Here is a 45,011-nt window from a genome sequence, read left to right as displayed (position 1 = left end):
GCATCCGACCCCCTCCGTCTTCCGGGAGTCGTCTTCAGAATCCGTCTTGCCTTCCAATGCAATAGCTAGACAAAACCCATATGCGATTCCCCTGCGCTTGCGGGGGAGGGCTGGGGTGGGGGTGCCTCCGCTGGGCGAGAGCCCCCGAGAGGAGAGAGCCCTCACCCGCCGCTACGCGGCGACCTCTCCCGCAAGCGGGAGAGGTAAGAGAGCTCGCGGCTCGATCCATCAAGTCACAGCAAACTCGGCCTCACCCCACCCCATTCCGCTTCAAGATCATCTCCATCGCTTCGGCAAAACCATCCTGCTCATTGCTCGCGGTGACGTGCGTCGCCTGGTCCTTGACGTTGTCGGTGGCGTTGCCCATGGCGATCGAGATGCCGCTGACGGCGAACATCGCAAGGTCGTTCTGCATGTCGCCGATGGTGGCGACGGCGCCGGTCGCAATGCCCAGGCGCCTGGCCATCGCCTCGACGAACGTGCCCTTGTTGAAGCCGGGCGGGGTGATGTCGAGATAATAGGTCTGCGAGCGCACTGCCGTTGCCTCGTTGCCTAGCACCTCCTGCATCGCCTTCTCGCAGGCCTCGAGCCTGGCGGCGTCGGCGCTGGCGCCGACGATCTTGCAGGCGCTCGAAAGGTAAGGCGAAAAGTCCGTCACGATGGTGGGATCGGAGCGGATCGTATGCTGCTCGTGCGCGACGTATTTACCGCTGGGGTTGTCGATCAGCCACTTGTCGGTGGTGAACAGCCAGATGTCGGCGCCGAACTTGCGGAGGATCTGCAAGGACCGCTCGGCCGCGCTGGCCGGGATTAGGTGCTGCTCGACCGGCCGCATCTCCGGATCGACGATCGAGGAGCCGTTGAACGGGCCGACCGGCAGCCAGAGTGCCAGGGGCTCGATCAGGAAGCGCATGCCGATGGCGGGACGGCTGGAGGTGATGGTGAAGCCGATGCCGGCCTTGTGCAGCCGCTGCACCGCACTCCTCGCGCGTTCCGTCAGCGTCTTGTCCTTGGTCAGCAGCGTGCCGTCGACGTCGGACACTACGAGTGAGATTTGCGTCATGACAGGACCTAACGGTTTTGCCTCAGCGTTTCGCAGTACCCAGTTTCAGCTGCCGCACCACGCCGTCCACGATCGCTTCGACGGTTTCGTCGATCGAGACGGTGATGACGTGCTCGCCCGCCTCCGGCGGCTCCAGCGTGTCGAACTGGCTCGTCAGTAGCCCAGGCGGCATGAAATGCCCCTTGCGCTGCGCCAGCCGTTCGGCGATCAGCTCCTTGGTTCCCTTCAGGAACACGAAGCGGACGTCGTCGCGTCCACGCAGCAGCACGTCACGATAGGTGTGCTTCAGCGCCGAGCAGGCGATGATGATATGCCCGCCCTTGTCGCAAACCTGTGCGATTTCGTCGGCGATGGCGTTGAGCCAGGGCCAGCGGTCCTCGTCGGTGAGGGGATGGCCGGCCCGCATCTTCTCGACATTGCTGGCGGGATGAAAGCCGTCGCCGTCCTCGAAGCGCCAACCGAGCCGCTCGCCGAGTGCTTCCGCAACCGTGCTCTTGCCCGAACCCGACACGCCCATCACGATCAATGCACAAGGTGCTTCAACGCCCGCCACGAATTCCCTCCGGAAGCGCGGCCCTGTCGACCAGCCAGACGGTCTCACCATTCGAGCGCGCGCGTAAGGCTGGCAGAGTCTCGCCATTGACGAGGCGCGTCAAGATCGGCTGCTTGTCATGCCCGGCAATCTCGAACAGCATTTCGTGGCAGGACGCCAAAGCGGGCAAAGTGAGCGAGACCCGTGGCACGAAAGGCGCGACATTGGCCTTGGGCACCCCGACGACCCAGCGTTCGGTCTCCTCGATTTCGGGGAAGCCCGGGAAGAGCGAGGCGGTGTGGCCGTCGGGGCCGGCGCCCATCAGAACCAGGTCGAACAACGGCCGCGCCGGATCGAGATTTTCAGAACCGTAGAAGGCCTGCAGCTCGCGCGCATAGGCCTCAGCGCTTCGGTCCGGATTGTCAGCCGTGGTCGGGATCGGGTGGATATGGCCGGAGGGCGCATTGCGGTCGAGAAAGGCCGCGCGCGCGACCGCCATGTTGTTGAGCGGATCGCTCTCAGGCACGAAACGTTCGTCCCCGATGAACCAGTGTACGCGGTCCCACGGGATCTTGCCGCGGCAGGGGTCGCTGCCGAGCAATTGATAGAGCTGCTTCGGGCTGGAGCCGCCGGTGAGGCAGATCGCGATGCGGGAGGGGTTGGCCGTGATCCGCGCCATCACCCGTTCGGCCGCGGCTTGCGCCAGCGCCCCGGCGTCGGCCGCGACGATCAGCTCCGGCAGTCCGGCCGCCGCCATCACGAAAATTTCCGCCAGCTTCGTCCGTCGCGCCGGAGCAGCTCGTCGGCGCAGGCCGGGCCGTCGCTGCCGGCTTCATAGGTCTCGATGCCGTTGGTGCCCGCGCTTTTCCAGGCGTCCAGGAACGGCTGCACTGCCTGCCATCCGGCCTCGATGCCGTCGGCGCGCTGGAACAGGATGTTGTCGCCGATCATGCAGTCGTAGATCAGCGTCTCGTAGCCGGTCGAGGGATCGGCGCGGAAATAGTCGCCGTAGCGGAATTTCATCTCGACGCCGTCGATGGTGACGCTCGGCCCCGGGATCTTGGCGTTGAACTGCAGCTCGATGGTCTCGGTCGGCGCGATGCCGATGGTGAGAAAATTCTGCGACAGGCGATCGACGGTCGTGCCTGAGAACATCGACAGCGGCGCCTGCTTGAACTTGATCGCGACTTCGGTGCGCTTGTGGCCCAGCGCCTTGCCGGTGCGCAAATAGAACGGCACGCCGGCCCAGCGCCAATTGTCGATCATCAGTTTCAGCGCAACAAAGGTCTCGGTGCTGCTGCCGGGCTTGACGTCCTGGGTCTTGTGGTAGTCCGGGATATCGTCGTCGCCGACGCGGCCCGCGAGATATTGCGCGCGGACCGAGTTTTTCAGCGCATCCTCCCGGCTCGGCTGCTGGATCGAAGTGAGCACCTCGGCCTTCTCGGAGCGCACGGAATGGGCGTCGAAGCGCGCCGGCGGCTCCATCGCCACCAGCGACATCAGCTGGAACAGATGGTTCGGCACCATGTCGCGCAGCGCGCCGGTGGCATCGTAGAAGCCGCCGCGATGGCCGACGCCGAGCTTCTCTTCCACGGTGATCTGGATGTGATCGATGTGGTTGCGATTCCAGATCGGCTCGAACATGCCGTTGGCAAAGCGCAGCACCAGGATGTTCTGCACGGTCTCCTTGCCGAGATAATGATCGATCCGGTAGATCTGGTGCTCGTCCATGATCTTCAGCAACTCGGCGTTCAGCGCCTTGGCCGAGGCGAGGTCGGTCCCGAACGGCTTTTCGATCACCAGCCGCCGCCAGGCGCCGTTCTCCTTCATCATGCCGGTGCGGCCGAGCTCGCGCGCCGTCGGTGCGAACGCAGTGGGCGGCGTTGCCAGATAGAACAGCCGGTTGCCGCCGGTGTCCTGCGCGCATTCCAGCGAATCCAGGTGCTCGCGCAGGCGATCGAACGACGGCGGGTCCTTCGGATCGGCCTCGACGAAGGTCACGCATTCCAGCAGCTTCTTTGCGATGTCGTCGTCCACGGGACGGGTCGCGAATTGGCGCAGTCCCTTCAACAGGCTGTTGCGCAGTTCGTCATCCGACTGCCCCCTGCGGGCCACGCCGACGACGCAGAACTTTTCCGGCAACAGATGCTCGGCCGCCAGATTGTAGAGCGACGGCATCACCAGCCGATGAGTGAGGTCGCCGGTCACGCCAAAGATGACGAAGGCGCAATTTTCCGGCTTGCGCTTTACTTGCGGGTCTTTTGTCACGAATTGTCGGCCTTCGCTTAGTTACGCTTACTGAGCTCTTATTTGGGCTTCGCGGCGCCCGGCTGCTTCGGCTCCTTGTGACCGCCAAAACCTGCGCGCATCGCGGAGAGAATTTTTTCGGCGAAGGTGTGTTCCTGGCGGGAACGGAAACGTGTGTAGAGCGCCGCGGTCAAAACTTCGGCCGGCACGGCCTCGTCGATCGCCGCATTCACGGTCCAACGTCCTTCGCCGGAATCTTCGACGAAGCCGGAATATTCCGTCAGCTGCGGACTGTCGGCGAGCGCCGTCGAGGTGAGATCGAGCAGCCAGGACGGGATCACGCTGCCGCGCCGCCACACTTCGGCGATGTCGGCGAGATCGAAATCGTAGCGGTGATCTGCCGGGAGAGCCGCGATATTGGCGTTCTTGAGGATGTCGAAACCTTCGGCATAGGCCTGCATCAGGCCGTATTCGATGCCGTTGTGGATCATCTTGACGAAGTGGCCGGCGCCGACCGGGCCGGCATGGATGTAACCCTGCTCGATGCGGGGATTGCGGCCCTCGCGTCCTTCCGTGCGTGGAATGTCGCCGGCGCCGGGCGCCAGCGCGGCGAAGATCGGATCGAGCCCGTCGACCACCTGCTTCTCGCCGCCGATCATCATGCAATAGCCGCGGTCGAGGCCCCAGACACCGCCTGATGTGCCGACGTCGACATAGTGGATGCCGCGTTCCTTCAGCGCCTTGCCGCGGCGGACATCGTCCTGCCAGAAGGTGTTGCCGCCATCGATGATGACGTCGCCTGGCTGCATCACGCCCGCGATCGTGTCGATCGTGGTCTGGGTGATGTGCCCCGCAGGCAGCATCACCCAGGCCGTGCGCGGCCGCTCAAGCTTCGAGATGAAGTCTTCGAGCGTCGAGGAGCCGACCGCACCGTCCGCGGCAAGGCCCGCTACGGCCTTGGCGTCCTTGTCATAGACCACGGTCGAATGTCCCTGGCGCATCAGGCGGCGAACGATGTTGCCGCCCATTCGGCCGAGGCCGATCATGCCGAGTTGCATCTGCGATATTCCCTTAGTTCAGCGCGTCGTTGAGTGCCGCATTGAGTGTCGCGAGACCCTTCTTGAGTCCGCCCTTGAGGTGCACGCGCAGCGCGCGCCGGCCGCGTTCGGTGAGCACGTCGAAATCGCCGCGTGCCTGCGCCGCCTTGATCACGCCGAAGCTGGCCTTCTGGCCCGGCACCGCCAGGTCCTTGGCATCATCGGCGGTAATCTGGAGGAACACGCCACTGTCGGGCCCGCCCTTGTAGGCTTGCCCCGTGGAGTGCAGGAAGCGCGGTCCGAATTCGGCACAGGTTGCGACCTGCCGCTTCTCGCGGACCTCTAGCCGCATGGCCTGAAGCGCGTCGATAGTCACCTTGTCCCGCGCGATGTAGCCGAGCAGGGCGACGTAATCGCCGTCGCCGGAGCGCGACAGATGCGCCTTGAGCCACGAGGTGAGGTCGCCGTTGGCGCCGGCGGCGCGCAGCGCGGTGGCGTTGGCCTCGTCGGTGTAGAGATCGGCCTCATCGGTGCTGACCACCGGCTGTTCTTCCGGCAAGGCGCCGGTCTTCTCGAACGACGCCGTGAGCTCGCGGGTCTTGATCTTGGCGGCTTCTACGTCCGGCTGGTCGAACGGGTTGATGCCGAGGATCGAGCCCGCCACAGCGGTCGCCATCTCGAAGCGGAAGAACTCCTGGCCGAGATGGTCGATCGACTTCATCACGATGCGCACGACGGGATGCCCGGCCGCTTCGATCGCGGCAAGCTTGGAGTCGTGGGCGGCGTCCGCTTCGCCCTCGACGCGGATGTCGATGAAGAACCGATCGTTGCCGTAGACGGAAGGATCGCCAAGCGGCTCGCCCTCGATCGGGATCAGGCCCTTGCCTTCCTTGCCGGTCGATTCCGCGATGAGCTGCTCGGCCCAGGCGCCGAAATCGGCGATCTTCTTCGACGACAGGATCGTCACCTTGTCGCGGCCTTCGAGGCCGGCGAGGCCGATGGCAAGGCCAAGCTGCACGCCCGGGTTTTCGCTCGGCGGCACGTCCGGTCCGCAGGAGCGCGCCATGGCCAGCGCATGCTTGACGAAGGTCTTGACGTCGATGCCGGCGGTCGCCGCCGGCACGAGGCCGAATGGCGACAGCACGGAATAGCGCCCGCCGATCGAGGGCTCGCCATGGAAGATGCGGGCGTAGTTCAGCTTCTTGGCGGCCTTCTCCAGCGATGAGCCGGGATCGGTCACCGCGATGAAGCGGAAGCCGGTCTTGGCCTTCGGGCCGAGTGCTTGCGCAACGCGCTCATGGAAATAGTCCTTCATCGCGTTCGGCTCGGTGGTGCCGCCGGACTTGCTGGAGACGATGAACACGGTGTTGGAGATGTCGATCCGGGCCTCCATCGCCCGCACCTGCGCCGGATCGGTGGAATCCAGCACATGCAGCTTCGGGAAGCCGGGCTTTTTCCCAAAAGTCTCGGCCAGCACCTCCGGCCCGAGGCTCGATCCGCCCATGCCGAGCACGACGGCGTCGGAGAACTTCTGCCCCTTCACGCGGCCGGCATAGTCCTCGTAATCGGCGACGTCGGCCTTGGCGGCGCTGTCGAGCCAGCCGAGCCATTTGTCCTCGTCCGTGCCGGTCCAGACCGACTTGTCGCGCTGCCACAGCCTGCGGATTTTAGCGGACGCCCGCCATTCCTCCGTGCTCTTGGTTACGGCCTTGTCGAGCCCGTCGCCGAGCGAGAGAGACTGGCGGTCCAGCGCGGGCCCAAGCACCGTGGCGCGCTTGTGGGCGACGGCGCCGTAGAGCTTGTCGGCGGCGTCCGCGAACAGCTTGACGCCGTCCTTGACGAGCTCCTCGGTGATGGCGTCCAGCGAGACGCCGGAGCGCTCCAGCTCTTCCAGCACGCGGTAGGCGTCCTCGACGTTCTCTTCCAGGCTGTCGCGCGGCTTGCCGTGGTCGCGGAACGCATCCAGCGTTGCCGGCGGCACGGTGTTGATGGTGTCTGGACCGATCAGCTCCTCGACATAGAGGACGTCGCTGTAATCCTTGTTCTTGGTGCCGGTCGAGGCCCACAGCATCCGCTGCGGCTTGGCGCCCTTGGCGGCGAGCTTGTCCCAGCGGGGACCCGAGAACAGGCGCTTGTAGTCCTGGTAGGCGACCTTGGCGTTGGCGATCGCGACCTTGCCCTTGAGCGCGGCGAGCCGCTCCTTCTCGGACGGATCGTTGGCGCGGGCGATCTTGTCGTCGAGCTGCTTGTCGACCACGCTGTCGATACGGCTGACGAAGAAGCTGGCCACGCTCGCGACATGCGAGGGGTCGCCGCCGCCTGCGACGTATTTTTCGAGGCCGGCGATGTAGGCTTCGGCCACCTGGAGGTAGACCGCCTTGGAGAACAGCAGCGTGATGTTGATGCTGATGCCGTCTCCGATCAGCTGCTCGATCGCCGGCAGGCCTTCCGGCGTCGCCGGCACCTTCACCATCAGGTTCTTGCGACCAACATCCTTCCAGAGCCGGCGAGCCTCAGCGACCGTGCCTGATGTGTCCATGGCGAGATAGGGCGAGACCTCCAGGCTGACATAGCCGTCGCCGCCCTCGAGGCGGTCATAGACCGGGCGCAGCACGTCGGCTGCATTCTGGATGTCCTCGATCGCGACGGCCTCGAACAGGTCGGCCACGGTCCGGTCGCCGCGCTTCAGCGCCTTGCCGATCGGGGCGTCATACTCGTCCGAGCTGCCGATCGCCTTCTCGAAGATCGAGGGGTTGGAGGTGACGCCCTTGACGCCGTCGGTCTCGATCAGCCGCTTCAGGTCGCCCTTGGCGATGAAGCCGCGGGCCAGGAAGTCCAGCCAGACGGCTTGTCCGTGCTTTTCCAGTTCTTTGACGGGATTCATGATGCTTATTTATCTCCAAGCCTGCGGGCGAGGGGTTTCCGCGCCGGTCCTGACGCGCTATCCTCTAGCTTACATGCACCCGGGAGGGAACCAATCAAGGGTACAGGCGTCATACCTCCAGTGTAACTCCGTCGCGATCATGGCGATCCGGGCGGGAGTAGCGGTTGTTGCGTAAAAAGTCGTTGGCCGAAGGTTCGGCCGGGTCTCGTTGCGTAACGCCGGCCGCTTCGTCGTCAGCCAGTGGCTGCGTGGAGTGCCATCAGCGGATTCCGGTCCGTCTGGTGCATCGTGGTTCGGCCGCGAATGGCCATGCTGGGGAAGAGCATGCACGCCCATCCTGAAGGTCTGGCGTTTGGTGTCGCCGACAGCCAGCAATCTGCCATGACCATCGACGCATCCCGCGATCTCGAAATCAGGCGATGCGCGACGCGGTTGCGGCTGCTGGTCGCGGCGGGCTTTGCGATGACCCTGCTCAGCGCCAGCCTCGCCTTCGACTTGTGGGACGGTTTGGGCGACTACGACACGACGCTCGGCTATGCCGGCGTCGCGCTGTTCGGCCTGGTGACCTGTTGGCTGATCTGGATGCTGCCCGCAGAACGGGGGGCGGTGGTGGTCGTCACCCCCTACGGCATCCGCGATCTCCGCATCGGCAATGAATTTCTGCCGTGGGATTCGATTGCAGAGATTTCGGCTGAGGAAAGCCGCGGCCACAAGATGATCGTGCTGACGCCGACGCCGGCCTTGCAGCAGCAGCTCTGCGGCATCCGCGATTTGGCCCGTTGCGTGCGAAACGATCGTATCGTCATCCTGTCGGACGGCCTGGCGACCGATTTTGATACATTGCTGCGCGCTTGCCGCGACTGTCACGCTGCCAGCACTCCGCGCGCCGCATTGCAGCAGGAAGATGAACGCGGCAGCCAAGGTGGAAACCAAGGCGGCGCTCAAGGCTTCGCCGTACAAGCGTCATAAGATCGCCGCTCGCAGATCGCTATGCTGCAACGCCGGATGGACTCATCCCCGGTAACGCCCGGATGTTGCGACTGAGTGACATTTTCTGGAAATGAGCCAATATAGACAGAGATTCGCACAAAATACGGGCAGGTGCCTGTTCGTAACTCAACGAGTGCCTACGTTGTGCGTTGCGTGGTGTCGGCACCCGGGTGTCCAATGATCGTCATGTGCTCACGCTGATTCGAAACGGCCTGAGGAACGGTCCGGTAACTGCTTTCGTTTCAGCTTGTAGCGGAACTCACGCGGAGAGGGATCATGTACAACGATTCTCTATTCAACGCTTTCGCTCGGTCGTTCGAGGCGAGAAGCCAGCACGACATGTCGATGGCGGAATATCTGGAATCGTGTCGAAGCGATCCCATGAAATACGCGAACGCGGCCGAACGACTACTAGCGGCGATCGGCGAGCCCCAGACGATTGACACGGCCAAGGACCCACGCCTTGGCCGTATTTTTTTGAACCGCACGATCCGCACCTATCCGGCCTTCGCCGGCTTCTACGGCATGGAAGAAACCATCGAGCGCATCGTTGGTTTCTTCCGCCATGCGGCGCAGGGCCTGGAGGAGCGCAAGCAGATCCTCTATCTGCTCGGGCCGGTCGGCGGCGGCAAATCCTCGCTCGCCGAGCGGTTGAAGTCGCTGATGGAAGTGCATCCGATCTACGTGCTCAAGGCCGGCGACGAGCTCTCGCCGGTGTTCGAGAGCCCGCTCAGCCTGTTCGATCCCGATCATCTCGGACCGATGCTGGAAGAGAAATACGGCATTCCGCGCCGTCGTCTCACCGGCCTGATGAGCCCGTGGTGCTACAAGCGGCTGGAAGCCTTCGGCGGCGATATCTCCCAGTTTCGTGTCGCAAAAATCCAGCCGTCGCGGCTGCGCCAGATTGCGATCTCCAAGACCGAGCCCGGTGATGAGAACAACCAGGACATCTCCTCGCTGGTCGGCAAGGTCGATATCCGCAAGCTCGAGACCTACGCACAGAACGATCCCGACGCCTACAGCTATTCCGGCGGCCTCAACCGCGCCAACCAGGGCGTGCTCGAGTTCGTCGAGATGTTCAAGGCGCCGATCAAGATGCTGCACCCGCTGCTGACCGCGACGCAGGAGGGCAACTATATCGGCACCGAGAACATCGGCGCGATTCCGTTCACCGGCGTCATCCTCGCGCACTCCAACGAGGCCGAGTGGGCGAGCTTCAAGGCCAACAAGAACAACGAAGCCTTCATCGACCGCATCTGCGTGATCAAGGTGCCTTACTGCCTGCGCGTCACTGAAGAGCAGAAGATCTACGAGAAGCTGATCCAGGGCTCCGAGCTCGCGTCGGCGCCTTGCGCGCCTTCGACGCTGGAGACGCTGGCGCGGTTCTCGGTGATGTCGCGCCTGCGCAAGCACGAGAACTCCACCCTGTTCGGCAAGATGCGGGTCTACGACGGCGAGAGCCTGAAGGAATCCGATCCGAAGGCGCGCAGCGTCCAGGAATATCGCGACGCCGCCGGCGTCGACGAGGGCATGGACGGCGTCTCCACCCGCTTCGCCTTCAAGATCCTGGCTGCGACCTTCAACCACGATCCGCAGGAAGTCGCCGCCGACGCCGTGCATCTGATGTACGCACTGGAGCAGTCGATCCGCCGGGAGCAGCTGCCGGAGGAAGTCGAGAAACGCTATCTCGAATTCATCAAGGCGGATCTGGCGCCGCGCTACGCCGAGTTCATAGGCAACGAAATCCAGAAGGCCTATCTGGAATCCTACTCGGATTACGGCCAGAATCTGTTCGACCGCTACGTCGACTATGCCGACGCCTGGATCGAGGACCAGGACTTCAAGGATCCCGACACCGGCCAGCTGCTCGATCGCGAGCTTTTGAACCAGGAGCTGACCAAAATCGAGAAGCCGGCGGGCATCGCCAACCCCAAGGACTTCCGCAACGAGGTCGTCAAATTCTCGTTACGCTCGCGGGCCCAGAACGGTGGCAAAAATCCGACCTGGACCTCCTACGAGAAGATTCGCGACGTGATCGAAAAGAGGATATTCTCGCAAGTCGAGGACCTGCTTCCGGTCATCTCTTTCGGATCGAAGAAGGACGGCGAGACGGAGAAGAAGCACGGCGAGTTCGTCGCACGCATGGTGGAGCGTGGCTACACCGAGCGTCAGGTTCGCCGGCTCGTCGAATGGTACATGCGTGTGAAGCAGGCCGGTTGAGGCGGATGGTAAAGTGCCCATTCACATTATTGACAGGCGCCTGAATCCAGGCGGCAAGAGTCTTGAGAACCGCCAGCGGTTCTTGCGTCGGGCCAAATCCCTGGTGCAGGGCGCCGTCAAGAAGACCTCGCAGGAACGCGACATCAAGGACGTCCTGGAGGGTGGTGAGGTCACGATCCCGCTCGACGGCATGCACGAGCCGCGCTTCCGCCGCGAAGGCGGAACGCGCGACATGGTGCTGCCCGGGAACAAGAAGTTCATCGAGGGGGACTATCTGCAGCGCTCCGGCCAGGGCAGCGCCAAGAATTCCGGCCCGGGCGAAGGCGACAGCGAGGATGCCTTCCGCTTCGTGCTCTCCCGCGACGAGTTCGTCGATCTCTTCCTCGACGATCTCGAGCTGCCAGATCTGGCCAAGCGCAAGATCGCGCAGACCGAGAGCGAGGGCATTCAGCGCGCCGGCTACACCACGTCGGGCTCGCCCGCCAACATCTCGGTGAGCCGGACGGTGAAGCTGGCGCTCGCCCGCCGCATCGCGCTCAAGCGTCCCCGCAAGGAAGAGATCGAGGAACTGGAAGCCGCGATCGCCGCCTGCACCGACGAGGACGAGCTTGAGGTGCTTCTCGCCCAGCTCGAGAAGCTGAAGGCGAAGACCAAGCGGATTCCCTTCATCGATCCGCTCGACATCCGCTATCGCCGCTTCGAGACGGTGCCGAAGCCGGTGGCGCAGGCGGTGATGTTCTGCCTGATGGACGTGTCGGGCTCGATGTCCGAGCACATGAAGGATCTCGCCAAGCGCTTTTACATGCTGCTCTACGTGTTCCTGAAGCGCCGCTACAAGCATGTCGAGATCGTCTTCATCCGCCACACCGACCGCGCCGAGGAGGTCGACGAGCAGACCTTCTTCTACGGTCCGGCCTCGGGCGGTACGCTGGTCTCGAGCGCGCTGCAGGCGATGCACGAGATCGTGCGCGAGCGCTTCAATCCGTCGGACTGGAACATCTACGCCGCGCAGGCCTCCGACGGCGACAATTCCTATTCCGACGGCGAGCTCACGGGGCTGCTGCTGACCGACAAGATCCTGCCGGTCTGTCAGTTCTTTGCCTATCTCGAGGTCGGGGAATCCGGCGGCAGCGCCTTCGATCTCTCCGACTCCTCGCTTTGGACTCTCTACGACCGCCTGCGCAACAGCGGCGCACCGCTCTCGATGCGCAAGGTCAGCGAGCGCAGCGAGATCTTTCCGGTGTTCCACGATCTATTCCAGCGCCGCGAAACTGCCCAGGAGAAAGCCGCTCCATGACGGAACGATTGTTCGAAGGCGCGGATTGGGATTTCCACACCTTGCAGCGCATCACCGATGCCTGCGAGGCGGTGGCGACGAAGGATCTCGGGCTCGACGTCTATCCGAACCAGATCGAGGTCATCACTGCCGAGCAGATGCTGGATGCCTACTCCTCCGTCGGCATGCCGCTGTTCTACAAGCACTGGTCGTTCGGCAAGCAATTCGCTTACCATGAGGCGTCCTATCGCAAGGGCCTGATGGGGCTCGCCTATGAGATCGTGATCAACTCCTCGCCCTGCATCTCCTATCTGATGGAGGAGAACACGGCGACGATGCAGACCCTGGTGATCGCGCACGCCGCTTTCGGTCACAACCACTTCTTCAAGAACAATTACCTGTTCAAGCAGTGGACTGACGCCGACGGCATCCTGGATTATCTCGACTTCGCCAAGACGTATGTCATGCAATGCGAGGAGCGCTACGGCCGCGTCGAGGTCGAGCGTACGCTCGATGCTGCGCACGCGCTGATGTCGCACGGCATCGACCGCTATCCCGGCAAGAAGAAGCTGGATCTGCGGGCCGAAGAGAAGCGGGCAGGGCGCCGTCGCCAGCACGAGGAGGAGGTCTTCAACGACCTCTGGCGCACCGTCCCCAAGGGCGCGGCCAAGAGCCGGTCCGCGCTCAGCATCGAGCGCCGCCGCAAGCTGCTCGGCCTGCCGCAGGAAAACCTGCTCTATTTCCTGGAGAAAAGTGCGCCGCGACTGGCGCCGTGGCAACGCGAGCTGCTGCGCATCGTCCGCCACATCGCGCAATATTTCTATCCGCAGAGCCAGACCAAGGTGATGAACGAGGGGACGGCGACTTACGTCCACTATCGCATCATGACCAAGCTGCACGAGCAGGGCCGCATCACCGACGGCAATTTCCTCGAATTCCTGGGATCGCACACCAATGTGGTGTTCCAGCCCGAATTCGACGACCCGCGCTTCTCCGGATTCAACCCCTATGCACTCGGCTTTGCCGTGATGCAGGACATCGAGCGCATCGTCACCAAACCGGAGGACGAGGACCGCGAATGGTTCCCCGACATCGCCGGCAAGGGCGATGTGATGGGCGTGCTGCGCGACGTCTGGGCCAACTACCGCGATGAAAGCTTCATCGCCCAGTTCCTGAGCCCGAAGCTGATGCGGCACTTCCGCATGTTCCATCTGCACGACGATCCCGAGGAGCGCGCCGGCATCCGGGTCGATGCCATCCACGACGAGCGCGGCTTCCGCCGCGTCCGCCGCGAGCTGGCACGGCAGCATGATGTCGGCTTCATCGACGCCAATATCGAGGTGGTCGACGTCGATCTCTCCGGCGACCGCCGGCTGATCCTGCACCACCACGTCATCAAGGGCTCGCAGCTCAACGAGACCGATGCCAAGCGGGTGTTGCAGCACCTGGCCGATCTCTGGACCTACGACGTCGCGCTGATCGAGGTCGATGCCAACGACAAGGTCATGCGCGAATACGTCGTGAGCCCGCGCCCGATCCCGGCGGCGGTGGCGTGAGGCTGCCGTCTGCGCGGCAAGAAGGCGAGATGCGCGTTGATGTGCCCTCGCCCCTTGTGGGAGAGGGCAGGGAGGACGGCAGACACAAGCTCACTTCGGTGAGGGGTATCTTTCCACACCTTCCACTGCCGATAGAGACCCCCTCATCCGGCGCTTCGCGCCACCTCCTCCTACAAGGGGAGAAGGAAGGCACTGCACTACGGCTGTTCTATGCCGAGCGCTTTACCGGCTTCTTCGCCGCCTTCTTCTTCGACCCATTCAGCTCCACCGCCGCGCGGATCAGCGCCTTCAATGCTTTCTCGTTGATTTTATCGCCTTCGCGAATGTCGATCGCGCGCCGCACGTTGCCGTCGAGGCTGGAATTGAACAGGCCGGCCGGGTCGTCCAGCGCGGCGCCCTTGGCAAAGGTCATCTTCACCACTTCCTTGTAGGTCTCGCCGGTGCAGATGATGCCGTCGTGCTCCCAGACGGGAACGCCGCGCCATTTCCATTCCTCGACGACTTCAGGATCGGCCTGCTTGATCAGGCCGCGGACCCGCGCCAGCATTTCGCCGCGCCAGTCACCGAGCTCCTTGATCCTGCCGTCGATCAGCTTGGAGGGCGACGGCCCAGTCGCGTCCTTGGTGCTGCTCTTCTTCGCCGCTACTGCCTTCTTCATCGTCTCGCCTCGCATTACGCGTTGCCGCGGCGGCCGAGATAGGGCAGCGCGAACAGATAGAGCCCGGTCGCCAGCAGCGGGATCAGCGGGACGAGCGCCAGGAAGCCGATCCAGATCGCCTGGAGCTGCATGGTCATGGCGACGATGTTGGCGATGACGGCGAGCGTGAAAGCCATCGACAACCAGCGATGGATCTGACGAATCCACATGTCTGCGCTCACTGGGGTCTCCCTCTAGAAATGATTGGAATGGATACGGCCGGCCGGGGCTATTCCTCCCGCGCCAGCACCTCGTCCAGCTTGGCAAGGAACTGCTTCCAGCCGGCATGCGCGCCGCCGTAAGCCTGCTTTTGCGTCGGGCTGAAGCCCGCCTGCTCGACGCGTAAGTGAGTGCCCGCGCCGGTCGGCGTCAGCGTGAAGGTCACGACGCTCCTGAGGTCGAACGCGGCGTCCTCATGCGAGAAATTCCAGGTGTAGGCGAGCGTCTTCTGCGGCTCGATGGTGAGCACCTCGCAGTCCAGCACGCCACCCCATTCACCGCGAAGATTGAAGCGATGACCGACTGACGGCTTGAAGTCGTTCTTCATCAGCCATTCCTCGATCAGATGCGGCTGCGTCAGCGCGCGCCAGAGCCGCTCGGCCGGGAAGGCGAATTCGCGCTCGACGACGACGGAGCGTGTTTCGCTTGAGGCTTCGGTCATTGGTCCATCCTCTTCAGGAGATCGTCGAGTGCGTCGAGCCGCCTCTGCCAGAAGCCGGTCATCTGGCTGGTCCAGTCGCGCAGCGGATCGAGTGCGCCGGGCTGCGCGCTGTAGTGGGTCTGCCGCCCCTCATGGCGGTCCCGCACGAGGCCGGCCAGCTTCAACGCGCCGAGATGTTTCGAGACGGCCGGCTGGGAAACGCCGGATCTCACGGTCAGGGCCCCGACCGTCTGCTCCCCCTCGCGGCACAGCCGCTCGAAGATCGCCCGCCTTGTGGGGTCGGCGAGCGTTCGGAACAGGAGGTCGGGGGCGAGAGACATGGGAATCCATAACCAGAAAGTTATGGGTTAACTCATAACCGCGAGGTTATGGGTGAGTCAAGCGGGATGAGGATGAGTTTGGAGGGCGCTACGAGCTCCGCCTTACCTCCGGGCGATGCAAAGCATCGACCCGCGCGCCGGGTGAGGGCTTTTTCCTCTAGGGGATTGTCCCTCTGCGGAGCCACCCTCTCCCCAACCCTCACAGGCGGGGGAGGGAGTGCACTTGTCGTGTGGGTAAGAAGCAGCCCCTACGGCCGCAGATAAAGATACCCCTGCGACTGCAGCTCAGCCAAACGAACCACGCCGCCCTTTTCCGCGCTGACGAAGCCCGGCAGCAGCTCGGTCAACGTCACGTTCTGCGCCTTCATCGTGTTGCCGCAGGCGGCGAGCTCGACGCCGTCCTTGGAGAATTCGCCGACGCGCTTGCTGATGTCGGGGTTCGCCTGCGCCGAGTGGAATGCCTTCAGCGCCGGCCCGTGGATCACCAGCGCGATCGTGACGTGATCAGGACCGCCGACACCGTCGATGTGGTTCTGGATGTTGCCGAGCACGAAGTTGACCTTCTCGGCATCGCTGAGATGGTAGACCACTTTCAGCTTGTTGCCCGCGCCCGCTCCCGTCGCGGCTTTCGCGCCGGAGGCACCGAATGCCGCGCCGAGGGCCGAGATTGCGCTCCACAAGATGTTCCGCCGGTTCATGGCGATCTCCCTCGACTGACTTTGCCGGAGACATATCATCATTTGTGGCGGAGCGCGGCGAGTTCCTTGCGGTCGGTCACCAGCGAAGCGCACTCGCTGTTGTCGGTGCGATCAAGCCGAAAGATCCAGTCGTCGGCACCGCCGACCAGCGACCGCTCGGCCTCGTCATCCGGCTTGTTGTTCTGCCAGACCCGGACCCGTTCGAGCCGCACGATCGTCGACTTGTCGTCTTTGGACAGCGCAACGCCGATGCCACCGCCTTCGCAATCGACACCGCAACCGAGGCGAACCTCGTTGCCGTCCTTGGTGAATACGGCGTGGTTGCAAGAACCGCTGGAGTCGAAATCGCCGGAGCGATGGCGGTACCTGAAACCGAGGCGGAAGGAATTGTGCAGCTCCTTGTCTTCCTTGTCCAACTCGGCCGAGATCAGCAGCTTCATCGAAGCGACCTTCTGCTTCGGATGCCGCGCCAGGTGCTCCGCATCGTAGCGGCGGACGAAGCAGGCATAGGCATTGTTGCCGGGGGCGCCCGCATACATGCGCGTGTTGAAGGTCTCGGCCTCGGCCTTGCTGGCTTCGCGGACGTCATCAGCCTCTTCCGCGTGGGCCGTACTGATGAGTGCGGCAACGGCGAGGGCAGTCAGGAGAGAAAGCTTCATGATGGCCTCGAGCGCAGGAGCTGAGCTGTAGGCTTTAGACGCGGCCCAAGTGCGACGCGTTCAACGCTCGCAAGTCGCACATGATCATCACAGCGCGGAGCGGGATGGGACAGTTCCAGGCACGGCGTTAGTCACCGGGAGGGCGAGGAAGGTTCAACCGATGCGAAGCCTTCGTCTTCCGGAACTCGATCCCTGCCAGTCCTTCGACATTGCTCCATTTCATCAATGTGATAGCCTTCACAGACGATCGCCTTTAGCGGTCGTAAGCTGGGGCTGCCTTTGTAGGTTTGTGGAGTCCCCCGCAATGGGCGAAATTCGCAACTTCAGATCCGGAAATCAGGACGGGCCGCCTCCACACGGCCCCATGCCTCGTCGCCTCGCGGCGATCATTGTCGGCGACATCGCTTCCTACAGTCGCATCATGCAGGCCGACGAGGAGGGCACGCATGTCCGCGTCAAGCGGATCGAGCGGGATATCATCCAGCCCAGCATCGTCGAGCACCATGGCACGCTGGTGAAGACGACGGGCGACGGCTTCATCGCCATCTTCGACAGTCCTGTCGAGGCCGTTCGATGCAGCATCGTCATCCAGCAAAATCTCATCGGCCGCAACGCCCCGCTTCCCAAGCATTCACGGCTCGAATACCGGATCGGCGTCAATCTCGGCGACGTCATCGTGGAGCCGGACGATGTCTACGGCGATGGAGTCAACATCGCCACACGTATCGAGGGTATCGCCGAGCCCGGTCACGTCTATATCTCAGGCGCGATCTACGAGCAGATCAAGCACAAGGTGGTGTGCGGCTATGAGTCGCTCGGGGACCGCAAGGTCAAGAACATCACGGATCCGGTGCGCGTCTATCGCGTGCTGCCGGACGCAGACGCAGTCGGCAGGACGCGCGGCCGGCGCGAGAGCATGCTGCTCTTTCTTCTGATCATGGCATTGCTGGTGATTGCCGGCTACGTGCTTTGGTACGTGCTGGTGCAGCACCGCAGCCAGGTGGGGCAACAGGCTGCCGCTCCTCCGTTCGCAGCGCCGTCAGCTTCGCCGATGCCGCAATCCGTTCCGTCGTTACCGAGCCCGCCGGTACCGGCGCCTCAAGCTGCACCCGCGGCTTCTCCGTTGCCCACAACGACGCCGTCGCCCGCAGCATCGCCTTCACCATCTCCGGCATCCGCTCCATCGGTGACGGCGGTCCGAGAACCCGAGATGATCCCCATTCGCGGCGGCAGCTTTGCGATGGGAAGCAATGACGATCCGACCGAACGTCCTGTCCACCAGGTCACGGTCAAGCCGTTCTCGATCGGCAAATATCCGGTGACGGTGCAGGAATGGAACGAATGCGCGGCCGCAAAGGCGTGCGGCTTCACCGCCACCGGCAAAGACGATGCGCCGATCGGCAATGTGAGCTGGACCGACGCGCAGCAATATGCCGCCTGGCTCGCGCAGGCGACGAAGAAGCCTTACCGGCTTCCGAGCGAGGCCGAATGGGAATATGCCGCACGCGGCGGCACGCAGAGCAAATATTGGTGGGGCGACAAGCTCCAGCCAGGCATGGCCGGCTGCAAGGATTGCGGTGACCTCGCGGCCGAGCAGCCGGCGAAGGTCGGCAGCTTCAAGCCGAATCCGTTCGGCCTCCACGACATGGGTGGCGGTATCGATCAGTGGGTCGAGGACTGCTGGCACAGGACCTATCAGGGCGCACCCACTGACGGCTCGGCATGGGGTGGCGGGGATTGCAGCTCGCACGTTCTGCGCTCGGGCTCGTGGAAGAACGATGCGAGATATGTGAGGCCATCCAACCGCGATGGTTACGACACCAATGTCCGTTACCCCACGCATGGATTCCGCGTCGCGCTCAGTCCGTAAGTGCTGGAGTGGATTTGATGAAGATCATTCATTGTGTCGCACTGGCGACGGCGATCGCAGTGCACCCGGGCGCAGCCTGCTCGCAGGGAAAGACCGCGCCAAAGGACGCAAAACTCTATTTCATCACGCCGCACGATGGGCAGAAGGTTCGCGGTGGATTCTGGGTCCGGTTCGGCCTGCGCAACATGGGCGTGACGCATGCCGGCGACGATTACCAGAATGCCGGTCATCATCATCTGCTGGTCGACGTCAACGATCCCATCGATCCCAAGGAGCCGATCCCGCAGGACAAGTCGCACCTGCATTTCGGCGCAGGGCAGACCGAGACCATGCTGGACCTTGCGCCGGGGACTCACACCCTGCAACTGGTGCTCGGCGACGCCAAGCACTATCCGTTCGAACCGCCGGTCGTGTCGGAGAAGATCACGATACGCGTCAGGTCGCCGGCTTCGGCGCGGAGCAAATGATCAGCGCAGGCTGGCGTTGATCTTGTCCAGCACCGCCGAGCCCGGGCACAGGGTGTCCGCTTCCAGCGTGTTGAGCGGCGTCTCGACCGTGTTGAGATGCTCGTGCAGATCTTCCGCGTCGGGGTCGACGTAAAGGAGACCGGTGACGATCTGCCCCTTGGCGGCGTGCCGCGCAAGGAAGGTCTGGGCGCCCAGCCGGTCATGCGGATCGTAGTCGGCGTCGATCTTGCGCAGCGCGATCTTGCTGCCGTCATGCTGCTCGACCATCTGCACGGTACCCGGCGCATAGTCCACCGCGATGGGATCGCGGCCGACCAGAACGTCGAGGCGGTTCACGGCGTCGTTGTGCTCGCGGACATAGTCGAAGCTCTTGGTCGAGCCGGCGTGGTTGTTGAAAGCGATGCAGGGGCTGATGACGTCGATGAAGGACGCGCCCTTGTGGCGGATCGCAGCCGCGATCAGCGGCACCAGCTGGGTCTTGTCGCCGGAGAAGCTGCGCGCCACGAAGGTGGCGCCCAGCTGCAATGCGATCGCAACGAGGTCGATGGCGTTGTCGGTGTTGGTGACGCCCTTCTTGGACTTCGAGCCGCGGTCGGCGGTGGCCGAGAACTGGCCCTTGGTCAGGCCGTAGACGCCGTTGTTCTCGACGATATAGGTCATGTTGACGCCGCGCCGGATCGAGTGCGCGAACTGGCCGAAGCCGATCGAGGCGGAATCGCCGTCGCCGGACACGCCGAGATAGATCAGATCGCGGTTGGCGAGGTTGGCGCCGGTCAAGACCGATGGCATGCGGCCGTGCACGGAGTTGAAGCCGTGCGAATTGCCGAGGAAATAATCCGGCGTCTTCGAGGAGCAGCCGATACCGGAGATCTTCGCCACCCGGTGCGGCTCGATCGAGAGCTCGTAGCAGGCCTCGATGATCGAAGCCGTGATCGAATCGTGACCGCAGCCGGCACACAGCGTCGAGATCTTGCCCTCGTAGTCGCGATGGGTGTAGCCGAGCTCGTTCTTCTTCAGCCCCGGATGTTGGAATTTTGGCTTTGCTATGTAGGTCATGACACGGCCTTGCGGAGCGGGGTCACCTTGAGGTGATCCTGGTGGTCGCCAATGGCTTTTGCGATGAAGCGGGCGGTGATCGGCGAGCCGTCGTAATGCACGATCGGCACGAGGCGCACCGGGTCGATGCCGTTCTCGTTGACGATGAGCTGGCGCAGCTGGCTGTCGCGGTTCTGCTCGACGACGTAGACGAAATCGTGCTCGGCGAGAAAGCTCGCCACGCTCGAATGGAACGGGAAGGCGCGGATGCGCAGGCGGTCGAGCTGATGCCCGCGCGCTTCCAAAAGGCCGATCGCCTCGTCCATCGCCGGTGAGGTCGAGCCGAAATAGATCACGCCGTATTTGGTCGGCCGTTCCGCATTGGCCTGCAGCGGTCGCGGCACCAGGTCCTGCGCGGTCTCGAACTTGCGCATCAGGCGCTGCATGTTGTCCGCGTAAACCGAGCCCTCCTCGGAGTAGCGCGCATAGCGATCACGCGAGGTGCCGCGGGTAAAATAGGAGCCCTTGGTCGGGTGCGTGCCGGGATAGGTGCGGTAGGGGATGCCGTCGCCGTCGACATCGAGATAGCGGCCGAAGTCGCGGCCTTCCTCCAGCATCTCCGCGGTCATCACCTTGCCGCGGTCGTATTGCTTGGCATCGTCCCATTTCAGCGGACGGCAGAGCCGGTGATTCATGCCGATGTCGAGGTCGAGCATCAGGAAGATCGTGGTCTGGATCCGCTCGGCGAGATCGAACGCGGCGGCCGCGAATTCGAAGGCCTCGGCGGGATCCTCGGGGAACAGCAACACATGCTTGGTGTCGCCGTGCGAAGCATAGGCGCAGGCGATGATGTCGCATTGCTGGGTGCGGGTCGGCATGCCCGTGGAGGGGCCGGCGCGCTGGATGTTCATGATCACGGCCGGAATCTCGGCGAAGTATGAGAGGCCGATGAATTCGGTCATCAGGGAGATGCCGGGGCCCGATGTCGCGGTGAAGGCGCGGGCGCCGTTCCAGGAGGCGCCGATGACGATGCCGATTGAAGCGAGCTCGTCCTCGCCCTGCACGATGGCGTATTTCGCCTTTCCGGTTTCAGGGTCGTGCCGGTACTTCTTGCAATGGGCGGTGAAGGCCTCCGCCACCGACGAGGACGGCGTGATCGGATACCAGGCGCATACCGTGGCGCCGCCATAGACGGCGCCGAGCGCGGCGGCGCTGTTGCCTTCGATGAAGATGCGGTCGCCGACCTTGTCCGACTTTTTCACCCTGAGGCCGAGCGGGCATTTCAAGTTCTGCAGCGCCCAGTCGCGCCCAAGATGCAGCGCGTGGACGTTGGAGGAGAGCAGCTTTTCCTTGCCCTTGTACTGCTCGCCGATCAGCTGCTCGATCAGCTTCGGGTCCATGTCGAGCAGCGCCGAGAGTGCGCCGAGATAGATGATGTTCTTGAACAACTGGCGCTGGCGCGGATCGGTATAGGTCGAGTTGGTGATGGCGGTGAGCGGCACGCCGATCACCGTGATATCGTCGCGGAATTTGGTCGACGGCATCGGCTTGGTGGAATCGTAGAACAGATAGCCGCCCGGCTCGATGCCGGCGACGTCCTTGTCCCAGGTCTGCGGATTCATCGCCACCATCATGTCGACGCCGCCGCGGGCGCCGAGATGGCCGTCCTCGGTCACCCGCACCTCGTACCAGGTCGGCAGGCCCTGGATGTTGGAGGGGAAGATGTTGCGTGGGGAGACCGGAACACCGTGGCGCAGGATCGCGCGCGCGAACATCTCGTTGGCGCTGGCCGAGCCCGAGCCGTTGACGTTGGCGAAGCGGACGACGAAGTCGTTTACGCTGCTGATCGGCTTTTTGTCGGGCATGTCGAACCTGCGTGAGTCATGTCGATGAAATACTTCTGCATGTCCCAGGCGCCGGTGGGACACCGCTCGGCGCACAGCCCGCAATGCAGGCAGACGTCCTCGTCCTTCACCATCACGCGGCCGGTCTTGAGATCCGAGGAGACGTAGAGGTCCTGGTCCGGATGCGGCGAGGGCGCCTTCAGGCGCTGGCGCAGATCGCTTTCTTCTCCGTTGCCCGTGAAGGTGATGCAATCCATCGGGCAGATGTCCGCGCAGGCATCGCACTCGATGCAGAGCGAGGTCGAGAATACGGTCTGCACGTCGCAGTTCAGGCAGCGCTCGGCTTCGCCCAGCGCCAGCTTGACGTCGTAGCCGAGCTCGACCTCGGCGCGAATGTCCTTCAGCGCGATCACCTTGTCGCGATGCGGCACCTTGTAGCGCTTGTCGATCGAGATGTCGTTGTCATAGCTCCATTCGTGGATGCCCATTTTCTGCGATGAGACATGCACCTCAGGCAGCGGCCGCTCGGTGATGTCCTCGCCCGAGAGCATCTTGTGGATCGACAATGCGGCGTCATGGCCGTGCGCGACCGCCCAGATGATGTTTTTGGGGCCGAACGCGGCATCGCCGCCGAAGAACACTTTTGGATTGGTCGAGACGAAGGTCTTGGGATCGACCTTCGGCATGTGCCATTTGTCGAACTCGATGCCGCAATCCTGCTCGATCCAGGGGAAGGCGTTTTCCTGGCCGACCGCGACCAGCACGTCGTCGCAGGGAATGGTCTGATCGGGATCGCCCGACGGCACGAGGTTGCGGCGGCCTTTGGCGTCATATTCGGCTTTGACGTGCTGGAAGGTGACGCCGATGAGCTTGCCGGCGACGTGCTTGAATGCCACCGGCACCATGTAGTTGAGGATCGGAATATCCTCGTGGAGCGCGTCCTCCTTCTCCCACGGCGAGGCCTTCATCTCCTCGAAGCCGGAACGCACGATCACCGTGACTTTCTCGCCGCCGAGCCGGCGCGCGGTGCGGCAGCAGTCCATTGCGGTGTTGCCGCCGCCGAGCACGATCACGCGCTTGCCGATCTTGTCGATATGGCCGAACGAGACCGAGGCCAGCCATTCGATGCCGATATGGATATTGCCAGCCGCTTCCTTGCGGCCGGGAATGTCGAGCTCTCGGCCGCGCGGCGCGCCGGAGCCGACGAAGATCGCGTCATATTTCTCCGCGAGCAGCGACTTCATGCTCTCGATGCGGTGGCCACCTTTGAACTCGACGCCGAGACCCAGGATGTAGCCGGTCTCCTCGTCGATCACCGAATTGGGCAGGCGGAATTTCGGGATCTGCGTGCGCATCATGCCGCCGGCTTCCGGATCGGCATCGAATACGGTGCAGTGATAGCCGAGCGGCGCGAGATCGCGCGCCACCGTCAGCGAGGCCGGACCGCCGCCGACGAAGGCAACGCGCTTGCCGTTCTTCGGTGCAGGGCGCGGCAGGCGTTGCTTGATGTCGTCCTTGAAATCGGCGGCGACGCGCTTGAGCCGGCAGATTGCGACCGGCGTCTCCTCGACGCGTCCGCGGCGGCACGCCGGCTCGCAGGGACGATCGCAGGTGCGTCCCAGAATTCCGGGAAACACGTTCGACTTCCAATTGATCATGTAGGCGTCGCTATAGCGGCCTTGTGCGATCAGTCGGATATATTCGGGAACCGGGGTGTGCGCAGGACAGGCCCATTGGCAATCGACCACTTTGTGAAAGTAGTCGGGGGCCGCGATATCGGTCGGTTTCATTCCTACCCTGTCCGCGCAGGCTCAAAGACCCGGCGGCCTCTTCTGAGCTTGGCGAACGCTTAACGCGCTGCGATCTGGTTTCTGAATGACGTCATTGGGTTAGCTTATTAGAACCTTTCCGAAGTACAACGGCAAAGTTCGGTGCGTCCCCGCTTTCATGGGAGCTACGCGCGCACAGCATTAACGGCCGCGCGCGGTGCGCGTGCGGTGCAATATGTTGCGATGCAGATGGTTGTTCAGCCGCGCGCGATATCGCTCTTCGCGAGGTCCCACATCAGGCTGTAAGTGCCGACCGAGACGGGCAGCGGGAAGGGCGATGCAGCAGGGCCGGTGAAGCGCTCGGCGATCACGGCCGAGACCGCGCCGACATGCGTGCCGTCGATCAGCACGAACCAGTCGCGTGCGCCTTCGTTGCGTACCGCCGGAATGTCCGCGGTCGCGCCAGACAATTCCGGCTCGCTTTCGAGCAGATGCATCGAGATGATGCCGTCGCGCCGCTCCGGCGCCAGCTTTTCTTGCAGCGCATCACGCCATGCGCCAGCATTGTCAGCTGTGGGCCGCAGCCGCACGAGGCCGAGCGCAGCGCCGCGGCCGGTGCCGTTGCTGATGGTAATGCGCGCGACGACACGGAGCATGTCCTTGAAATGCGCCATGCTTTGCCGCGACCATTCGGTCTGGTTGGCCAGTCGCGCCCGATAGGCGGGACTGTCGAGCACGTCGAGCGTCGCGGTCGAGTACAGCGAGAGATATTTGGGATTGGCGGCATGCGCGACATAGCGCCGCGCTTCCAGGAAACCGTCGATCGCGACGCGCTCTTCCAGATGCTCTCGATCGTACCAGCGATTGAAATCGGCCTCATTGGCTGCGTCGATATTCATCGACGTCAGCAGCATGCCCTTTCCGGCGAGCGGCATTTTCTTGTTGTCCTTTTTCGCGCATTAGCGCGCGGCCTTCGACGCAAGGTCGGCAATCGACTTCATGACCGCATCCCTCACGCCGGCATCATAGAGCGAATGTCCGGCTTCTTCCACGAGGCGAATCTCGGAACCCGGCCAAACTTTCGCGAGCGCGTGTGATGTCTCAGGAGGGCACAACAGGTCGTAGCGGCCCTGCACGACAATGCCGGGAATCCCGGCGAGCCGGTCCGCGTTCCGCAGCAGCTGATCTTGGTTCATGAAGCTGTCGTTGATGAAATAATGCGCCTCCATGAACGGCGTCGCCGGCAGCGTGCGCCACACGTTCAGCGACGCCAGGTCCAGCCGCGGCTTTGCCGCCTTGTGCTCCGACAGCGCGCGCTCGGTATCGTGCCAGGCGCGGGCCGCAGGTCCGTGAACGGCCGGATCGGCATCGAGGATGCGGCGATAATAGGCCTCCACCGGGCGCGCGCGTTCCTCGGGCGGCAGCACGCTCAGAAAATCCTCGTAGAGCGCGGGATAGAATTGCGGCAGGCGCACCGTGAAGGCCGTCTCGACCTCCGCTCGCGTGCCGAGGAACGTCGCGCGGAGCGCGATGCCGGAGACGCGCTCGGGATGGGCCTGCGCGTAAGCCAGCGCCAGCGTCGCGCCCCAGGAGCCGCCGACCACCATCCAGCGTTCGAAGCCGAACTTGTCGCGGATTTTCTCCATGTCCGCGATCAGATGTGCCGTGGTGTTGTGCTCGCGTGATCCCTTCGGCCGGCTGCGGCCGCAGCCGCGCTGGTCGAACAGCACGGCGCAGAAGCGATCAGGATCGAACAGCCGGCGATGATCGGCCTGGCAGCCGCTGCCGGGCCCGCCGTGCAGGTAGACCGCGGGAATGCCGTCGCTGCGACCGACGCTCTCGACATAGAGCTCATGGCCGTCGCCGACGTCGAGCATGTCGGAGGTCAGCGGCGCAAAGGGATCGGCACGCCTCGCCGCTGTACCTGCGTCGGCGTCAGGCCCCATTCTCGGATTCCAGAGTGCCGCCGGCGAAGTTGCGATAGAGGAAGCGGCTGGTCTCGCCCTCGGCCTCACGCTCGGCCTGCTTGAAGATGGTCTCGTGCAGCGGCGACAACGCGCAGGCGGGGTCGGTGTTGGCGGCATCGCCGGTCAGCGCGAAGGCCTGGCAGCGGCAGCCGCCAAAATCGATCTCGCGGAATTCGCAAGACTTGCACGGCTCCTTCATCCAGCCGGTGCCGCGATAGCGGTTGAAGGCCTCGGAGTTCTGCCAGATCCAGGCGATCGAATGATTGGAGCGGACCGATTCGAAGTCGAGCCCGGTGATGCTCTCGGCGGCGTGGCAGGGCAGCACCTTGCCGGCGGGCGAGATGTTGAAGAACTGCCGGCCCCAGCCGCCCATGCACTTCTTCGGCCGCAGCGCGTAATAATCAGGGACGACGTAGTCAATCGCGAGCGTACCCTTCAGCCGCTCGCGCGCCTCCTCGACGATGCGCGTGCACTCATCTAACTGCGCCACGCTCGGCATCAGCGCGGCACGGTTCTTCAGCGCCCAGCCGTAATACTGGACATTGGCGACCTCGAGTCGGTCGGCGTCGAGATCGACGGACATCTGGATGATGTCAGGCAACTGGTGCAGGTTCTGGCGGTGCATCACCGCGTTCACGGTGAGCGGCAGATCGAGCTCGCGCGTCCACTTTGCGACCTCGAGCTTCTTGCGGTGCCCGTTCTTGTAGCCGGCGACGCGATCGGCGAGGCCTTCTTCAACGCCCTGGAAACTGATCTGCACGTGGCAGAGCCCGGCATCGGCGAGATCGCTGAGCTTCTCGCGCGTCAGCAGCACGGCCGAGGTGATCAGGTTGGTGTAGAGGCCGACTTCGCTGGCATGCTTGACGAGGTCGACGAGGTCCTTGCGCGCCGTCGGCTCGCCGCCGGAGAAATGCACCTGCAGCACGCCGATCTCGGCAAGCTCGCTCAAGACCTTCTTCCATTCCTCGGTGGTCAGCTCCTTGCCCGAGCGATCGAGCTCGACCGGGTTGGAGCAGTAGGGGCATTGCAGCGGGCAGCGATGGGTGATCTCGAGCAGCACCGCGAGCGGAATGCCAAAGGTCTCCGCCGTCGAGCGCTGCTTCTCCAGCACCGCGAGGCTGTCGCTGGCATCAGGTGGGACGACCGAATTGCCGAGCACATCGCTCATGACGTCTTCTCCCGGGCCTCCGTGAGAAAGCCCTTGTCGGCGAGATCCTGCAGCATGACGATGACGTCGGCGAGGATCGCCTCGCGTGGCGCGGCGTATTTTGCCGCCAACGCGTCCGCAATATCGCCGACATTGCGCTCGCCATTGCAGAGCTGCAAGACCTCGACGGCGATCTCGTCCGGCGCCAGCACGCGTTCCGGCGCCAGGATCACCCAGACCTTCCGCGTCTCGTCATATTTCAGCTTGGCATGCCGCGGCAGCACCGGGCGGCTCGCCTCGCTGACGCTGATGTGACGCGGCCCGGCCATTGCAGCTCCTCTTCAGCCCGCTTTGGGCACGAACGCGCCCGGCGGAATGTTGCCCTCGACATAGGCGTGCTGAAGTGCGTCGAGTTGCACCCATAGCACGTTGGTCTTGAAGATCAGCGCGTTGCACACTTGCGCGCGCTGCTCCGGCGTCGTGGCATGCGCCTTGACATAGTCGAGCGCAAAGCCGGCATCGCGTGGCGCCTGCGTCAGGCGGCGCTTGAAGTAGCTCATGATGTCGGGATTGACGAAATCATAGTGCTCCAGCATGCCGGAGATGCGTTCTTCATGCAGGTTCGGCGCGAACAGCTCGGTGAGCGAGGAGGCGATCGCCTCCAGCGGGCTTTTTTCGCGGCAGTAATGCACGTAGGCCTCCACCGCGAAGCGCGTCGCCGGCAAAATGCCTTCGGTCGATTCCACATAGGCCGTGTCGAGGCCGAGGCCTTCGGTCAGCTTCAGCCAGCGCTCGATGCCGCCTTCGCTGCCGACGTCGCCGTCATGATCCTCGATGCGGTGGCGCCATTCCAGGCGCGTGGCGCGGTCGCGGAAACGCGAGATCACCACCGCGTCCTTGATTGGGATCGTGCTCTGGTAATAGTAGCGGTTCAGCGCCCAGGCCTGCACCTGGCCCTTGTTCAGCTTGCCGCCGTGCAGCAGCTTGTGGAACGGATGCAGGCTGTGATAGCGCGTCGCCCCGATATGGCGCAGCGTCGCCTCGAGCTCCTCGGCCGAGTTGAGCCTCAGATCCTTGCCGATCGAGAGCGCAGTCATTCCAGTCATTGACGCCGCATTCACAGCACGATCTCCGTTCCATCCGCCGGTATCTGCCAGCCCGCCGCCTCGACGGCCTTGCGCTCGGATGAGGCAGGTAACAGCGCCGGGTTCGAGTTATTGATATGCAGAAATATCTTCCTGTCGATAGCGAGGTCGGCCAGCCGTGCGATGGCGCCGTCCTCGCCGGACATAGCGACATGTCCCATGCTCTTGCCGGTCTTCTGGCCGAGCCCGCATTTGATCATCTCGTCGTCCTGCCAGACCGTGCCGTCGAAGAACACGAGCGAAGCGCCGTCGATCTCGGCCTTGAGCGCGTCGGTCACCTCTGCGCAGGCGGCGATGAAGTAGAAGCACTTGCCGGTGGCCTTGTCGGTGATCTTCAGGCCGAGCGTGTCGCCGTCGCCGCTGTCCCCGCCGGGATGCGCCTTGCCTTCCAGATACCAGGCCGACTTGCCCGAGACCGCGAAGGACAGCACCTCCAGTCCGGAGCGGGTGCCGTCGGGCAGGCGCGGCTCGAATGGCTCGCGGATTGCCATCGGCTGGCGCTGCACGTGCTTCTCGTTCAGCACGTTGAAGATGCTGTTGCTGGCAAGGATCGCCAGCACCTTCTCGTGCGCATAGACCGTGAACGGCGACCCCTCGCGCATCGAGAGCAGGCCGGCCACCGCATCCACTTCGCTGTTGGTCAGGATCACGCCCGCAATCGGCGTATGGCGCAGCGCCCCGACCTTGGGGTGCAGCTGCGGCGTGGCATTCAATTGCTGGCGGAGGTCCGGTGAGGCGTTGATCAGGAACCAGTGCTCGCCATCGCCGCTGAAGGCGACCGAGGCCTGGGTTCTCAAGAGCTCATGGCCGTTCTCACGGGCCGCCCGGCAGCCCTCGCAGCCGCAATTCCATTGCGGCACTCCGCCGCCGGCTGCGGCGCCCAGGACGACGACGCGAAGCATGATCCGTCTCCTGGAAGCAACGTCGCGAGGTGGATCTCAGGCCGACACGATTTCCCTCATTCGGAAACCGGTCGTGACCGAAAGACCCACCTGCGCTGAACGCAGATCACCAACCGCTTACTTGCGGGTGGCGCTCACATACATGTTGATTTCCATGCCGCAGGGCACTTCGACGATCTTCGGGGCTTTCCAAGCCATTTTGGCACTCCATTTTCGCGAATTCGGACGTATCGCCCACCCGTTAAATTAATGCGCGCCGGGAAGTTCGCCAGTGAAATTTTCCCGAGAATCTCATGTTGCGCCGCGAAAAAAAAGTCGGGAACGCTCACTTCTGGGGCGCTGCCTTGCGTTCGGCGCATTCGGTCGCGAACCCTGTCCTGATAAAGCAGTTGTGAGTGCAGTGCAGCTTTCAATCCGGTACAGGCGACCCAACTGGATCTCGATGATGCCCAGATACTACTTCAATACCCGTATCGGCGACGAACTGATCGTGGATCCCGAAGGCGAGGATCTGCGCAACCCCGACCGCGCCTGGGAGGTCGCCCGCCAGATGATCCTTGAAGTGGTGAAATCCGAGGGCACCCAGCGCGCCCTGCTGGACGCCGTGATCGAGGTCACCGACGCCGAAGGCGAGATCGTGCTGGAGTTTCCCTTCACCGAGGCGCTGCTGGACATCCCGGACGCGTCCGCGACGCGGCATTAGCGGGCGCTCTCTCCGGTCATTGCGAGCGCAGGAAGCAATCCAGAGACTCTCCGCGGAGGAAGTCTGGATTGCTTCGTCGCAAGGGCTCCTCGCAAAGACGACGGAGAATGAGGTACCACCCGGCGCCCCAGCGCCTTCGCCCCTGCGAAATCCGCATGGCTTTGCCGCGTTCCCGGCGCTAAAAGACGCCGGTTACACGGAGCAAGCCATGCAAGATCTCTGGCGCCTGTCGGCTGCCGACCTCGCCTCCCTCGTCAAGTCCAAAAAGGTGTCCGCCCGGGAGGCGGCCAAGGCCGGGCTCGCCCGCCTGGACGCCGTCAATCCCCAGCTCAACGCGGTGATCGACCACCGGCCAGACGACGTGCTCAAGCAGGCCGACGCCGTCGACGCCGCCATCGCGCGCGGCGAGGACCCCGGCGTGCTCGCCGGCGTGCCCGTCACCATCAAGGCCAATGTCGATCAGGAGGGCTTTGCCACCACCAACGGCCTCAAGCTCCAGCGCGATTTGATCGCGCGCGAGGACAATCCGGTGGTCGCCAATTTCCGGAAATCGGGCGCCATTCTCCTTGGCCGCACCAATTGCCCGGCCTTCTCGTATCGCTGGTTCACCACCAACCTCGTTCATGGCGACACCAAGAACCCGCGCGATGCCTCGCTGACCCCGGGCGGCTCGTCCGGTGGCGCCGGTTCGGCGGTCGCGGCCGGCATCGGCCACATCGCCCACGGCACCGACATTGCCGGCTCGATCCGCTATCCCGCCTATGCCTGCGGTGTGCACGGCCTGCGCCCGACGCTCGGCCGCATCCCCGCCTTCAACCCGGCGCTGCCGGAGCGTCCGATCGGGCCGCAGATCATGGCGGTCTCGGGTCCCCTGGCGCGCACCGTCAACGACCTCAGGATTTCACTGGCTGCGATGTCGGCCCGCGACATCCGTGATCCCTGGTTCGTGCCGGTGCCGCTGGAAGGCCCCGCACGGGACAAGCGCGCCGCGCTCTGCCTCAATCCTGGCGGCCTTGCGACGACGCCGGAGGTGAAGGCGGCGGTGAGCGATGCCGGCAAGCGGCTGGAGCGCGCGGGCTGGACCGTCGACATCATCGAGGACACGCCGCCGATGCGCGAGGCGGTCGAGTGGCAGATCAAGCTCTGGCTCGGCGACGGCTACGAGGCCCAGCTCGAGATGGCCGAGCGCGAGGGCGATCCCGGCGCGCTGGCGTGCCTGCGCGGCAACCGCGCCAGGGTCACGCCGATGGACCAGGCCAATTACGCCAAGGCGCTGACGCGGCGAGCCACTCTGACCCGCGACTGGATGCTATTCTTCGAAAAGTACGCGGTGCTGCTGACGCCGGTGTCCGGCGAGCTGCCGTTCCCCGATCATCTTGATCGCAAGGACGACGAGTCGTTCAAGCGGGTCTGGGAAGCGCAGCTGCCGCAGATCGCCATTCCCTTCATGGGTCTGCCGGGCCTTGTGGTCTCCACCGGTCTCGTCGGCAAGGCGCCCGTCGGCGTGCACATCGTCTCCGGCCGCTATCGCGAGGATTTGTGCCTGCTCGCAGGCGAGGCGATCGAGGCGGGCGGCGTGCCGCCGTCGCCGATCGATCCCGTGGGTTAGCGATGTCCGTGATCTACGATTTCAAGGCCAACTCGCTTGCCGGCCAGGAGGTCGCCCTGAAACGTTTCGAGGGGCAGGTGCTGCTGATCGTCAACACCGCGAGCAAATGCGGCTTCACGCCGCAATATCGCGGCCTGGAAGATCTGCATCGCGATCTCTCGCCGCGCGGCTTCTCGGTGCTCGGCTTTCCCTGCAACCAGTTCGGCGCGCAGGAGCCGGGGCAGGCGGACGAGATCCAGGCGTTCTGCTCGACCCATTACGACGTCACCTTCCCGCTGTTCGAGAAGATCGACGTCAACGGCGCCAATGCGCATCCCCTGTATGAGTACCTGAAACGCCAGCAATCCGGGCTTCTCGGCACCGCCATCAAATGGAATTTCACCAAATTCCTGGTGGACCGTGCCGGCAAGGTGGTCGCGCGCTACGCGCCGACCGCGCGGCCCGAAGGATTGCGGAATCAAATCGAAACACTGTTGTGAGCGAGACAATCATGAGCGACGAATTTCCGGACCGCCTGTCGGTCGATCCGAACAGCCCCTATTACAACGCGGACATCCTGGCGCGCGACGTCGGCATCCGCTTCAAGGGCGTCGAGAAGACCAATGTCGAGGAATACTGCATCAGCGAAGGCTGGGTCCGCGTCACCGCCGGCAACGCCAAGGATCGCCACGGCAACCCGCTGACCATCAAGGTGCACGGCCCGGTGGAGCCGTATTTTCGGGATAAGAAATAGACCACCGTCATTCCGGGGCGATGCGAATCCGCCGCGCGTCCAAATGCAAGACCGTCCCCCTGAGGTGGCCGCTCCTTCAGCGGCCCTCGAAGGGCGACAGCCCGGCTGCACCTCGGCCGTTCATCCTTCGAGGCTCCCGATGGGGCGCTGAGCGCCCCATCACTCGCACCTCAGGATGACGGAGAGACAGTCCGGCGAATTCCTCTCAACACCCAAGGCCACCCCATGTCCGTCCGCATCGTCGACGTCCGCGAAATTACAAAACCGATCTCCTCGCCGATCCGCAACGCCTATATCGACTTCACCAAGATGACGACGAGCCTCGTCGCCGTCGTCACCGACGTGGTGCGCGACGGCAAGCGCGTGATCGGCTACGGCTTCAACTCCAACGGCCGTTACGGGCAGGGCGGCCTGATCCGCGAACGTTTTGCCTCGCGCATCACCGAGGCCGATCCGAAGTCGCTGCTGAATGCGGCTGGCGACAATCTCGACCCCGACAAGGTCTGGGCTGCGATGATGACCAACGAGAAGCCCGGCGGCCACGGCGAGCGTTCGGTCGCGGTCGGCACCATCGACATGGCGGTGTGGGACGCGGTAGCGAAAATCGCGGGCAAGCCGCTGTTTCGTTTGCTGGCCGAACGGCACGGCGTCAAAGCCAATCCGCGCGTGTTCGTCTACGCCGCTGGCGGCTATTACTATCCCGGCAAGGATCTTTCGATGCTGCGTGGTGAGATGCGCGGCTATCTCGACCGCGGCTACAACGTCGTGAAGATGAAGATCGGTGGCGCGCCCATTGACGAGGATCGCGCTCGCATCGAGGCGGTACTGAAGGAGATCGGCAAGGACGCACAGCTCGCCGTCGACGCCAACGGCCGCTTCAACCTCGAGACCGGCATCGCCTACGCCAAGATGCTGCGCGACTATCCCTTGTTCTGGTACGAGGAAGTCGGCGATCCCCTCGACTACGCGCTGCAGGCCGCGCTCGCCGAATTCTATCCGGGCCCGATGGCCACAGGCGAGAATCTCTTCAGCCACCAGGACGCCCGCAACCTAATCCGCTACGGCGGCATGCGCCCCGACCGCGACTGGCTGCAATTCGACTGCGCGCTGTCCTATGGCCTCTGCGAATACCAGCGCACGCTGGAAGTCCTGAAGACCCACGGCTGGTCCCCCAGTCGCTGCATCCCGCACGGCGGCCACCAGATGTCGCTCAACATCGCAGCCGGCTTAGGCCTCGGCGGCAATGAGAGCTATCCCGACCTGTTCCAGCCCTACGGCGGCTTCCCGGATGGCGTGCGCGTCGAGAACGGCCACATCACCATGCCAGACCTTCCGGGCATCGGCTTCGAGGGCAAGTCGGATCTCTACAAGGAAATGAAGGCGCTGGCGGAGTAGGGGTTGCTAAGCGCGAGTGGCGCGCGACAATCGCGCCACTTACTCGGTGTCGTCCCTGCGAAAGCAGGGACCCATAACCCCAGGGAGAGGTTAGGGAGCGAGCTGACACCGAGTCTTCGCCAAACCCAATCCTGTGGTTTTGGGTCCCGGATCTGCGCTCCGCTTCGCTGCGCTTGTCCGGGACGACGACTGACTGTGTGGCTTACGACAACCGCATATCCAGCAGCCGTCGCCCTTCGCCCTTCAGCAGCTTCTTCACCGCACTGGACGCCACCACCTCGCCGTCGTTCGCATACGCTTCGTGGTTCTTCTCGATGTCGTCGAGGCGATAGAGGTAGTTGACCATCACGCCGGCGGATTCCCGCACGCCCTTCGGCGAGAGATCGCCCAGCCAGTTGATGCGCTCCAGCCTGGCGCCGTTGCCGAGATGGAAGCGGGCGACGGAATCGATCAGCTTGCCCTTCGGCGTGCGCGCCTTGAGGAAGTAGTGTGCCGCGAGCGGCTCGATCACGGCGCGGAGCTGTGCCGTCGTCTCGGGGCTCTCGAACCATTTGGGATCGTCGAGGCGCTTCAGCACCTCGCGGTCCTCGTCGGACAGCGGCAAGTCCTTGTCCTGCTTCAGCCATGGCATGAAGCCCGGCACCGGTGACAGCGTCACGAAAGTGTCGAGCTTGGGCGTTTCACGGCGCAGCTCCTCGACCACCTGCTTGATCAGGAAGCTGCCGAAGGAGATGCCGCCGAGACCGCGCTGGGTGTTGGAGATCGAATAGAACACGGCGGTGCGCGCGCGCTCGATCGGCAGATGCTGGCGGTCGACTGCAAGCAGCGGAGCAATCGCGCCCGGGATGGTCTCGGTCAGCGCCACCTCGACGAAGATCAAGGGCTCGTCGACCATCGCGGGATGGAAGAAGGCGTAGCAGCGGCGGTCGACCGGATCGATGCGGCGGCGCAGATCGTCCCAGTCCGAGATCTCGTGCACGGCCTCGTAGCGGATGATCTTTTCGAGGATGTTGGCCGGGGACGACCAGTCAATCCTGCGCAGCACGAGAAACCCCCTGTTGAACCACGAAGAGAGAAGATGCGAGACGTCGCGATCGAGCGCGGCGAGGTCGGTGTGGCCGTTCATCATGCCGAGCAGATCGGCGCGCATGTTGACGAGATCGCCGGTGCCGCCGGGCGCACGGTTGAGGCGGCGGATCAGCTCCTGCCGCCGCGGCTCCGAGGCGAAATGCAGCGAGCTCGCGTCCTCGTCGCTCGGCGCGGCGCGCCATTTCTCGATCGCCTTGGCCAGGCGCTCCCGGTCCGGACCGAAATCGCGCACCAGTCCGTCGAAGAAGGCGCGGCGTCCCGCCGCATCCAGCTCACGGTAGATGTCGAGCACCTCACGCGCGATGGCGATGCCCGATGCCTCGCCCCGGCCCGACAGCAGCGCATCGCAGAGATCGATCAGCCCGTCGGCATCCCGTCTGGTGTCGGCGGACTCGCCGCGACGAAGCAGCGTGCGGCCGCGCTCGGAGATCGTGGCGAGCAGGTCGGAGAAGAAGGCGTTGGCCATCGGGGCTTTCGTATCAGGTTTGTGCGTTGCCGAAGCTTACACGGGATTTGGGCGGAAACCGATCACAATCAAGCGGAGGAATGCGGCAACTTTAGTTGGGCCGTGCGTTTGGGGAATGACGGCATAGCGTGGGCGTTGAGGGAGCGGGTGTGCTCACCCCAAACGAGCTGCCGTAGGATGGGCAAAGGCGCCCTTGCGCCGTGCCCACGATCCTTTGACTGCAGCGAAGAAACCGTGGGCACGCTTCCGCCTTCGCTCTTCGAGCTACGGCGGCGCTTTGCCCACCCTACGAGTTCTGTGCTCGCAATGCCGAGGCTGCCTCAAGCTTTGCCGGCAAACTCCGTCGGCGTCCGCCCCGTCACCTGACGGAACGCCGCGGAAAAGGCGGGCACGCTGGCATAGCCGAGCTGGGTTGCGAGCTGCTTCACCGACACATTCGCATCCGTCGACAGGCGCTGGATCGCCGCAGCAATCCGCGCGCGCTGGCACCAGCTCTTGAAGCTCAGCTGCGTTTCCGTCGAGAACAGCCGCGACAGCGTCCGCGCGGAAGTTCCGACCTCGCGCGCGAGCGTGTCGATGTCGTGCAGGCCGGTCGGATCGTCGAGCACGATCAGGGCGGCGCGGCGGCAGCGCGACTCGCGCGGCAGCGGCACGAAGGTCGCGGAATCCTCAGCCTGGTGCAATTCCAGCATGACGAGGCGAACCAGCAGCTCGGTGCGCTCCTCCGTGTTGCGCACGTCGAACAGCGCCAGGATCGCCTGATTGAGCAGCGGCGACACCCGCACCACGAATTCCCGGGTCAGGCCGTCATAGCGCTGCTCGCGCTTGAGCCAGGACAGGTCGAAATACAGCGTGCGCATCTCGATGTCGGCGAGCAGATCGATGGCATGCTGGAGCCCGGCCGGGACCCAGACCGCGCGGTCCGGCGGCACCAGCCAGCGTCCCCCCGGCGTCGTCACCTGCATGGTGCCCTTGGCCGCATAGATCAGCTGCGCCTCGCGGTGCAAATGCGGATCGATCCGCAAACCCTTGGGGTAGTCGCGCGCGACCAGGTGCACGCCCGCGGGCGAGCGGTGGTTGCTCCGGACCTCCCGCAGGATTGGCGTTTCCAAGATTGGCGTTTCCAAGACAGTCATTGGCAGCATCCCGTCATGGGGAGGACATATAACTCATTTCGGAGCAGGAGAGGATTCGTATGAACAGCCCCAGCCGGGTCATCAGTTTCGTCAACGCAGGCCATTTCATCGACCATTATTCGATGCTGATCTTCGCCGCCGCCGTCATCATCATGGGACCGGCGCTCGGCATGGCCTATTCGGAACTTCTGCCCTACGCGACACCCGGCTTTGTGGCTTTCGGCGCCGGCTCGCTGCTCACCGGCTGGCTCGGCGACCGCTGGAGCCGCCGCCACATGATGCTGATCTTCTTCGTCGGCATCGGCCTCTCCATGATCGCGGTCGGCTTCGTGCAGACCCCGGCGCAGCTCGGCGCGGCGCTGCTGGCGATCGGCATCTTTGCCTCGATCTACCATCCCGTCGGCACCGCCATGATCGTGTCCTATGCCGACCGGCTCGGCCGCGAGATGGGCATCAACGGCGTCTGGGGCAATCTCGGCGTGGCCTCATCGGCGCTGGTGACAGGCGTGATCGGCCAATATCTCGGCTGGCGTTTCGCCTTCATCGTTCCCGGCGTGGTCACGATCCTGATCGGCGTCGCCTTTGCGATGATGGTCGTGCACGAGGACCGCAAGGGCACCAAGCAGGCCGCGGCGCAGGCGCGGGTGGCCAAGCAGGACATGTGGCGCGTGGTGCTGTCGCTGCTGATCGTGGTGATCGCGATCTCCACGACTTTCAACGCGGTCACCGTGGCGCTGCCAAAGCTGTTCGCGGAGCGTCTCGCGGATTTGACGAAGAGCCCGGCGCTGCTCGGAATCATCGCGGCCTGCGTCTACGTGTTCGGCGCGATGACGCAGTACACGATCGGCCGGCTGCTCGACCGTTACTCGCTGAAGACGGTGGCATTGCCGCTGTCCTTCATGCTGGCGCCGTTCCTCTATCTCGCCGCCAGCCTGAACAATCTGCCGCTGATCCTGGTCTCGATCGGCATCGTCATGGGCGCATTCGGGCAGGTCACGGTCAACGATGCCATGGTCGGCAAGTACACCAGCGAGGAATGGCGCTCGCGCGCCTACGCCGTGCGCTATTTCATCGGCTTCACCGCGGCCGGCGCCTCGGTCGGCCTGGTCGCCTGGCTCTACGAGCAGGGCGGCTTCGTCACCATGCTGCACGCCTTCGCCGCGCTCTGCCTGCTGGCAATCGCAGCCGCCATCATCCTGCCGCGCGAGATCCGGACGCCACAGCCGGTGTGAGGCGCCTCGTGTCCCGGACAAGCCGCAACGCGTGAGCGTTGCAGCGCAGAGCCGGGACCCAGAGTTGCGAGTCCCCTTCGCCAAGGCTTCGGCGGACAAGTCGCTTCGCTCGCAATGACGGTGAATATCCCGCCCCGTCAACCGGGAACCCGCTCCACGTCCCGCGGGTTCTATCCTCGTGGCCCCAACCTCGGGGCAGGCAAAGGGGGAAAGACACCTGCATGCCATGGCGCCTGCTCCGTCCGGTCGGCCTCGTCCCCGCGGCGCTTGTCCTCACCACCATTGCGGCCGGTGCCGAGGGCGGCAAATCGGCCGGCCCGTCCGAATTCCTGCTGGTGGCGCAGATCGTGCTGTTGATCGCTGTGGGGCGCGGTCTTGGCGAGATCATGCAGCGGATCGGCCAGCCCTCGGTGATCGGCGAGTTGCTCGCGGGCATCATCCTCGGACCGTCGCTGTTCGGCTGGATCTGGCCCGAAGCGCAGCACGCGATCTTTCCCAAGACGCCCGAGCAGAAAGCGATGCTCGACGGCATTGCCCAGTTCGGCATCCTGCTCCTGCTGCTGCTCACCGGCATGGAGACCGACCTCAAGCTGGTCCGGAAAGTCGGCAGGGCCGCGATCGCGATCTCGATCGCCGGCATCCTCGTGCCCTTTGCCTGCGGCTTCGCGCTCGGAGAGTTTCTGCCCGATGCGCTGCTGCCTGATCCGCAAGCCCGCCTCGTGGCCTCACTGTTCATGGGCACGGCGCTGTCGATCTCCTCGGTCAAGATCGTCGCGGTGGTGGTGCGCGAGATGAATTTCATGCGCCGCAATGTCGGGCAGATCATCGTGGCGACCGCCGTCATCGACGACACCATCGGCTGGATCATCATCGCCGTCATCTTCAGCCTGGCCTCGCACGGTACGCTGGATATCGCCTCGGTGGCGAAAGCCGTGCTGGGCACGCTCGCCTTCCTGGCCGTCAGCTTCACCATCGGCCGCCGCCTGGTGTTCCAGCTGATCCGCTGGGCCAACGACAATCTCGTCAGCGCGGCGGCGGTGATCACGGTGATCCTGCTGTTGATGAGCGTGATGGCGCTGATCACGCATCTGATCGGCGTGCACACCGTGCTCGGGGCCTTCGTCGCCGGCATCCTGGTCGGGGAATCTCCGATCCTGACGCGGCAGATCGACGAGCGCCTGCGCGGGCTGATCTCCGCCTTCTTCATGCCGGTGTTCTTCGGCCTTGCCGGCCTCAGCGCTGATCTGTCGGTGCTGCGCGATCCCAATCTCTTGATGCTCACCGGCCTGCTGGTCGTGATCGCCAGCGTCGGCAAGTTCGGCGGCGCCTTCGTCGGCGGCACATTGGGGGGCCTGAACCATCGGGAATCGCTGGCGCTGGCGAGCGGCATGAATGCCCGCGGCTCGACCGAGGTGATCATCGCGACCATTGGCCTGTCCATCGGCGTGCTGAGCCAGAACCTGTTCACGATGATCGTGACCATGGCGATCGTGACCACGATGGCGATGCCACCGATGCTGCGCGCGGCGCTGGCAAGGCTGCCGATGAACAAGGACGAGAAGGAGCGGCTGGAGCGGGAGGAATTCGAGAAGCGCGGCTTCCTCGCCAATCTCGAGCGCCCTCTGCTGGCGGTGGACGAAAGCGCCAACGCCATCTTTGCCGCGCACATCGCCGGCCTGATCGCCGGCATGCGCGGCCTGCCGATCACCGTCCTGCATATCGGCAAAAGCGCGAAGGAGCGGGAGAAGGGCCGCGACCAGGAGGAGAGCCACGAAGCGGTGGTGAAGAAAGCCGCCGAAGTCGTGTCCGCCCATGGCGACGGCGAGGCCGGCAACGTCGATGTCGTCACCCGCGCGCGGCAGGCGGAGCTCGGCGAGACCATCGCCGATGAAGCGCGCAAGGGTTTTGATCTTCTGGTGGTTGGCATCGACAAGGTCATCGCGACCAAGGACCGTTTCGACCGGAGGATCGACGACATCGCCGCGAAGTTCGAAGGGCCGCTCGCGATCGTCGCGGCCAAGGGCAAGCACCTGAAGCAGCCGGCGCCCGAGGCGCTCAACATCCTCGTTCCGGTCTCCGGCAGTGGCATCTCCAAGCGCGGCGCCGAGGTCGCGGTCGCGTTGGCGCAAGGAGGATCAGGCTCGCTGCGAGTGATCTATGTCGCGACCACGCGCGACAAGGGCGCGCAGCGTGGCGCCTCCCGTGGCCTCGGCCAGGAGGCGGGCATTCTCAAGGACGCCAGCGATCTCGCCGCCCGCTATGACGTTGACATCACCACCACGCTGCGGGTGAACCGGGCGCCCGAAGCCGCGATCCTGCGCGAGATCGACACCACCGACGTCGATCTCGTCGTCATGGGCGTCGACCGCATCCAGGCCGACCACCTCTCCTTCGGCGGCGTCGCCGACGCCGTGCTCCGGCAGTCGAAAGTCTCGGTGCTGCTGGTGTCGAGCGGCGAGGCAAGGCAGGCTCCGGCGGAGAAGACTTGAGGTCGACTGCTGGTGCGCTCCCTCTCCCGCAAGCGGGAGAGGTTACACCGAACTCGCGGCGCCGCTGATCCAAACCAACCCTTACGACTTCACCTCCGCCACAGTCTCCACCTTCACCGCCTTCTTGCTCGCCCGCCAGTTCTCGAAACGCTGCACCACCACGAAGAAGGCCGGCACGAACAGCACGGCGAGGCAGGTCGAGGCCAGCATGCCGGAGAAGACGGTGATGCCGATCGACTTGCGCGCGCTGGCGCCGGCGCCGGTGGCGAGCACCAGCGGCACCACACCGAGGATGAAGGCGAACGAGGTCATCAGGATCGGGCGGAAGCGGGCGCGCGCTGCCTCGATCGCGGCCTCCATCACCGGCTTGCCGTCGCGGCCGTGCAGCTCGAGCCCGACCTCCACGATCAGGATCGCGTTCTTGGCCGACAGTGCGATCAGCAGGATCAGGCCGATCTGGCAATACAGGTTGTTGTCGATCTTGAGCCCGGAGAGGATCAGCATCGGCCCCAGCAGCGACAGCGGCACCGCGAGGATCACCGAGATCGGCGCGTACCAGCTCTCATACTGCCCGGCGAGCACGAGATAGACCAGCAGCATGGCAAGGCCGAACACCCAGTAGATCTGGTTGCTGACCGCCTTCTCCTGATAGGACATCGCCGTCCACTCATAGCCGGTGCCCGGCGGCAGCGTCTTGTCGGCGATCTCCTCCATCAGCTTCAGCGACTGGCCGGAGGAGTATCCCTGCGCCGGCAGGCCGATCACGGTCGAGGACGGATAGAGATTGTAGAGGCTGATCAGTGACGGTCCGGTGGCCGGCGTGATCTTGGCGACGGTGCCGATCGGGATCATGTCGCCGTTCGAGTTGCGCACCTGCATGTTGGCGATGTCGCGCTCGGTGACGCGGAAGGCGGGATCGGCCTGGGTGTAGACCTGGAACACACGGCCGAACTTGTTGAACTGGTTGACATAGGACGAGCCGAGATAGGTCGACAGCGCCGAGAACACCTGGTCCGTCGTGACGTGCAGCGTCTGGGTTTTGACCCGGTCGATCTCGACGTTGAACTGCGGCACCGAGGAGCGGAACGAGGACTGCACGCGCTGCAGCGCGCTCTGGCTCTGGCCGTTGCTGACCATCGCGCCGGTGATCGCCTGCAGCTTGGCGAAATCGCTGTTGCCGTCGCGCAGCTCAACCTGCATCGAGAAGCCGGCGGCGTTGCCGATGCCCTGGATCGGCGGCGGCGGCAGCACCAGCGTACGCGCCTCCATGATGGTGGCGAGCTTGTCATTGAGCCCATAGACCAGCGAGCGCAGATCCTCGCCGGGTCCTTTGCGCGCATCCCAATCCTTCAGGATGATGTAGGCGACGCCGGCATTGGCAAGGCTGGCGCTGTTGTCGAGCGCGGAGATGCCGGCGATGGTGATGACCTGCGCCACGCCAGGCGTCTCCTTGATCAGCCCGCTCGCTCTGTCGAGCACGGCTTGCGTCCGCTCCAGCGCGGCGCCGTCGGGCAGCTGCACGGCGGCGATCAGATAGCCCTGGTCCTCGATCGGCAGGAAGCCGGTCGGCACCCGCGACAGGCCGTAGCCGCTGGCGCCGATCACCAGCAGCGCGAACGCGACCGAGATGGTGGCGTGCTTGACGAGGAAGGTGATCAGTCGTGTGTAGCCGCGCTCGACGCGGTCATAGACCGCGTTGAAACCTCTGTAGAAGAAATTGCGCTGCTCGGGCGGCACCGTCGGCCGCAGCCACAGCGCGCATTGCGTCGGCTTCAGCGTCGCCGCGTTGATGGCGGAGAGCAGCGCGGTCGCCGCGATCACCAGCGCGAATTGCGAATAGATGCGCCCTGTGAGCCCGGCGAGGAACGAGGCCGGCAAAAACACCGAGATCAGCACCAGCGTGATGCCGACGATCGGCGCGAACAGCTGGTCCATCGCCTTGATCGCGGCGTCGTGGCTGTTCATGCCCTGCTCGATGTTGTGGGCGGCGCCTTCCACCACGACGATGGCGTCATCGACCACGATGCCGATCGCGAGCACGATCGCGAACAGCGTCGACATGTTGATGGTGAAGCCGAGCGCCGCCATCGCGGCGAAGGCGCCGATGATGGTGACAGGCACGGTCGTCGCCGGCACCAGCATCGCGCGCCAGTCCTGCAGGAACACCAGGATCACGACCAGCACCAAGAGGCCGGCCTCGATCAGCGTCATGTAGACCTCGTGCACCGAGGCCTCGACGAATTTGGTGGTGTCGAACGGCGTGTCGTATTTGATGCCTTCCGGGAACCGCTTGGCGAGGTCCGCCATCTTCTTCTCGACGGCCTGCTCGACCTGGAGCGCGTTGGCGCCGGGCGACTGGAATACGCCGATGCCGACGGCCGGCTGCTTGTTGAGCGAAAAGATCTGGCTGTAGGTCTGCGCCCCCAGCTCGACCCAGCCGACGTCGCGGACCCGCGTGACGTCGCCGCTGCTGCCCGACTTGACGATGATGTCCTCGAACTGGCTGGTGTCGTCGAGCCGTCCGTTGACGTTGAGCGTGTACTGGAACGCCTGTCCCGGCGGTGTCGGCGGCGCGCCGACCTGGCCGGCGGAGACCTGCTGGCTCTGCTGCTGGATTGCGTTGATGACGTCCTGCGGCACGAGGCCACGGACCTGCAGCTTGTTCGGATCGAGCCAGACCCGCATCGAATACTGGCCGGCGCCGAACACGGTGACGTTGCCGACGCCGGGCAGGCGGGAGAGCTCGTCGCGGATGTTGATGGTGGCGTAATTGCTCAGGTAAAGGCTGTCGTATCTCGAATCCGGCGAGGTCAGCGTCACGAACAGCAGGATCGAGGTCGACCGCTTCTGCACGGTGACGCCCTGGTTCTGCACGGCCTGCGGCAACTGCGACAATGCGCTGGAGACGCGGTTCTGCACCAGCACCTGCGCGAAGTTGAGGTCGGTGCCGATCTTGAAGGTCACGGTCAGCGTATAGGTACCGTCGGAGCCGCTGTAGGACTGCATGTAGAGCATGTCCTCGACGCCGTTGACCTGCTGCTCGATCGGCAGCGCCACGGTGTCGATCACGGTCTTGGCGCTGGCGCCGGGATAGCGCGTGGTGACCTGCACGGTCGGCGGCACCACGTCGGGGTATTGCGCGATAGCGAGATTGAACAGCGCGACGCCACCGATCAGGATCATCAACAGCGCGATGACGTTCGACAGGACCGGCCGCTCGATGAAGAATTTTGAGATCATGGCTGGCGCTCCTACTTGGCAGACGCCTGCGGCTGCTCGATCTTCGTTGTTTGCGGATCGATCTTCTGGCCAGGGATCACCCGCAGCAGTCCCGCGATGACGACGCGGTCGTCCGGCTTCAAGCCGCTTTCGATGACGCGCAGGCCGTTGTCGACGGGGCCGATCTGCACCTTGCGCTGCTCGACGACGTTGTCGCCGTTGACCACCAGCAGATAGCGGCCGCCCTGGTCGCTGCCGAGCGCGGTGTCGGGGACGAGCAGGGCGCTCTTCTCCTGGTCGAACGGCACGCGCACCCGGACGAAATAACCGGGCAGCAGCACCCGCTTGTCGTTGGGCACGACGCCGCGCACCGCGAGCGTGCCGGTTGATGTATTGAGGGTCGGCGAGACGTAGTCGAGCTTGCCCTCATGCGGATAGCCGGTCTCGGTCTGCAGTCCCACCTGAATCGGGAATTGCTTCATGTCGGCGGGGGTCAGTCCGCGGCGGGCCGCTTCGGCGCGGATGCGTAGCACGTCCTGCTCGTTGACCGTGAAGTTCACCCAGATCGGGTCCATGGCGACGATGGTCGCGAGCTGGGTTGGCGAGGAGACGCCGACGAGCTCGCCGACCGAGACCAGGTGGGCGCTGACGATGCCGTCGAACGGCGCTGTCACCCTGGTGTAGCCGTAATTGACCTCGGCCAGCCTCGTATTGACCTGGGCCTGCTGGAGGTTGGCCTGAGCGTTGTCGCGGGTCGATGTCGAGGTGTCCAGGGTGGATTGCGAGACCGCCTGGCGCTGCACGAGCTCGACCTGCCGCTTGAAATCGGCTTCGGCCTGCTTGACCGTGGCCTGCGCGCCGACCTCGGCCGCCTTCGCCTGCTCGACCTTGAGCTTGTAGGTCTCGGGCTCGATCGTGAAGAGCTGGGTGCCCTGCTTGACGAAGGCGCCGTCCTGATAGTCGATTGATTGCAGGAAGCCCTGCACCCGCGCCACGAGATCGACGCTCTTGATCGGCGCGGTGTTGCCGGTGGCTTCGATGTAGCGCGTCACCGGACGCTGCACGGGCGTTGCCACGTCCACCTTGGGCGGCGGCGGTGCCACGAACGTGTTCTTGTCCTCGCAACCGGCCAGCGCGACCACGGCCGCAGCGGCGGCCAGTGTCCGCCCGGCCTGTCTCCACGCTTCATTGCGCCGTGCAGGAGATGCGGGATTCGATGAGGTCATTCGCTAGCCCCCGAGTATCGTCTGTCGGTGCGGCAGGCTATCAACAAATGTCCGGCCGTGGAACACCATAGCCATGGCAGTCGCCGGCCTTGCGCTGCACAGGGCGGTGTGGCCTTTGACAGATTTGTCATGACAGACCGCTTTTCACCGAGCGCACGATCGACCAGAATTGTGTCAAAGACCGTGCGAGCCAGCCGGGAAGAAGCCAAGAAGAAGAGGTGAGGAGAACATGACATGCCCACGTCCCTCCACTCGGGCCTTGCCGGCCTCGTTCTCGCAGCGATGGTCGCCATGCCGGCGCTAGCAGACGGTCTGAAGGACGAGATCGCACCGACCGGCAAGCTGCGGGTCGCGATCGCAATCAGCCCCGCAGGCGGCGCATTCTGGTCGACCAAGACCGAATCCGGCTATGCCGGCGTTCCCGTCGATCTCGGCAAGGCGATGGCCGCCCAGCTCGGCGTCCCCGTCGAATATGTCGTCCACCAGAACTCCGGACAGATCACCGACGCGGCTGGCAAAGGCACTTGGGATGTCACCTGGCTTCCTAAAGATCCCGAGCGCGAGACCAAGATGCTGTTCGGCCCGATCTACGAGGTCGCCGACGCCACCTACATTGTCAAGCCCGGCTCGAACGTCAGCAATTTTGCGACGCTCGACCAGCCCGGATTCAAGGTCGCGGCCGTCAACGCCACCACCACCATGCGCGGTGCGATCGCGCATCTGAAGCA

Annotated in this window: 40 protein-coding genes (1 of these 40 only partly in view); 14 read left to right on the top strand and 26 right to left on the bottom strand. The window is 64.2% G+C overall.

What is annotated here, in order from left to right; genetic code table 11:
* Positions 1–250: 250 nt before the first annotated feature.
* Genes GGD67_RS24400 through GGD67_RS24375 form a run of 6 tightly spaced genes read right to left on the bottom strand, consistent with a single transcriptional unit; the run spans position 251 to position 7,763 of the window.
* Entirely contained in the window at positions 251–1,063 is an 813-nt protein-coding gene (locus tag GGD67_RS24400) for an HAD family hydrolase (protein ID WP_179736372.1), read from the bottom strand.
* Positions 1,064–1,085: 22 nt separating this feature from the next.
* On the bottom strand, positions 1,086–1,616 hold the full coding sequence (locus GGD67_RS24395; protein WP_092253665.1) for a gluconokinase: 531 nt from the start codon (positions 1,614–1,616) through the stop codon (positions 1,086–1,088).
* On the bottom strand, positions 1,603–2,352 hold the full coding sequence (gene pgl / locus GGD67_RS24390; protein ID WP_179736370.1) for a 6-phosphogluconolactonase: 750 nt from the start codon (positions 2,350–2,352) through the stop codon (positions 1,603–1,605). The genes GGD67_RS24395 and pgl overlap by 14 nt, the downstream gene beginning before the upstream one ends.
* A complete protein-coding gene (gene zwf, locus GGD67_RS24385; RefSeq protein WP_018318526.1) occupies positions 2,352–3,863 on the bottom strand; it encodes a glucose-6-phosphate dehydrogenase in 1,512 nt (503 codons plus the stop codon). The genes pgl and zwf overlap by 1 nt, the downstream gene beginning before the upstream one ends.
* A 38-nt stretch (positions 3,864–3,901) precedes the next feature.
* Positions 3,902–4,900 (bottom strand): phosphogluconate dehydrogenase (NAD(+)-dependent, decarboxylating), encoded by a 999-nt coding sequence (gene gnd, locus GGD67_RS24380; protein ID WP_179736368.1) that lies wholly within the window; start codon positions 4,898–4,900, stop codon positions 3,902–3,904.
* A gap of 13 nt (positions 4,901–4,913) precedes the next feature.
* The gene (locus GGD67_RS24375) at positions 4,914–7,763 is read right to left on the bottom strand and encodes a bifunctional transaldolase/phosoglucose isomerase (RefSeq protein WP_179736366.1); all 2,850 of its coding nucleotides are present in this window, start codon (positions 7,761–7,763) and stop codon (positions 4,914–4,916) included.
* A gap of 303 nt (positions 7,764–8,066) precedes the next feature.
* Here GGD67_RS24375 and GGD67_RS24370 point away from each other — a divergent pair, with 303 nt between their 5' ends.
* The 4 genes from GGD67_RS24370 (at position 8,067) to GGD67_RS24355 (ending at position 13,805) form a co-directional block, all read left to right on the top strand.
* Positions 8,067–8,732: an STM3941 family protein gene (locus tag GGD67_RS24370; protein ID WP_179736364.1), complete on the top strand. Its 666-nt coding sequence runs from the start codon at positions 8,067–8,069 to the stop codon at positions 8,730–8,732.
* Between the two features lie 297 nt (positions 8,733–9,029).
* Positions 9,030–10,973 (top strand): PrkA family serine protein kinase, encoded by a 1,944-nt coding sequence (locus GGD67_RS24365; RefSeq protein ID WP_179736362.1) that lies wholly within the window; start codon positions 9,030–9,032, stop codon positions 10,971–10,973.
* Positions 10,974–10,992: 19 nt separating this feature from the next.
* Entirely contained in the window at positions 10,993–12,270 is a 1,278-nt protein-coding gene (locus GGD67_RS24360; RefSeq protein ID WP_177237006.1) for a YeaH/YhbH family protein, read from the top strand.
* Entirely contained in the window at positions 12,267–13,805 is a 1,539-nt protein-coding gene (locus tag GGD67_RS24355) for a SpoVR family protein (RefSeq protein WP_092253648.1), read from the top strand. The genes GGD67_RS24360 and GGD67_RS24355 overlap by 4 nt, the downstream gene beginning before the upstream one ends.
* A gap of 208 nt (positions 13,806–14,013) precedes the next feature.
* Here GGD67_RS24355 and GGD67_RS24350 read toward each other — a convergent pair whose 3' ends face one another.
* The 6 genes from GGD67_RS24350 to GGD67_RS24325 all read right to left on the bottom strand — a co-directional run bounded on the left by GGD67_RS24350 (position 14,014) and on the right by GGD67_RS24325 (position 16,840).
* The gene (locus tag GGD67_RS24350) at positions 14,014–14,463 is read right to left on the bottom strand and encodes a DUF1801 domain-containing protein (protein WP_179736360.1); all 450 of its coding nucleotides are present in this window, start codon (positions 14,461–14,463) and stop codon (positions 14,014–14,016) included.
* A gap of 14 nt (positions 14,464–14,477) precedes the next feature.
* Positions 14,478–14,672 (bottom strand): hypothetical protein, encoded by a 195-nt coding sequence (locus GGD67_RS24345; protein WP_210286620.1) that lies wholly within the window; start codon positions 14,670–14,672, stop codon positions 14,478–14,480.
* A gap of 59 nt (positions 14,673–14,731) precedes the next feature.
* Positions 14,732–15,163 carry an SRPBCC domain-containing protein gene (locus GGD67_RS24340; protein ID WP_018318535.1) on the bottom strand — a complete coding sequence of 144 codons (432 nt, stop codon included), beginning with the start codon at positions 15,161–15,163 and terminating at the stop codon, positions 14,732–14,734.
* Positions 15,160–15,483, bottom strand: a complete 324-nt coding sequence (locus GGD67_RS24335; RefSeq protein ID WP_018318536.1) for an ArsR/SmtB family transcription factor — start codon at positions 15,481–15,483, stop codon at positions 15,160–15,162. The genes GGD67_RS24340 and GGD67_RS24335 overlap by 4 nt, the downstream gene beginning before the upstream one ends.
* A 248-nt stretch (positions 15,484–15,731) precedes the next feature.
* A complete protein-coding gene (locus GGD67_RS24330; RefSeq protein WP_018318537.1) occupies positions 15,732–16,181 on the bottom strand; it encodes a DsrE family protein in 450 nt (149 codons plus the stop codon).
* A 38-nt stretch (positions 16,182–16,219) separates the two neighbouring features.
* On the bottom strand, positions 16,220–16,840 hold the full coding sequence (locus tag GGD67_RS24325) for a hypothetical protein (RefSeq protein WP_179736356.1): 621 nt from the start codon (positions 16,838–16,840) through the stop codon (positions 16,220–16,222).
* Positions 16,841–17,144: 304 nt separating this feature from the next.
* On the opposite strand from GGD67_RS24325, the gene GGD67_RS24320 reads away from it, so the two are divergent.
* Both GGD67_RS24320 and GGD67_RS24315 read left to right on the top strand, forming a co-directional pair.
* Complete coding sequence (locus GGD67_RS24320) at positions 17,145–18,710, top strand: SUMF1/EgtB/PvdO family nonheme iron enzyme (protein WP_179736354.1); 1,566 nt, start codon at positions 17,145–17,147, stop codon at positions 18,708–18,710.
* A gap of 17 nt (positions 18,711–18,727) precedes the next feature.
* On the top strand, positions 18,728–19,177 hold the full coding sequence (locus tag GGD67_RS24315) for a DUF4399 domain-containing protein (RefSeq protein WP_020508690.1): 450 nt from the start codon (positions 18,728–18,730) through the stop codon (positions 19,175–19,177).
* Here GGD67_RS24315 and GGD67_RS24310 read toward each other — a convergent pair whose 3' ends face one another.
* The 10 genes from GGD67_RS24310 to pqqA all read right to left on the bottom strand — a co-directional run bounded on the left by GGD67_RS24310 (position 19,178) and on the right by pqqA (position 29,184).
* Positions 19,178–20,233: a 2-oxoacid:ferredoxin oxidoreductase subunit beta gene (locus GGD67_RS24310; protein WP_179736352.1), complete on the bottom strand. Its 1,056-nt coding sequence runs from the start codon at positions 20,231–20,233 to the stop codon at positions 19,178–19,180.
* Positions 20,230–22,077, bottom strand: coding sequence for a 2-oxoacid:acceptor oxidoreductase subunit alpha (locus GGD67_RS24305; protein ID WP_018318542.1), 1,848 nt, complete (start codon positions 22,075–22,077; stop codon positions 20,230–20,232). Before GGD67_RS24305 ends, GGD67_RS24310 begins: the two co-directional genes overlap by 4 nt.
* The gene (locus GGD67_RS24300; protein ID WP_018318543.1) at positions 22,047–23,846 is read right to left on the bottom strand and encodes an FAD-dependent oxidoreductase; all 1,800 of its coding nucleotides are present in this window, start codon (positions 23,844–23,846) and stop codon (positions 22,047–22,049) included. The genes GGD67_RS24305 and GGD67_RS24300 overlap by 31 nt, the downstream gene beginning before the upstream one ends.
* Before the next feature lie 236 nt (positions 23,847–24,082).
* Positions 24,083–24,760 (bottom strand): DUF4286 family protein, encoded by a 678-nt coding sequence (locus tag GGD67_RS24295; RefSeq protein WP_179736350.1) that lies wholly within the window; start codon positions 24,758–24,760, stop codon positions 24,083–24,085.
* A 24-nt stretch (positions 24,761–24,784) separates the two neighbouring features.
* Positions 24,785–25,771 (bottom strand): prolyl aminopeptidase, encoded by a 987-nt coding sequence (gene pip, locus GGD67_RS24290; RefSeq protein ID WP_179736348.1) that lies wholly within the window; start codon positions 25,769–25,771, stop codon positions 24,785–24,787.
* Positions 25,761–26,960 carry a pyrroloquinoline quinone biosynthesis protein PqqE gene (gene pqqE, locus GGD67_RS24285; protein WP_179736345.1) on the bottom strand — a complete coding sequence of 400 codons (1,200 nt, stop codon included), beginning with the start codon at positions 26,958–26,960 and terminating at the stop codon, positions 25,761–25,763. The genes pip and pqqE overlap by 11 nt, the downstream gene beginning before the upstream one ends.
* Positions 26,957–27,268: a pyrroloquinoline quinone biosynthesis peptide chaperone PqqD gene (gene pqqD / locus GGD67_RS24280; RefSeq protein WP_179736343.1), complete on the bottom strand. Its 312-nt coding sequence runs from the start codon at positions 27,266–27,268 to the stop codon at positions 26,957–26,959. The genes pqqE and pqqD overlap by 4 nt, the downstream gene beginning before the upstream one ends.
* A gap of 12 nt (positions 27,269–27,280) precedes the next feature.
* Positions 27,281–28,060, bottom strand: a complete 780-nt coding sequence (gene pqqC / locus GGD67_RS24275) for a pyrroloquinoline-quinone synthase PqqC (RefSeq protein WP_179736341.1) — start codon at positions 28,058–28,060, stop codon at positions 27,281–27,283.
* On the bottom strand, positions 28,057–28,986 hold the full coding sequence (gene pqqB, locus GGD67_RS24270; protein ID WP_179736339.1) for a pyrroloquinoline quinone biosynthesis protein PqqB: 930 nt from the start codon (positions 28,984–28,986) through the stop codon (positions 28,057–28,059). Before pqqB ends, pqqC begins: the two co-directional genes overlap by 4 nt.
* Positions 28,987–29,103: 117 nt before the next feature.
* Positions 29,104–29,184, bottom strand: a complete 81-nt coding sequence (gene pqqA / locus GGD67_RS24265) for a pyrroloquinoline quinone precursor peptide PqqA (RefSeq protein ID WP_007595659.1) — start codon at positions 29,182–29,184, stop codon at positions 29,104–29,106.
* A gap of 247 nt (positions 29,185–29,431) precedes the next feature.
* Here pqqA and GGD67_RS24260 point away from each other — a divergent pair, with 247 nt between their 5' ends.
* The 5 genes from GGD67_RS24260 to tarD all read left to right on the top strand — a co-directional run bounded on the left by GGD67_RS24260 (position 29,432) and on the right by tarD (position 33,426).
* Positions 29,432–29,689 (top strand): DUF6894 family protein, encoded by a 258-nt coding sequence (locus GGD67_RS24260; protein WP_026202038.1) that lies wholly within the window; start codon positions 29,432–29,434, stop codon positions 29,687–29,689.
* Positions 29,690–29,897: 208 nt separating this feature from the next.
* Positions 29,898–31,298, top strand: coding sequence for an amidase family protein (locus GGD67_RS24255; RefSeq protein ID WP_179736338.1), 1,401 nt, complete (start codon positions 29,898–29,900; stop codon positions 31,296–31,298).
* Positions 31,299–31,300: 2 nt separating this feature from the next.
* Positions 31,301–31,777, top strand: a complete 477-nt coding sequence (locus GGD67_RS24250; protein ID WP_179736336.1) for a glutathione peroxidase — start codon at positions 31,301–31,303, stop codon at positions 31,775–31,777.
* Positions 31,778–31,788: 11 nt separating this feature from the next.
* Positions 31,789–32,031: a DUF3297 family protein gene (locus GGD67_RS24245; RefSeq protein WP_038950952.1), complete on the top strand. Its 243-nt coding sequence runs from the start codon at positions 31,789–31,791 to the stop codon at positions 32,029–32,031.
* A 225-nt stretch (positions 32,032–32,256) separates the two neighbouring features.
* Positions 32,257–33,426 carry a D(-)-tartrate dehydratase gene (tarD, locus tag GGD67_RS24240; protein WP_179736334.1) on the top strand — a complete coding sequence of 390 codons (1,170 nt, stop codon included), beginning with the start codon at positions 32,257–32,259 and terminating at the stop codon, positions 33,424–33,426.
* Between the two features lie 202 nt (positions 33,427–33,628).
* Here the strand turns inward: tarD and GGD67_RS24235 are convergent, their stop codons facing one another.
* On the bottom strand, positions 33,629–34,981 hold the full coding sequence (locus tag GGD67_RS24235) for a malonyl-CoA decarboxylase (protein WP_179736332.1): 1,353 nt from the start codon (positions 34,979–34,981) through the stop codon (positions 33,629–33,631).
* A 320-nt stretch (positions 34,982–35,301) separates the two neighbouring features.
* Positions 35,302–36,126: a helix-turn-helix transcriptional regulator gene (locus GGD67_RS24230; RefSeq protein WP_179736330.1), complete on the bottom strand. Its 825-nt coding sequence runs from the start codon at positions 36,124–36,126 to the stop codon at positions 35,302–35,304.
* 50 nt (positions 36,127–36,176) lie between these two features.
* Between GGD67_RS24230 and GGD67_RS24225 the strand changes: the two genes are divergently transcribed.
* Positions 36,177–37,349: an MFS transporter gene (locus tag GGD67_RS24225; protein ID WP_179736328.1), complete on the top strand. Its 1,173-nt coding sequence runs from the start codon at positions 36,177–36,179 to the stop codon at positions 37,347–37,349.
* Between the two features lie 221 nt (positions 37,350–37,570).
* Entirely contained in the window at positions 37,571–39,838 is a 2,268-nt protein-coding gene (locus GGD67_RS24220; protein WP_179736327.1) for a cation:proton antiporter, read from the top strand.
* An 81-nt stretch (positions 39,839–39,919) separates the two neighbouring features.
* Here the strand turns inward: GGD67_RS24220 and GGD67_RS24215 are convergent, their stop codons facing one another.
* Together GGD67_RS24215 and GGD67_RS24210 are read right to left on the bottom strand one after the other, a co-directional pair.
* Positions 39,920–43,078 carry an efflux RND transporter permease subunit gene (locus tag GGD67_RS24215; RefSeq protein WP_179736326.1) on the bottom strand — a complete coding sequence of 1,053 codons (3,159 nt, stop codon included), beginning with the start codon at positions 43,076–43,078 and terminating at the stop codon, positions 39,920–39,922.
* A gap of 11 nt (positions 43,079–43,089) precedes the next feature.
* Positions 43,090–44,283, bottom strand: a complete 1,194-nt coding sequence (locus GGD67_RS24210) for an efflux RND transporter periplasmic adaptor subunit (protein WP_179736325.1) — start codon at positions 44,281–44,283, stop codon at positions 43,090–43,092.
* Positions 44,284–44,517: 234 nt separating this feature from the next.
* Here GGD67_RS24210 and GGD67_RS24205 point away from each other — a divergent pair, with 234 nt between their 5' ends.
* On the top strand, positions 44,518–45,011 hold the 5' portion of the coding sequence (locus tag GGD67_RS24205) for an ABC transporter substrate-binding protein (RefSeq protein ID WP_179736324.1). 298 nt of this gene lie beyond the right edge of the window; only the first 494 of its 792 coding nucleotides appear in the window; it begins with the start codon at positions 44,518–44,520; its stop codon lies off the right edge, out of view.

It is taken from the genome of Bradyrhizobium sp. IAR9 (assembly GCF_013408065.1).
GTDB lineage: Bacteria > Pseudomonadota > Alphaproteobacteria > Rhizobiales > Xanthobacteraceae > Bradyrhizobium.
The sequence above is the reverse complement of the archived record's forward strand: the minus strand, read 5'-3'. Positions and strand labels throughout refer to the sequence as shown.

Excerpts from the sequence above, each read along its gene's own strand:
- GGD67_RS24355 (WP_092253648.1), top strand. The coding sequence starts at position 12,267 with ATGACGGAACGATTGTTCGAAGGCGCGGATTGGGATTTCCACACCTTG.
- GGD67_RS24335 (WP_018318536.1), bottom strand. The coding sequence starts at position 15,483 with ATGTCTCTCGCCCCCGACCTCCTGTTCCGAACGCTCGCCGACCCCACA.
- GGD67_RS24220 (WP_179736327.1), top strand. The coding sequence starts at position 37,571 with ATGCCATGGCGCCTGCTCCGTCCGGTCGGCCTCGTCCCCGCGGCGCTT.
- GGD67_RS24210 (WP_179736325.1), bottom strand. The coding sequence starts at position 44,283 with ATGACCTCATCGAATCCCGCATCTCCTGCACGGCGCAATGAAGCGTGG.
- pqqA (WP_007595659.1), bottom strand. The coding sequence starts at position 29,184 with ATGGCTTGGAAAGCCCCGAAGATCGTCGAAGTGCCCTGCGGCATGGAA.
- gnd (WP_179736368.1), bottom strand. The coding sequence starts at position 4,900 with ATGCAACTCGGCATGATCGGCCTCGGCCGAATGGGCGGCAACATCGTT.
- GGD67_RS24255 (WP_179736338.1), top strand. The coding sequence starts at position 29,898 with ATGCAAGATCTCTGGCGCCTGTCGGCTGCCGACCTCGCCTCCCTCGTC.
- GGD67_RS24350 (WP_179736360.1), bottom strand. The coding sequence starts at position 14,463 with ATGAAGAAGGCAGTAGCGGCGAAGAAGAGCAGCACCAAGGACGCGACT.
- GGD67_RS24320 (WP_179736354.1), top strand. The coding sequence starts at position 17,145 with ATGGGCGAAATTCGCAACTTCAGATCCGGAAATCAGGACGGGCCGCCT.
- GGD67_RS24215 (WP_179736326.1), bottom strand. The coding sequence starts at position 43,078 with ATGATCTCAAAATTCTTCATCGAGCGGCCGGTCCTGTCGAACGTCATC.
- GGD67_RS24325 (WP_179736356.1), bottom strand. The coding sequence starts at position 16,840 with ATGAAGCTTTCTCTCCTGACTGCCCTCGCCGTTGCCGCACTCATCAGT.
- GGD67_RS24230 (WP_179736330.1), bottom strand. The coding sequence starts at position 36,126 with ATGCTGCCAATGACTGTCTTGGAAACGCCAATCTTGGAAACGCCAATC.
- GGD67_RS24225 (WP_179736328.1), top strand. The coding sequence starts at position 36,177 with ATGAACAGCCCCAGCCGGGTCATCAGTTTCGTCAACGCAGGCCATTTC.
- tarD (WP_179736334.1), top strand. The coding sequence starts at position 32,257 with ATGTCCGTCCGCATCGTCGACGTCCGCGAAATTACAAAACCGATCTCC.
- GGD67_RS24245 (WP_038950952.1), top strand. The coding sequence starts at position 31,789 with ATGAGCGACGAATTTCCGGACCGCCTGTCGGTCGATCCGAACAGCCCC.
- GGD67_RS24250 (WP_179736336.1), top strand. The coding sequence starts at position 31,301 with ATGTCCGTGATCTACGATTTCAAGGCCAACTCGCTTGCCGGCCAGGAG.
- pqqB (WP_179736339.1), bottom strand. The coding sequence starts at position 28,986 with ATGCTTCGCGTCGTCGTCCTGGGCGCCGCAGCCGGCGGCGGAGTGCCG.
- GGD67_RS24375 (WP_179736366.1), bottom strand. The coding sequence starts at position 7,763 with ATGAATCCCGTCAAAGAACTGGAAAAGCACGGACAAGCCGTCTGGCTG.
- GGD67_RS24305 (WP_018318542.1), bottom strand. The coding sequence starts at position 22,077 with ATGCCCGACAAAAAGCCGATCAGCAGCGTAAACGACTTCGTCGTCCGC.
- pip (WP_179736348.1), bottom strand. The coding sequence starts at position 25,771 with ATGGGGCCTGACGCCGACGCAGGTACAGCGGCGAGGCGTGCCGATCCC.
- GGD67_RS24330 (WP_018318537.1), bottom strand. The coding sequence starts at position 16,181 with ATGAACCGGCGGAACATCTTGTGGAGCGCAATCTCGGCCCTCGGCGCG.
- GGD67_RS24400 (WP_179736372.1), bottom strand. The coding sequence starts at position 1,063 with ATGACGCAAATCTCACTCGTAGTGTCCGACGTCGACGGCACGCTGCTG.
- GGD67_RS24300 (WP_018318543.1), bottom strand. The coding sequence starts at position 23,846 with ATGAAACCGACCGATATCGCGGCCCCCGACTACTTTCACAAAGTGGTC.
- GGD67_RS24345 (WP_210286620.1), bottom strand. The coding sequence starts at position 14,672 with ATGTGGATTCGTCAGATCCATCGCTGGTTGTCGATGGCTTTCACGCTC.
- GGD67_RS24365 (WP_179736362.1), top strand. The coding sequence starts at position 9,030 with ATGTACAACGATTCTCTATTCAACGCTTTCGCTCGGTCGTTCGAGGCG.
- GGD67_RS24315 (WP_020508690.1), top strand. The coding sequence starts at position 18,728 with ATGAAGATCATTCATTGTGTCGCACTGGCGACGGCGATCGCAGTGCAC.
- pgl (WP_179736370.1), bottom strand. The coding sequence starts at position 2,352 with ATGGCGGCGGCCGGACTGCCGGAGCTGATCGTCGCGGCCGACGCCGGG.
- GGD67_RS24370 (WP_179736364.1), top strand. The coding sequence starts at position 8,067 with ATGGCCATGCTGGGGAAGAGCATGCACGCCCATCCTGAAGGTCTGGCG.
- GGD67_RS24235 (WP_179736332.1), bottom strand. The coding sequence starts at position 34,981 with ATGGCCAACGCCTTCTTCTCCGACCTGCTCGCCACGATCTCCGAGCGC.
- GGD67_RS24310 (WP_179736352.1), bottom strand. The coding sequence starts at position 20,233 with ATGACCTACATAGCAAAGCCAAAATTCCAACATCCGGGGCTGAAGAAG.
- GGD67_RS24295 (WP_179736350.1), bottom strand. The coding sequence starts at position 24,760 with ATGCCGCTCGCCGGAAAGGGCATGCTGCTGACGTCGATGAATATCGAC.
- pqqD (WP_179736343.1), bottom strand. The coding sequence starts at position 27,268 with ATGGCCGGGCCGCGTCACATCAGCGTCAGCGAGGCGAGCCGCCCGGTG.
- GGD67_RS24260 (WP_026202038.1), top strand. The coding sequence starts at position 29,432 with ATGCCCAGATACTACTTCAATACCCGTATCGGCGACGAACTGATCGTG.
- pqqE (WP_179736345.1), bottom strand. The coding sequence starts at position 26,960 with ATGAGCGATGTGCTCGGCAATTCGGTCGTCCCACCTGATGCCAGCGAC.
- GGD67_RS24340 (WP_018318535.1), bottom strand. The coding sequence starts at position 15,163 with ATGACCGAAGCCTCAAGCGAAACACGCTCCGTCGTCGTCGAGCGCGAA.